Source organism: Aeromonas sp. R5-1 (assembly GCF_040908265.1).
GTDB lineage: Bacteria > Pseudomonadota > Gammaproteobacteria > Enterobacterales > Aeromonadaceae > Aeromonas > Aeromonas caviae.
The window spans coordinates 112,807-169,273 of the sequence record NZ_JBFODJ010000128.1 but is presented as its reverse complement, the minus strand read 5'-3'; the positions used below and the strand labels follow the sequence as shown (position 1 = coordinate 169,273).

General features: G+C 63.7%; 52 protein-coding genes and 1 pseudogene (1 of these 53 cut by a window edge). 29 read left to right on the top strand and 24 right to left on the bottom strand.

What is annotated here, in order from left to right:
- Positions 1-131: 131 nt before the first annotated feature.
- Positions 132-1,004: a VirK/YbjX family protein gene (locus AB5Y64_RS18405; protein WP_039040989.1), complete on the top strand. Its 873-nt coding sequence runs from the start codon at positions 132-134 to the stop codon at positions 1,002-1,004.
- 73 nt (positions 1,005-1,077) lie between these two features.
- Here AB5Y64_RS18405 and coaD read toward each other — a convergent pair whose 3' ends face one another.
- Positions 1,078-1,560: a pantetheine-phosphate adenylyltransferase gene (coaD, locus tag AB5Y64_RS18400; RefSeq protein ID WP_039040988.1), complete on the bottom strand. Its 483-nt coding sequence runs from the start codon at positions 1,558-1,560 to the stop codon at positions 1,078-1,080.
- 221 nt (positions 1,561-1,781) lie between these two features.
- Between coaD and AB5Y64_RS18395 the strand changes: the two genes are divergently transcribed.
- The gene (locus AB5Y64_RS18395) at positions 1,782-2,825 is read left to right on the top strand and encodes a glycosyltransferase family 9 protein (RefSeq protein WP_039040987.1); all 1,044 of its coding nucleotides are present in this window, start codon (positions 1,782-1,784) and stop codon (positions 2,823-2,825) included.
- Positions 2,826-3,166: 341 nt separating this feature from the next.
- Here AB5Y64_RS18395 and AB5Y64_RS18390 read toward each other — a convergent pair whose 3' ends face one another.
- Positions 3,167-3,943, bottom strand: coding sequence for a glycosyltransferase family 2 protein (locus tag AB5Y64_RS18390; RefSeq protein ID WP_039040995.1), 777 nt, complete (start codon positions 3,941-3,943; stop codon positions 3,167-3,169).
- A 339-nt stretch (positions 3,944-4,282) separates the two neighbouring features.
- Here AB5Y64_RS18390 and waaF point away from each other — a divergent pair, with 339 nt between their 5' ends.
- The 3 genes from waaF (at position 4,283) to AB5Y64_RS18375 (ending at position 7,640) form a co-directional block, all read left to right on the top strand.
- A complete protein-coding gene (gene waaF / locus AB5Y64_RS18385; RefSeq protein WP_039040986.1) occupies positions 4,283-5,380 on the top strand; it encodes a lipopolysaccharide heptosyltransferase II in 1,098 nt (365 codons plus the stop codon).
- 1 nt (position 5,381) lies between these two features.
- Positions 5,382-6,650 carry a lipid IV(A) 3-deoxy-D-manno-octulosonic acid transferase gene (gene waaA, locus AB5Y64_RS18380; RefSeq protein ID WP_368204320.1) on the top strand — a complete coding sequence of 423 codons (1,269 nt, stop codon included), beginning with the start codon at positions 5,382-5,384 and terminating at the stop codon, positions 6,648-6,650.
- A 111-nt stretch (positions 6,651-6,761) separates the two neighbouring features.
- Positions 6,762-7,640 carry a DMT family transporter gene (locus tag AB5Y64_RS18375; protein ID WP_049636086.1) on the top strand — a complete coding sequence of 293 codons (879 nt, stop codon included), beginning with the start codon at positions 6,762-6,764 and terminating at the stop codon, positions 7,638-7,640.
- 183 nt (positions 7,641-7,823) lie between these two features.
- Here AB5Y64_RS18375 and AB5Y64_RS18370 read toward each other — a convergent pair whose 3' ends face one another.
- On the bottom strand, positions 7,824-8,687 hold the full coding sequence (locus tag AB5Y64_RS18370) for a YicC/YloC family endoribonuclease (protein WP_010676104.1): 864 nt from the start codon (positions 8,685-8,687) through the stop codon (positions 7,824-7,826).
- 146 nt (positions 8,688-8,833) lie between these two features.
- Between AB5Y64_RS18370 and rph the strand changes: the two genes are divergently transcribed.
- From rph to AB5Y64_RS18325, 9 genes are all read left to right on the top strand, one after another.
- Positions 8,834-9,550, top strand: coding sequence for a ribonuclease PH (gene rph / locus AB5Y64_RS18365; RefSeq protein WP_039039692.1), 717 nt, complete (start codon positions 8,834-8,836; stop codon positions 9,548-9,550).
- Positions 9,551-9,633: 83 nt separating this feature from the next.
- On the top strand, positions 9,634-10,287 hold the full coding sequence (gene pyrE / locus AB5Y64_RS18360; protein ID WP_010676102.1) for an orotate phosphoribosyltransferase: 654 nt from the start codon (positions 9,634-9,636) through the stop codon (positions 10,285-10,287).
- 179 nt (positions 10,288-10,466) lie between these two features.
- Positions 10,467-12,896: a heavy metal translocating P-type ATPase gene (locus tag AB5Y64_RS18355; RefSeq protein ID WP_039039691.1), complete on the top strand. Its 2,430-nt coding sequence runs from the start codon at positions 10,467-10,469 to the stop codon at positions 12,894-12,896.
- Positions 12,893-13,282: a Cu(I)-responsive transcriptional regulator gene (gene cueR / locus AB5Y64_RS18350; RefSeq protein WP_010676100.1), complete on the top strand. Its 390-nt coding sequence runs from the start codon at positions 12,893-12,895 to the stop codon at positions 13,280-13,282. Before AB5Y64_RS18355 ends, cueR begins: the two co-directional genes overlap by 4 nt.
- A 153-nt stretch (positions 13,283-13,435) precedes the next feature.
- Complete coding sequence (locus AB5Y64_RS18345; protein WP_039039690.1) at positions 13,436-14,590, top strand: diguanylate cyclase; 1,155 nt, start codon at positions 13,436-13,438, stop codon at positions 14,588-14,590.
- 30 nt (positions 14,591-14,620) lie between these two features.
- Positions 14,621-14,884: a YihD family protein gene (locus AB5Y64_RS18340; RefSeq protein WP_039039689.1), complete on the top strand. Its 264-nt coding sequence runs from the start codon at positions 14,621-14,623 to the stop codon at positions 14,882-14,884.
- 197 nt (positions 14,885-15,081) lie between these two features.
- The gene (gene ccoG, locus AB5Y64_RS18335) at positions 15,082-16,530 is read left to right on the top strand and encodes a cytochrome c oxidase accessory protein CcoG (RefSeq protein ID WP_010676097.1); all 1,449 of its coding nucleotides are present in this window, start codon (positions 15,082-15,084) and stop codon (positions 16,528-16,530) included.
- 74 nt (positions 16,531-16,604) lie between these two features.
- Positions 16,605-17,594 (top strand): serine/threonine protein kinase, encoded by a 990-nt coding sequence (locus AB5Y64_RS18330; protein WP_039039688.1) that lies wholly within the window; start codon positions 16,605-16,607, stop codon positions 17,592-17,594.
- A gap of 209 nt (positions 17,595-17,803) precedes the next feature.
- Positions 17,804-18,412: a thiol:disulfide interchange protein DsbA/DsbL gene (locus tag AB5Y64_RS18325; protein WP_010676095.1), complete on the top strand. Its 609-nt coding sequence runs from the start codon at positions 17,804-17,806 to the stop codon at positions 18,410-18,412.
- 74 nt (positions 18,413-18,486) lie between these two features.
- On the opposite strand, the gene pncB is transcribed toward AB5Y64_RS18325, so the two are convergent.
- Together pncB and AB5Y64_RS18315 are read right to left on the bottom strand one after the other, a co-directional pair.
- Positions 18,487-19,665, bottom strand: coding sequence for a nicotinate phosphoribosyltransferase (pncB, locus tag AB5Y64_RS18320; RefSeq protein ID WP_010676094.1), 1,179 nt, complete (start codon positions 19,663-19,665; stop codon positions 18,487-18,489).
- Between the two features lie 101 nt (positions 19,666-19,766).
- Positions 19,767-20,402, bottom strand: coding sequence for a nicotinamidase (locus AB5Y64_RS18315; protein WP_039039687.1), 636 nt, complete (start codon positions 20,400-20,402; stop codon positions 19,767-19,769).
- Positions 20,403-20,476: 74 nt separating this feature from the next.
- On the opposite strand from AB5Y64_RS18315, the gene AB5Y64_RS18310 reads away from it, so the two are divergent.
- A complete protein-coding gene (locus tag AB5Y64_RS18310) occupies positions 20,477-21,127 on the top strand; it encodes a DNA mismatch repair protein MutT (RefSeq protein ID WP_039039686.1) in 651 nt (216 codons plus the stop codon).
- Between the two features lie 76 nt (positions 21,128-21,203).
- The gene (locus AB5Y64_RS18305) at positions 21,204-21,689 is read left to right on the top strand and encodes a DUF523 domain-containing protein (RefSeq protein WP_039039685.1); all 486 of its coding nucleotides are present in this window, start codon (positions 21,204-21,206) and stop codon (positions 21,687-21,689) included.
- Here AB5Y64_RS18305 and AB5Y64_RS18300 read toward each other — a convergent pair.
- From AB5Y64_RS18300 to AB5Y64_RS18290, 3 genes are all read right to left on the bottom strand, one after another.
- Positions 21,635-22,591: an acyltransferase gene (locus AB5Y64_RS18300; RefSeq protein WP_039039684.1), complete on the bottom strand. Its 957-nt coding sequence runs from the start codon at positions 22,589-22,591 to the stop codon at positions 21,635-21,637. The genes AB5Y64_RS18305 and AB5Y64_RS18300 overlap by 55 nt on opposite strands.
- 7 nt (positions 22,592-22,598) lie before the next feature.
- On the bottom strand, positions 22,599-23,498 hold the full coding sequence (locus AB5Y64_RS18295; protein WP_039039683.1) for an acyltransferase: 900 nt from the start codon (positions 23,496-23,498) through the stop codon (positions 22,599-22,601).
- 132 nt (positions 23,499-23,630) lie between these two features.
- On the bottom strand, positions 23,631-25,148 hold the full coding sequence (locus tag AB5Y64_RS18290; protein WP_039039682.1) for a YifB family Mg chelatase-like AAA ATPase: 1,518 nt from the start codon (positions 25,146-25,148) through the stop codon (positions 23,631-23,633).
- A 384-nt stretch (positions 25,149-25,532) separates the two neighbouring features.
- On the opposite strand from AB5Y64_RS18290, the gene ilvG reads away from it, so the two are divergent.
- The 6 genes from ilvG (at position 25,533) to ompA (ending at position 33,354) form a co-directional block, all read left to right on the top strand.
- The gene (gene ilvG / locus AB5Y64_RS18285) at positions 25,533-27,179 is read left to right on the top strand and encodes an acetolactate synthase 2 catalytic subunit (protein ID WP_039039681.1); all 1,647 of its coding nucleotides are present in this window, start codon (positions 25,533-25,535) and stop codon (positions 27,177-27,179) included.
- Positions 27,176-27,433, top strand: a complete 258-nt coding sequence (gene ilvM, locus AB5Y64_RS18280) for an acetolactate synthase 2 small subunit (RefSeq protein ID WP_010676086.1) — start codon at positions 27,176-27,178, stop codon at positions 27,431-27,433. Before ilvG ends, ilvM begins: the two co-directional genes overlap by 4 nt.
- A gap of 12 nt (positions 27,434-27,445) precedes the next feature.
- Entirely contained in the window at positions 27,446-28,390 is a 945-nt protein-coding gene (locus tag AB5Y64_RS18275; RefSeq protein WP_039039680.1) for a branched-chain amino acid transaminase, read from the top strand.
- Positions 28,391-28,536: 146 nt separating this feature from the next.
- Positions 28,537-30,378 carry a dihydroxy-acid dehydratase gene (gene ilvD / locus AB5Y64_RS18270; RefSeq protein WP_039039679.1) on the top strand — a complete coding sequence of 614 codons (1,842 nt, stop codon included), beginning with the start codon at positions 28,537-28,539 and terminating at the stop codon, positions 30,376-30,378.
- A gap of 64 nt (positions 30,379-30,442) precedes the next feature.
- Positions 30,443-31,975, top strand: a complete 1,533-nt coding sequence (gene ilvA, locus AB5Y64_RS18265) for a threonine ammonia-lyase, biosynthetic (protein WP_039039678.1) — start codon at positions 30,443-30,445, stop codon at positions 31,973-31,975.
- A 248-nt stretch (positions 31,976-32,223) separates the two neighbouring features.
- Positions 32,224-33,354: a porin OmpA gene (gene ompA / locus AB5Y64_RS18260; protein WP_039039677.1), complete on the top strand. Its 1,131-nt coding sequence runs from the start codon at positions 32,224-32,226 to the stop codon at positions 33,352-33,354.
- 52 nt (positions 33,355-33,406) lie between these two features.
- Here the strand turns inward: ompA and AB5Y64_RS18255 are convergent, their stop codons facing one another.
- Entirely contained in the window at positions 33,407-33,802 is a 396-nt protein-coding gene (locus AB5Y64_RS18255; RefSeq protein WP_039039699.1) for an HPP family protein, read from the bottom strand.
- A gap of 150 nt (positions 33,803-33,952) precedes the next feature.
- Here AB5Y64_RS18255 and AB5Y64_RS18250 point away from each other — a divergent pair, with 150 nt between their 5' ends.
- Entirely contained in the window at positions 33,953-34,492 is a 540-nt protein-coding gene (locus AB5Y64_RS18250) for a TetR/AcrR family transcriptional regulator (protein WP_039039676.1), read from the top strand.
- Here AB5Y64_RS18250 and priA read toward each other — a convergent pair.
- On the bottom strand, positions 34,489-36,696 hold the full coding sequence (priA, locus tag AB5Y64_RS18245; RefSeq protein ID WP_080769955.1) for a primosomal protein N': 2,208 nt from the start codon (positions 36,694-36,696) through the stop codon (positions 34,489-34,491). The genes AB5Y64_RS18250 and priA overlap by 4 nt on opposite strands.
- A 147-nt stretch (positions 36,697-36,843) precedes the next feature.
- Here priA and rpmE point away from each other — a divergent pair, with 147 nt between their 5' ends.
- The 3 genes from rpmE (at position 36,844) to AB5Y64_RS18230 (ending at position 40,045) form a co-directional block, all read left to right on the top strand.
- Entirely contained in the window at positions 36,844-37,059 is a 216-nt protein-coding gene (rpmE, locus tag AB5Y64_RS18240; protein WP_010676078.1) for a 50S ribosomal protein L31, read from the top strand.
- A 116-nt stretch (positions 37,060-37,175) separates the two neighbouring features.
- A complete protein-coding gene (locus tag AB5Y64_RS18235) occupies positions 37,176-38,609 on the top strand; it encodes a DUF2867 domain-containing protein (protein WP_010676077.1) in 1,434 nt (477 codons plus the stop codon).
- Positions 38,610-38,788: 179 nt separating this feature from the next.
- Positions 38,789-40,045, top strand: a complete 1,257-nt coding sequence (locus tag AB5Y64_RS18230) for a malic enzyme-like NAD(P)-binding protein (RefSeq protein ID WP_010676076.1) — start codon at positions 38,789-38,791, stop codon at positions 40,043-40,045.
- 72 nt (positions 40,046-40,117) lie between these two features.
- On the opposite strand, the gene AB5Y64_RS18225 is transcribed toward AB5Y64_RS18230, so the two are convergent.
- The 5 genes and pseudogenes from AB5Y64_RS18225 to trmA form a co-directional block, all read right to left on the bottom strand.
- Positions 40,118-40,300, bottom strand: a complete 183-nt coding sequence (locus AB5Y64_RS18225; protein ID WP_010676075.1) for a hypothetical protein — start codon at positions 40,298-40,300, stop codon at positions 40,118-40,120.
- Positions 40,301-40,354: 54 nt separating this feature from the next.
- Positions 40,355-41,680, bottom strand: coding sequence for a two-component system sensor histidine kinase RstB (gene rstB, locus AB5Y64_RS18220; RefSeq protein ID WP_010676074.1), 1,326 nt, complete (start codon positions 41,678-41,680; stop codon positions 40,355-40,357).
- A 113-nt stretch (positions 41,681-41,793) separates the two neighbouring features.
- Positions 41,794-41,883: pseudogene (locus tag AB5Y64_RS18215) on the bottom strand (two-component system response regulator RstA); the annotation flags it as partial.
- A 25-nt stretch (positions 41,884-41,908) separates the two neighbouring features.
- The gene (gene rstA, locus AB5Y64_RS18210; protein WP_039039674.1) at positions 41,909-42,616 is read right to left on the bottom strand and encodes a two-component system response regulator RstA; all 708 of its coding nucleotides are present in this window, start codon (positions 42,614-42,616) and stop codon (positions 41,909-41,911) included.
- Positions 42,617-42,880: 264 nt separating this feature from the next.
- Entirely contained in the window at positions 42,881-44,014 is a 1,134-nt protein-coding gene (gene trmA, locus AB5Y64_RS18205; protein ID WP_039039673.1) for a tRNA (uridine(54)-C5)-methyltransferase TrmA, read from the bottom strand.
- 169 nt (positions 44,015-44,183) lie between these two features.
- Between trmA and AB5Y64_RS18200 the strand changes: the two genes are divergently transcribed.
- Together AB5Y64_RS18200 and AB5Y64_RS18195 are read left to right on the top strand one after the other, a co-directional pair.
- Complete coding sequence (locus AB5Y64_RS18200; RefSeq protein ID WP_202044785.1) at positions 44,184-45,305, top strand: DUF5610 domain-containing protein; 1,122 nt, start codon at positions 44,184-44,186, stop codon at positions 45,303-45,305.
- A gap of 94 nt (positions 45,306-45,399) precedes the next feature.
- Positions 45,400-45,933 (top strand): ATP--cob(I)alamin adenosyltransferase, encoded by a 534-nt coding sequence (locus tag AB5Y64_RS18195; protein WP_039039671.1) that lies wholly within the window; start codon positions 45,400-45,402, stop codon positions 45,931-45,933.
- Positions 45,934-46,087: 154 nt separating this feature from the next.
- On the opposite strand, the gene malZ is transcribed toward AB5Y64_RS18195, so the two are convergent.
- From malZ to AB5Y64_RS18150, 9 genes are all read right to left on the bottom strand, one after another.
- Complete coding sequence (gene malZ, locus AB5Y64_RS18190; protein WP_029314873.1) at positions 46,088-47,917, bottom strand: maltodextrin glucosidase; 1,830 nt, start codon at positions 47,915-47,917, stop codon at positions 46,088-46,090.
- A gap of 245 nt (positions 47,918-48,162) precedes the next feature.
- Entirely contained in the window at positions 48,163-49,011 is an 849-nt protein-coding gene (locus tag AB5Y64_RS18185; protein ID WP_039039670.1) for an HDOD domain-containing protein, read from the bottom strand.
- Positions 49,012-49,080: 69 nt separating this feature from the next.
- On the bottom strand, positions 49,081-49,500 hold the full coding sequence (locus tag AB5Y64_RS18180) for an META domain-containing protein (protein ID WP_010676067.1): 420 nt from the start codon (positions 49,498-49,500) through the stop codon (positions 49,081-49,083).
- 178 nt (positions 49,501-49,678) lie between these two features.
- Positions 49,679-51,040 (bottom strand): molecular chaperone, encoded by a 1,362-nt coding sequence (yegD, locus tag AB5Y64_RS18175; protein WP_039039669.1) that lies wholly within the window; start codon positions 51,038-51,040, stop codon positions 49,679-49,681.
- Between the two features lie 104 nt (positions 51,041-51,144).
- Entirely contained in the window at positions 51,145-52,134 is a 990-nt protein-coding gene (locus AB5Y64_RS18170; RefSeq protein ID WP_039039668.1) for a 2-hydroxyacid dehydrogenase, read from the bottom strand.
- A 77-nt stretch (positions 52,135-52,211) separates the two neighbouring features.
- Complete coding sequence (locus AB5Y64_RS18165) at positions 52,212-52,691, bottom strand: CreA family protein (RefSeq protein WP_039039667.1); 480 nt, start codon at positions 52,689-52,691, stop codon at positions 52,212-52,214.
- A 21-nt stretch (positions 52,692-52,712) separates the two neighbouring features.
- Positions 52,713-53,159, bottom strand: a complete 447-nt coding sequence (locus AB5Y64_RS18160; protein WP_039039666.1) for a DUF962 domain-containing protein — start codon at positions 53,157-53,159, stop codon at positions 52,713-52,715.
- 227 nt (positions 53,160-53,386) lie between these two features.
- Positions 53,387-54,247 (bottom strand): hypothetical protein, encoded by an 861-nt coding sequence (locus AB5Y64_RS18155; protein WP_010676062.1) that lies wholly within the window; start codon positions 54,245-54,247, stop codon positions 53,387-53,389.
- Positions 54,248-54,403: 156 nt separating this feature from the next.
- The gene (locus AB5Y64_RS18150) at positions 54,404-54,790 is read right to left on the bottom strand and encodes a TraR/DksA C4-type zinc finger protein (RefSeq protein WP_010676061.1); all 387 of its coding nucleotides are present in this window, start codon (positions 54,788-54,790) and stop codon (positions 54,404-54,406) included.
- 462 nt (positions 54,791-55,252) lie between these two features.
- Here AB5Y64_RS18150 and AB5Y64_RS18145 point away from each other — a divergent pair, with 462 nt between their 5' ends.
- Positions 55,253-56,467: the 5' portion of a glutamine synthetase family protein gene (locus AB5Y64_RS18145; RefSeq protein WP_010676060.1), read on the top strand. 117 nt of this gene lie beyond the right edge of the window; 1,215 of the gene's 1,332 nt are visible here — the first part of the coding sequence; the start codon lies at positions 55,253-55,255; the stop codon falls past the right edge of the window.

Genomic DNA, 56,467 nt, shown 5'->3' with positions numbered 1-56,467 from the left:
TTCCGGTCTGTTGAAGCGGCGTCAGCCCATGACTACTATCTCGCCAGTTCAGGCTGCGAGGTAATAAAATGACAGCTAAATCAATAGACTGGGAACATTTATCCCGGCAGGGGCACTATTGTGCCCACGATATGGCCCGCTTCCTCTATCCCGAAGACAGCGCCCGCAAGACCTTCAATCGCGGCAAGTTTTTGCTGCGCAGTCTGCTCTACCGTGCGCAGTTGAACCGGGTGTTCGAGCTGTTCCAGAGCGCCCCCCTGCGGGCGCTTCCCGCCCGCCACCCCGAGCTGCTCGACAAGCCGATGCGCCCCTATCGCTTCGCCTGCTCGACGGTGAACCAGCGGGTCAAGATGGTGGAGGATCACTACCGCCTGCTGCTGGGCCTGTACCCCGAGCTCATCGACCCGCTCTATCTGGGGGAGGGGATAGTGCTGGGCCATTATCCCGATGGCGGCTGGCGCATCGTGCTGCGTCACGACGGCACCTTCCGCAGGGAGGCGGAGCTGGCGCTCTCCATCGTCAACGCGCGGGGGAAGCGACTCTACAGCTGTGCCTTCTCCCTGGCGGGCAACGAACAGGAGCTGGCCCTGGTGATCGGGTCGGTGCAGGGGCCAGAGCCCTGTGTCGAGCAGCCCCAGGAGCAGGTGCGGGCATTGACCCGGGCGGGTCAGGGTCTGAGACCCAAGTCGCTGGTGGTGATGCTGGTGATGGCGCTGGCCGGGGCCATGGGGGCCCACCGGGTCTGTGCGGTGCGCATGAAGGCCCACATCTTCCAGGCAAGAAGGTACAGCAAGAAGAAGAAAGCCTGCCTCCAGGCGGACTACGACGAGCTGTGGCAGGAGTTTGGCGCCCTCGATCAGGACGCCAACTTCGTGCGGCTGCAACCCGTGGTGCGCAAGCCGCTGGAGGAGATCGCCTCCAAGAAGCGGGCCATGTACCGGCGCCGTTACGAGTGGCTCGATCAGTTGGAGCGGGCGATCCGCCAGCAGTTTGCCCGCAGCTAGGCGTGCAGTGCGTTGATGCAACAAGGGCTACCCGCGGGTAGCCCTTGTTCGTTTCTGCCCATCAGGGGAGGGATTAGCGCTGCTGCTTGGTGGCGATGGCCTGGGCCACCAGGGGGTCGACGAACTGGTGGATGTCACCTCCGTGCAGCGCCACCTCCTTCACCAGGGTGGAGGAGATGAAGGAGTTCTCCTCCGCCGGGGTAAGGAAGACGCTCTCCAGGGTGGGCATCAGGCGACGGTTCATGTTGGCGAGCTGGAACTCGTATTCGAAGTCGGAGACGGCGCGCAGGCCGCGGATCAGCACGTTGGCCTGCTGCTCCCTGGCAAAATCCACCAGCAGGCCGGAGAAGCCCACCACCTTGACGTTGGGCAGGTGAGCCGTCACCTGCCGGGCCAGCTGAACGCGCTCCTCGAGATCGAACAGCGGCCGTTTGCTCGGGCTGTTGGCCACCCCGACCACCACCTCGTCGAACAGTCTGGCGGCGCGGCCAATGAGATCGGTATGGCCGTTGGTGATGGGGTCGAAGGTGCCGGGATAGATTACCTTGTTGGTCATGCTGCTGATTCCTGAAACCGGAAAACTGGTCGCATTATAGGGGCTGTTGCCGGTTTGTCGCGACCGGGATGGCGCGGATTTCTGGCGCTGATCGGCGGTCGGGGTCGCACAAATCGGAGCCCCGTGGCGTCTTCGCTTGAGAATCGCCCTGCATCAGGCAAGAATACCCCCATCGCGCATCAAGCCTCCTTCGCTGGTGACAGGGAGCATAGGGATTTTTTATGAAACGTATTCTGGTAGTCCGCAATGACAAGATTGGTGACTTCATGCTGGCGTGGCCGAGCTTTGCCATGCTCAAGCGCTCCATGGAGTGTCATGTGACTGCCCTGGTTCCCGCCTACACGGCGCCCTTGGCCCGCCTCTGCCCCTGGATCGACGAGATCATCCTGGATCCGGGCGCCCGGGCCGACAAGGAGCAGCAACGCGCCCTGCTGGCGCGCATCAAGGCGGCCGCCTTCGATGCCTCCATCTGCCTCTTCTCCAACACCCGCAATGCCAAGCTGGTGTGGAAGGCGCACATTCCCTACCGGCTGGCACCAGCCACCAAGCTGGCCCAGGTGCTCTACAACCAGCGCCTGGTGCAGCGCCGCTCCCGCTCCCAGAAGCCGGAGTACGAATACAACCTGGATCTGGTGCGCCGCTTCCTCGCCGATCAGCATCAGACCGTGGTAGAGCCACAGGGCCCCTACCTCGACTTCGACCCCGAGAGCCTGCTGCAGGTGCGCGAGCAGGTCGCCGCCCGTCTCAGGCTCGACGCCAGCCGCCCCTGGCTGATGGTGCATGCGGGCAGCGGTGGCTCGGCCAACAACCTCTCCATCGAGCAGTACTCGCGCCTCATCATCAAGCTCAACCAGGCCTGTCCCGAGTTGCAGTGCGTGTTGACGGCAGGGCCGGGGGAGGAGGGGAAGGCGGAGCAGTTGGCGGCCGAACTGCTGGCCCATGGGGGCAACGGCTGGATCTATCGCTCCGACGAGGGGTTGCCGAAGTTCTGCCTGGTGATGGCCAACGCCGCCCTGTTCGTGGCGGGCAGCACGGGGCCCCTGCACATCGCCGCGGCCATGGACGTGCCGACCGTCGGTTTCTTCCCGGCACACCGTTCGGCGACGCCGCTGCGCTGGCGGCCGCTCAATGGCGAGGGGCGCCATCTGCCCTTCAGCCCGCCGGAAGACAGCGACCACCCGGAGGACATGAGCCAGCTCGATCCCAAGGCCATGGCGGCAGAGATCGCCCGCTGGGCGCCGCCCTTCTGGCGCGCCGAGCGCTGAGAGCGCACACAGAACATACAGACAGGGCCCCGCGGGGCCCTGTCTTGTATGGGGATGAGCCCTGCTGGTAGACCGGCCTACCGGGCGTGGTCCCCGACAGCCCCCTTGACGGGCCTGCCCGGGCCCCGAGCAGGGGAAACCTGTCGGTATAAGCCGGAGTCGGGTCATGTTGCCAATATCCATGCATTCGGCTTATAGCGGCCAGTTTTCGTCCGTGGCGCCCGGGTTTGCGCCGTGAGCGGCCCCGCGAGGGCTGCGCTCGCTCCATGGCAATAGGGTTTGCCCCTTGTCCCGCTGGAACAAGGGGTGAGTGATTAATGCGATGTTTGAGGCGCGATGCCCTATTTCGGCTGCTGGGGCTGCTGGCGAACCCAGAGATCGGCGTATTTGACGAAGGTGGAGTGGGCGGAGAGGATGGCCAGCAGCAGGCCCTGCTTGCCGTCGAGGAAACCGGCCTTAAGCAGGTACATCTTGAGGAAGCAGCCGACGGCGTGGACCAGCCCCTGGCCGAGGGATCCCTTCTTGCCGCGGGCGGTGCGCTGATCGGCCCATGCGCGGGCGTAGCCGGCGGATTTGACCAGGTAGTGTTCCAGATCCCGGTAGGTGTAGTGGAGGAGGTCGCCCTGCAGGTTGACGATCTTCATGTTGGCGCGCACCTCCACCTTCTCGTGTACCAGCGCCTCGTTGTAGCCGGTCAGCGCCTTGGGGTAGAGGCGCAGCACCCGATCCGGGTACCAGCCGCTGTGGCGGATGAAGCGGCCGAACACCCAGGAGAGGCGCGGGATGGAGTAGATGGTGTCGCTGGCCGGGTTGGCCATGACCTCCTGGATGGCTTCCCTGAGTTCCGGGGTGAGCCGCTCGTCCGCGTCCAGCCACAGCACCCATTCCGACTGGACATGGGACTGGGCGAGGCGGCGCTGACGGCCGAAACCGGGCCAGGTGGTGTTGACGAAGAAGCGGGCGCCAAATTCGGCGGCGATGGCCGGGGTGTCATCCTGACTGCCGGAGTCGAGAATGACGATTTCATCCGCCAGGCCTTCGAGGGAGGCGAGGCAGGCACGGAGGTTGTCGGCTTCGTTCTTGACGATCAGGACGGCCGCCAGGGTCGGTTTTTTCACAGGCAAGGGACTCTTGTTGGTGCCCGGCGGGCGGGTCATGCTCGGATTGGCGCCCATTCTAGCCTAAAACCCCGCGCGGGGCATGACCCGAGGGCCCGGTGGGCCCGCTTTTGAATGAGGGGAAAGGGGGATCTTTGCTACCCGGCAGTCGGTGGCCCAGGGCACGCCGTGTCCGGGTCGAAGAGGGCCTCAGGAGGGATGCGCGGGGGAGCAGATCCTGCCAGGTAGGCGTTTTGCGGGAGCAGACGGGTATCTTCTGTTATTTCTTCGGCCTTTCTTGGGGCATAATCTCGCCCAGTAATGATCAACAGCCGGGCCAGTCCCGAGAGAAGACGCGCGATGAAGATATTGGTGATCGGCCCCTCCTGGGTCGGCGACATGGTGATGTCCCAGAGCCTCTACAAGGCGCTCAAGAGCAACCACCCGGGCAGCGAGCTCCATGTGATGGCGCCGGCCTGGTGCGTTGCGCTGCTGGAGCGCATGCCCGAGGTGGACAAGGCCATCCCCATGCCGCTTGGCCACGGTGACTTCAAGCTGGGGGCACGCCGCCGCCTTGGCAAGCAGCTGGCCACGGAGCAGTACGATCAGGCCATCATCCAGCCCAACTCCATGAAGTCGGCCCTCATCCCCTGGTTTGCCAGGATCCCGGTGCGCACCGGCTGGAAGGGGGAGCACCGCTTCGGTCTGCTCAACGACATGCGCAGCAACAAGCAGGCCTTCCCGCTGATGGTGGAAGGCTATGTGGCTCTGGCCTACCCCAAGGGGCAGATGAAGAGTCGGGACGACATTCCCGCTATTCCCCATCCCTCCCTGCACGTGGATCTCATCAACCAGGGCAAGGCGCTGGAGCGGCTCGGCCTGAATCGTGCCCGCCCTGTGCTGGTACTCTGTCCGGGGGCCGAGTTCGGCCCGGCCAAACGCTGGCCGGAAGGGCACTACGCCGTGGTGGCGCAAAAGCACCTCGACGAGGGATGGCAGGTATGGATCTTCGGCTCGGGCAAGGACGTGGACGTGGCCAACACCATCCGCGATCGGATCAACCCCCTGTCGCGCCCCAACTGCCACGTGCTGGCGGGCAAGACCAGCCTGCACGAGGCGATCGACCTGATGGCGCTGGCCGGTCGGGTCATCGCCAACGACTCGGGCCTGATGCACGTGGCGGCCGCCCTCAACCGGCCGCTGATCGGCGTCTACGGTTCCACCTCGCCCCTCTATACCCCACCGTTGGCGGACAGGGTCGAGATCGTCCACACCGACATCGAGTGCCGCCCCTGCTTCAAGCGCACCTGCAAGTTCGGCCACCTCAAGTGCCTGATCGAACTGATGCCGGAACAGGTCATCGAGGCGGGAAATCGGCTGGAGCGTGGGGAAACGGCAGATCTGACCATAGTGCGGCAGCCGGTGGAATCCTCCGCTGCTGTACCAGGTAATAGCTAGCATGATCTACCGGTTGCTCTACAACCTGCTGATCCACTTGGGGTTGCCCCTGGCGCTGCTGGCGCTCTACAAGCCCAAAAAAGGCAAGCCCGGCTTCGGGGCACGCTGGGCCGAGCATCTGGGACGATTGCCGCCGACCGGACAGGAGGCTCCCCTCTGGATCCATGCGGTGAGCGTGGGGGAGACCCTGGCCATCACCCCCTTCATCCGCGCCCTCAAGGCCGAGCGCCCCGAGCTGCCCATCCTGCTCACCACCACCACCCGCACCGGCGCTGAACAGGCGGCTAAGCTCGGGGATCTGGTGGTGCACCGCTATGCGCCTCTCGACTATCCCTGGGCCATCTCGGCGTTTCTGAGCACCGTCAAGCCCCGTGCCCTCTGGGTGATGGAGACCGAACTGTGGCCGAACTGGCTGGCGGCCTGCGAGGCACGGCACCTGCCAGTGACCATCCTTAATGCCCGCCTCTCGGAGCGATCCTGTCAGCGCTATGGTCGCCTCCAGGGGGCCTTCGATGCCTTGAGCCGCCCATTGACCCACCTGCTGTGCCAGCATCAGGACGATGCGGATCGCTTCCATCGGCTGGGCATAGCGCGCAACCGGCTGGCGGTGACCGGATCCATCAAGTTCGACATCCAGTTTGGCGACGAGGTGCAGGCCAGGGGCCGTGCCCTGCGCCAGCAACTGGGGGAGGCACGACCTGTCTGGATCGCCGCCAGTACCCACCAGGGGGAAGACGAGCAGGTGCTGGCCGCCTTCGATCGGGTGCTCAAGGCCCATCCCTCCGCCCTGCTGATCCTGGTGCCGCGCCATCCCGAGCGTTTCGATCGGGTGGCCGAGCTGTGCGCCCCCTACGGTTGCGTGCGGCGTACGGCGGGCAGAGCGGTCGGCGAGAGGGACAAGATCTACCTGGGTGACACCATGGGCGAGCTGCCGCTGATGCTGGCGGCGGCGGATCTCGCCTTTGTCGGTGGCAGCCTGGTGCCCGTGGGCGGTCACAACCTGCTGGAACCGGCGGCGCTGGGCAAACCCTGCTTGACTGGCCCCGTCTATTTCAACTTCAGCGACATCACCCGCCAGCTGGTGGCCCAGGGGGGCGCCGCCGTGGTGGCGGATACAGAGGCGCTCGGCGACAAGGTGAACGCCTTGCTCGCCGATGTGGGCGCCCGCCGCGAGATGGGGGAGCAGGCCCGCGCCGTGGTGCTGCGCAATCAGGGGGCGCTGGCGCGCACCCTCTCCCATTGCCTCGCCAGCCTGGAAAGTGACGACTGAGGCGGGGCGGCGTGGTGGCCGCCCCGCCAGCATGTTTGCCAAACCCCGGGAGACAATCCGCGTCCCTTTCCTTTATGCTCTTCCCTTTGCCCCTGACCCTGTGATGCTCCGATGAACCGCGCTCCCCTGCTGTTGATGATACTGGTCACCCTGCTGGCCGCCGCTGGCTGGCTCTTCTCGAAAGAGGCGATTCGTGAACTGCCCACCGCCGCCTTTATCGGCAGCCGCTTCCTGCTGGCCGCCCTGCTGCTGTTGCCGCTCGCCTGGTTGCGCGAGCCGCCCCCCAGTGGCTCACAACTGCTGCGCGCCGCCGGGTGCGGCACCTTGCTCGGGGCCAGCCTGCTGTTCTGGGTTACCGCCATCAGCCAGAGCGATGCCCTCGGCAGCGGCGCCTTCATCATGAGCGTGGCCACCCTGATGGCGCCGCTCGCCGCCTGGGCCGCCTTCAAGGCCAGACCCGGCCGCCACTACTGGCTCACCCTGCCCGTCGCCGTGGCTGGCCTGCTGCTGCTCTCCAGCAGCACCCACTGGGGTGTGTCGCTCTCCCTGTTCTGGTTTCTGGCGGCGGCCGCAACCCTGGGGGTCCAGCTCGCGGTGCACCGCCACTTCGCCCAGTCCATCCCTCCTACCTGGCTCACCTGCATCCAGTTGGCGGTGACCGGACTGCTCGGCACCCTGCTCTCCCTGCTGACCGAGCAGTGGCCCGCCAGCATCGGCACTGGTATCTGGGGCTGGTTTGCGGCCAGCGTCCTGATCGCCACCACATTGCGTTACTGGCTGCTCACCCACGCCCTGAGCCGGATGACCACGGCCCACGCCGCCCTGCTGATGCTGCTCGAACCGGTCTGGACTCTTATCCTGAGCACCCTCTTCTATGACGAACCCCTGGGCCCCGCCAAGCTGGCCGGCGCCGGCCTGGTGCTGGGCGCCCTGGTGCTCTACCAGCTTCCCCTGCTGCTGCGCAGCCGAAGGCTGAAGTCACCGGTCTAGCCTGCGCGGGTGGGGGATGCATAGAAAAGAAGGAGAGGGTCTGCATGGCAGACCCTCTTTGCGTGATGGTACATGTCGGGCTCCCTTTGCTTGGGGCTGCCATCAGTCAGGCGGCTGAGCGCTGCGGGAAACGAGCATAAAAAAGCCCCCGGGTGGCGGGGGCTGGTGCATCGATGAGGGGGATCACTCGATGTTTTGGATCTGCTCGCGCATCTGCTCGATGAGCACTTTCAACTCGACGGCGGACTGGGTCACCTCGGCGTTGATCGACTTGGAGCCCAGCGTGTTCGACTCGCGGTTGAACTCTTGCATCATGAAGTCGAGACGACGGCCGCAGGCGCCGCCCTTCTTCATGATCTTGTTGGTCTCGCTGATGTGCATCTCCAGGCGATCCAGCTCTTCGGCCACGTCGATCTTCTGGGCCAGCAGCACGATCTCCTGCTCGATGCGGGCCGGGTCCAGCTCCACCTTGGCTTCGGCCAGCCGGTCGGTGAGCTTCTGGCGCTGCCACTCGATGATCTGCGGCAGGTGCTCGCGCACCTTCTTCACTTCTACCTGGATGCCGGCCAGACGCTGTTCGATCAGCGCCTTGAGGTTGGCCCCTTCGCTGGCGCGGGAGGCGAGGAAGTCTTCCATGGTCAGGTCGAAGCCGGCCATCAGCTCGGTGGCGACCACGTCCATGTCCTGCTCGGCGGCAGCCATGACGCCCGGCCAGCGCAGCACGTCCACCGGGTTGAGCTGACCCTGGCCCGCCTCTTTCATCACCCAGTTGGCGCTCTCGATGATGAGTTTGGCCAGCTCTTCATTGATGTGGAGCTGGCTGGCAGCGGCCTGGGCGGCCTCGAAGCGCAGGTTGCACTCCACCTTGCCGCGCTGCAGCTTGGCGCGGAAGCGCTCACGCAGAACCGGCTCCAGGCTGCGCAGTTGTTCCGGCAGGCGAATGTAGGTCTCCAGATAGCGCTGGTTGACCGAACGAATTTCCCAAACGGCTGTGCCCCAGTCGCCCTTGAGTTCCTTGCGGGCGTAGGCGGTCATGCTGTGAATCATTGATTGTTCCGGGCTTGATGAAGTGTGCGGCCAGTATACTCAGCCAGGCCTGCTCCGTCAGCCGACGAGGTGGTTTTAGCGGCTGATATTTGAGTAGCGATCGCTTATACTCCTGCGCCAATTCAGCCAGCCCAGAGGTCAGTCCCATGTCCCGTCCCAGCGATCGCAGCGCCGCCCAGGTGCGTCCGGTAACCATCACCCGCCACTTCACCAAGCATGCTGAAGGGTCCGTGCTGGTGGAATTCGGCCACACCCGCGTGCTCTGCACCGCCAGCGTCGACACCAGCGTGCCGCGCTTCCTCAAAGGCAAGGGGCAGGGGTGGGTCACTGCCGAGTACGGCATGCTGCCGCGCTCCACCCACTCCCGGATGAACCGCGAAGCGGCCTCCGGCAAGCAGAGCGGCCGTACCCTGGAGATCTCCCGTCTGATCGCCCGCTCCCTGCGCGCGGCGGTGGACTTGAGTGCCCTGGGCGAGCACACCATTACCGTTGACTGCGACGTGTTGCAAGCCGACGGTGGTACCCGCACCGCCGCCATCACCGGGGCCTGCGTGGCGCTGGTGGATGCGCTGAACTGGATGGTGGAGAAGGGGCTGCTCAAACAGAGTCCGCTCAAGCAGATGATCGCGGCCGTCTCCGTCGGTATGTTCGAAGGGGAGGCCATCTGCGATCTGGAGTACATCGAAGACTCCGCCGCTGAGACCGACATGAACGTGGTGATGACCGAAGATGGTCGCATCATCGAGGTGCAGGGCACCGCGGAGGCCGAACCCTTCACCCACGAGGAGCTGCTGGAGATGCTGGCGCTGGCCAAGGGCGGCATCGCCGACATCATAGCGCTGCAGAAGCAGGCGCTCTCCTGAATTTCTGATTTGAAAAACGCGGCATTGACCGCGTTTTTTTATACCCCCACACAAGACAACGACAAGCCAAGCAAGGAGCCAGAATGAAAGCCTACCAGCGTCAATTTATCGAGTTCGCCCTAGAGAAACAGGTCCTCAAATTCGGTGAATTTACCCTGAAATCCGGTCGTAAAAGCCCCTACTTCTTCAACGCCGGCCTGTTCAACAGCGGCCGCGATCTGGCCCGTCTCGGCCGCTTCTACGCCGCCGCCCTGATGGATGCCGGCATTGAGTTCGACGTGCTGTTTGGCCCGGCCTACAAGGGGATCCCCATCGCCTCCGCCACCGCGGTGCAGCTGGTGGAGCAGCACGACGTGGACGTGCCCTGGTGCTTCAACCGCAAGGAGGCCAAGGATCACGGCGAGGGTGGCAATCTGGTGGGCAGCCCGCTCAAGGGGCGCATCATGCTGGTGGACGATGTCATCACTGCCGGCACCGCCATCCGCGAATCCATGGATCTGATCCAGGCCAACGGTGCCTCCCTGGCTGGCGTGCTGATCGCGCTGGATCGTCAGGAGAAGGGCAAGGGCGAGCTCTCCGCCATTCAGGAAGTGGAGCGTGACTACGGCGCTCACATCATCGCCATCATCCAGATGAGCGACTTGATCCAGTATCTGGAAGAGAAGCAGGCCGAACAGCCGGAGCTGGCGGCGCAACTGGCCGCCATGAAGGCTTACCGCGCCCAGTACGGTATCTGAGTCGCCGCGTATACCGCGCAATAGTTGAAGGCGGCGCCCGTTTGTTCTCTGGCAGCAAACGGGCGCCGTTTTTTCATCTGCAAAAAGTGGATCATGTGGCTTGAGCTTACCCTTACAGTAAAGGTTAGGGTTTGCCAGTCGGCGTTTTGTGGTGCCGACGGGTTCCGGGGAGGAACAACATGAGCACTCATCTTCAATCACCCATTCATCTGCAGTTGCCGCTCAGCGGCATGAGCTGTGCCAACTGCGCCAGCCGCATCACCGCCGCCCTCAATCAACTCGACGGGGTGCAGGCCAGCGTCAACTTCGCGCTGGAGCAGGCGGCCATCGAGCTTGCCAGCAGCGATCGCCTGCCCGAGGTGCTCGACAGCATCAAGGCCCAGGGCTATGGCTTCGGCCATGAGACGATCTCCTTCCAGATCAGCGGCATGACCTGCGCCGGTTGTTCGGCGCGGCTAAACAAGATGCTGGCGGCGCTGCCCGGCGTCATCTCCGCCGACGTCAACTTCTCCATCGAGCAGGCTCGTATCGTGCTGGTACCCGGGATGCAGACGCCCGCCGCCCTGCGCGAGCAGATCGAAGCCCTCGGCTTTGGCGCCCAACTGGCGCAAGGTTCCGCCAGCGGCCGCCGTCAGCAGTTGCTGGAGCGGGAAGCGCAGGAGGCCGCCACTGCCCATCAGGCGCAAACCCGGGTCATCGTCTCGGCCCTGCTGACCCTGCCGCTACTGGTGGGGATGCTGGCCATGGCCGGTCTGCTGCCCTGGCATCTGCCCGCCTGGCTGGAGCTGCTGCTCGCCACCCCGGTGCAGTTCTGGATCGGGGCCCGCTTCTATCGCGGCGCCTGGCTCGCCATCAAGAACCGCTCCGCCAACATGGATGTGCTGGTGGCGACCGGTACCAGCGCGGCCTACTTCTACAGTCTCTATCTGTTGTTGACGCTGGGGATGGCTGCCAGCGGCAAGCTCTATTTCGAGGCGAGCGCCATCATCATTACCCTGATCTCCCTCGGCAAGTTGCTGGAAGCGCGGGCCAGACGCAGCACCCAGTCCGCCATTCGCGAACTGATGGCGCTGCGGCCGGAAACCGCCACCGTCTGGCGCGGCGAGCGCTGGCAGATCGTCGCCATCGACGAGGTGCTGCGCGGCGACAGGCTGCAGGTGCTGGTGGGGGAGCGGGTGCCGGTGGACGGCAGAATCGCGAGCGGCGAGAGCGAGCTGGACGAGTCGATCCTCACCGGCGAGAGCCTGCCGGTGCCGCGCGGCGAGGGCGACAAGGTGCTGGGCGGCGCCATCAACCGCTCCGGCGTGCTGGAAATTGAAGCCACTACGGTGGGGGAGGACTCCAGCCTCAGCAAGATCATCGCACTGGTGGAGAACGCCCAGATGGGCAAGGCGCCGCTGCAACAGCTGGTGGACAAGGTCTCCGCCGTGTTCGTGCCGGTGGTGATGGCCATCGCCCTGTTCACCCTGCTGGTGTGGTACGCCATCAGCAACGACTTCGGTCAGGCGCTGCTGGCGGCGGTGGCCGTGCTGGTGATCGCCTGTCCCTGTGCGCTGGGGCTGGCAACGCCGGCGGCCATCGTCACCGGTACCGGGGTGGCGGCGCGCCACGGCATTCTGATCAAGGATGTCGATACCCTACAGAAGGCCCACGCCATCAAGGCGTTGATCTTCGACAAGACCGGCACCCTGACCCAGGGCCGGCCGGTACTGGCGAGCTGGAGCGGCAACGACGAGCAGCTGCGTCTGGCCGCCGCCCTGCAGCAGGCGAGCGAACACCCGCTGGCGCTGGCCATGCGCGAGGCGGTCGGCAAAGAGGCGATGCTGCCCCAGCCGGAAGTTGTCGAGGTGCGGGTCGGTGCCGGCATTGTCGGACAGGTGGCGGGCCACAGGGTCGCCATCGGCAATCGTTCTCTGCTGGCCCAGCTCGGCATTGAGCTGCCACAACAGGATGAACAAGCCGCTGACGGTGCGACCCGGGTCTGGGTGGCCATCGACGGCGTGGTGGCCGGCATTGCGGCGCTGGCTGATACCCTGCGCCCCGAGAGCCCGGAAGCCATCGCCACCCTGCGCCAGCGCGGCATCGCCAGCTGGCTGGTGAGCGGCGATGCGCCGGCGCCGGTGGCCCATATCGCCGCCAAGCTGGGGCTGGACGGGGCCTTCGACTCCGTACTGCCGGCCGGCAAGGTGGAGAAGGTCGCGGCGCTGCGGGCACAAACCCGCGGGCTGGTGGCCATGGTGGGGGACGGGGTGAACGACGCCCCGGCGCTGGCGGCGGCGGATGTCGGCATCGCCATGGGCTCCGGCTCCGATGTGGCGATGGAGACCGCTTCCATCACCCTGATGCGATCCGACCCGCGGTTGGTGGCCGATGCCATCGATATCTCGGCGGCGACCTGGCGCACCATCCAGCAGAACCTGTTCTGGGCCTTCGTGTTCAATATCATCGGCATTCCGCTGGCGGCGCTGGGTTACCTCAGCCCCGAGCTGGCGGGGGCGGCCATGGCCCTGAGCAGCATCACCGTCTTGAGCAATTCCCTGTTATTGAAGCGCTGGCAGCCCCGGGCGGGCAGCCTGCGTGCATCTGAATCCCAAAGGAGTCATTCATGAACATCAGCAAGGTCGCCAAGGCCACCGGCCTGACCGCCAAGACCATCCGCTACTACGAGAGCATCGGCCTCATCTCGTCGCCAGTGCGCAGCGACAACGGGTATCGCAGTTATACGGATGCCTCCCTGCGGGAGCTGCGCTTCGTCAAGCGGGCGCGGGAGACCGGCTTCAATCTGGAGGAGTGTCAGGAGCTGCTGGCGCTCTATCGGGACGAGCACAGAACCAGTGCCCAGGTGAAGAAGCTGGCCCAGGAGAAAATCGTCGATCTGCGCTCCCGCATCGCCGGTTTGCAAGCCATGCTCAGCGCCCTCGAGGAGGTGGTGAGCTGCTGTCACGGAGATGCGAATCCCCAGTGCCCCATCCTCGACGAGCTGGAGAAAGGGTGAGGGAGGGTTGCGCCATTCGGCCCTGTAGAAAAGGGTCTGTCGGGGCCTGTACGGGAGAGGACGCGCTGAGTGGCAGCTTAATAGCGGTCGATTGATTGTTGAGCAGGAAAGGGGAGTGTTAAACTGTGCGGCTCTTGTACAGGGAGTACCCAGTTGACACAGAGTGTGAAATATCAGGTGCGGCGGGCCATCATGGTCCAGCTCTATACCCACGCCTCCTTCAGCCTGCCTTGCCTGGGGCTGCTGGCGATCAGCTGGAGCCTGCTGTTCCACGATTACCTGCCGGCCAGCGAGTCGCTGGGCTGGCTCGGTCTGGTCCTGCTGCTGTTGCTGGGGCGCTGGTGGCATTTGCGCTGGCGCCAGCCCAGGCTAGCGGAGCTTCCGCTGCCGGTGCTCGAGCGCGAACTCTTTGTCGGGGTGACCATCACCTCCATCGTCTGGGCACTGGGCGTGCTGCTCTATATGGACAAGCTGCCCGACACCTATCGTGCCGCCATGATGATGCTCTCCAGCCTGATCCTGACCGGCAGCGCCATCATGCTGTTCGGCAGCCGTCGTACCCTCTATGGGGCCGTGCTGCCCCTCGGGTTTGCCATGTTGTTCGAGCTCAGTGGCGGCAACACCCAGGAGCGTATCGTCTCCTGCATGCTGGCGGGGTATCTGTTCGTCTTTCTGCCGACCCTGCTGCGGCGCCTGCGGCGGGATCAGGTGGCCTCTCTCTACCACAGTTTTTCCAATGCGGATCTGGTGGCCGAGCTGAAGGCGGTCTCCGAGCACCTCAAGCTCACGTCCCGCCTCGACGGTCTGACCGGCATCGCCAACCGGGCCCATCTCGACGACTCCCTGGCGCGCGCCTGGCGTCGCTGCCACCGTGCCAGGGCGCCTCTTTCTCTGGTGCTGGTGGATGTGGACTACTTCAAGCAGTTCAATGATCACTATGGTCATCAGGTGGGGGACCAGTGCCTACAACAGGTGGCGAGCCTGCTGGCCGAAGTGCTGCGGCGGGAAGACGATCTCGCTGCCCGTTACGGCGGAGAGGAGTTCGCCCTGCTGCTGCCCTGCACCACCTTGCAGGGGGCCATGCAGATCGCCGAGCAGGTGCGTACCTCGTTGCGAGCCCTCGGCATTCCCCACCACAAATCCCGGGTTTCGGGGCGGGTCAGTTGCAGCTTCGGGGTGGCGACCCTGGTGCCGGATCAGCATCACTCCATTGCCGAGCTTATCCAGAAAGCGGATGCGGCGCTCTATCAGGCCAAGCATAATGGCCGGGATCGTATCGAAGTAGCCTTGATGGGTAAGGTTGCCTGAGTTTCACAAGACAGATTAAAGAGGTCGTCTATGCAATGTCATCGTATCGAAGAGCTGCTGGAACTGCTGCAGCCTGCCTGGATCAAGGAGCAGGATCTCAGCCTGGTGCAGTTTGTTGCCAAACTGGCCAAGGAGGCGGGATTTGACGGTCCCCTGTCCGCACTGACCGACGACATGCTGATCTACCACCTCAAGATGCGGGAATCCGACAAGCAGGCGATGATCCCGGGGCTGGCCAAGGATCACGTGCCCGACTTCAAGGAGGCCCTGCTCAAGGCACGCGGCATCAAGTAATCCGGCCGTCACATCGCCATCAGAGAAAGGTTTCAAGAGAATCTGTGAAAAGGCGCATAGTCAACTGGCTATGGGCCTTTTTTGTTGCCTGAAATTGCGACGGGACTCGAACTATAGATACATTTAACCCACACAATTAGCAGGTTGTTTAAGATATAATCGCTTTCATAACAATATGAGTGGAGCGATGTGTTGCAATGGCCGACAAGGACAAGATCGACATCAAGGATGTGACCGGTGACGTCACCGGGACCTTCAATCCCAACACCTTCAAGGCGGGAGATGACAGGTTCAACCCCGGCAACCGCATCTATGTCCGCTCCCAGACCGGCTACTGGCAGCGGGTGCGCAAGGCCATGGGCTGGTTCTTCGTCGCGCTCTTTGTCCTCCTGCCCTGGCTGCGTTATGACGGCCGTCAGGCGGTGCTGTTCGATCTGGAGCACCAGCAGTTCCACATCTTCGGTGCCACCATCTGGCCGCAGGATCTCACCCTGCTGGCCTGGGTCTTCATGATCGCGGCCTTCGCCCTCTTCTTCGTGACCACCTTCCTGGGCCGGGTCTGGTGCGGCTACCTCTGTCCCCAGACGGTGTGGACCTTCCTGTTCATCTGGTTCGAGGAGAAGCTGGAAGGGGCCGCCAACAAGCGTCGCAAGCTGGATGCGGCACCCTGGAGCGGCGAGAAGCTGGCCCGGAAGGGCGCCAAGCACCTGGCCTGGATCCTGCTGTCGCTGGGCACGGGGCTGACCTTTGTCGCCTACTTCCAGGATGTCTTCCACCTGGTGCCCGATTTCTTCACCCTGCAGGCGGGAGGCTGGGTCATCTTCTGGGTGCTGTTCTTTGCCGCCTGCACCTATGGCAACGCCGGCTGGATGCGCGCCATCATGTGTATCCACATGTGCCCCTATGCCCGATTCCAGTCCGCCATGTTCGACAAGGACACCTACATCGTCGGCTATGACAGCCAGCGTGGCGAGACCCGCGGCGCCCGTGGTCGCAAGGCCGATCCCAAGGCTCTGGGGCTGGGGGACTGCATCGACTGCGACCTCTGCGTGCAGGTCTGCCCGACCGGCATCGACATCCGTGACGGTCTGCAGTACGAGTGCATCAACTGCGGCGCCTGTGTCGACGCCTGCGATCAGACCATGGAGCGGATGGGGTATCCGAAGGGGCTCATCAGTTACACCACCGAGCACAAGCTGGCCCACAGTGAAACCCAGGTAGCGCGGCCCAAGCTGATTGGCTATGGCCTGGTGATGGTCGTCATGCTGGGGGTCTTCGTCTATAACGCCATGTCCATCATGCCCATGGGGCTCGATATCCTGCGGGATCGCAACCAGCTGTTCCGGGAAAACAGTGAAGGGCTCATCGAGAACACCTATACCCTGAAGATCCTCAACAAGACCCTGAACTCCCAGACCTACCGGCTGGACGTGGAAGGGCTGCCGGAGTACCAGTGGTTCGGACCCCGCGAGGTGACACTGAAGGCGGGCGAGATCTATACCCTGCCGGTGAGCCTGGCGGTGGATCCCTTCAACCTGAAGCGGCCCACTCTGGACGTCCAGTTCGTGCTCAAGCGGGAAGGCGCGGCGCCGGATGACAGCAAGGGGACCTTGCGCCAACCGAGCAAGTTTATCAGCAGGTTGTGACGGCAAGGCGCACCGCCATGCACGGCAACGGCAGACAGTGGTGATAGAATGGGGCGCAACAGCGCCCCTTTTCTATGGTGGATGACATGCGTTTCAACTATTCCGACCTCAATCCCGATCTCATCATGGATGCCATCGATCTCAGCGGCTTGCGCATCGACTCCGGCCTTATCGAGCTCAACAGTTACGAGAACCGCGTCTATCAGTTCCAGGATGAGGATCGCCGTCGCTACGTGGTGAAGTTCTACCGCCCCGGTCGCTGGAGCCGGGCCCAGATCCTGGAAGAGCACGCGTTTGCCGCTCGCCTCTGTGAAGCTGAGATCCCGGTCGCCGCTCCCATTGCCTTTGCCGGCGAGACCCTGCTGGAGCATCAGGGCTACCCGTTTGCCATCTGGCAGAGCGTTGGGGGGCGTCAGTTCGAGGTGGACAACCTGGACCAGCTGGAGTGGGTGGGGCGTTACCTCGGTCGCATCCACAGCGTCGGTGCCAGCCATGCCTTTCATCACCGGGTTCCGCTGGATGTGGAGAGCATGCTGCACGAGCCGCGTCAGTTGCTGGCGGCAGGCGAGTGGTTGCCGAGCGGGCTGGCCAAGTCCTTCTTCGGGGTGCTGGATGAGCTGATCCGGCACGTATGCGACGCCATGACCCTGGATGTGGCGCGCATCTCCCTGCATGGGGACTGCCACCCGGGCAACATCCTGTGGCGTGACGGCCCCCTGTTTGTCGATCTCGACGATTGCCGCACCGGCCCTGCCATCCAGGATCTCTGGATGATGCTGAACGGGGAGCGTCATGAGCAGCAGATCCAGCTCGATACCCTGCTGGCGGGGTATGAGGAGTTCATGGAGTTCGACCCGCGGGAGCTGGCGCTCATCGAGCCGCTGCGCGCCATGCGCATCGTCCACTACATGGCCTGGCTGGCAAGACGCTGGGAAGATCCCGCCTTCCCCCGCCACTTCTCCTGGTTCAACACCGAACACTACTGGCGCCAGCAGATTGCGACCCTGCATGATCAGCTCGAGGCATTGAAGGCCCCGCCGCTCAGCCTGATGCCGCAGTGGTAGGGGCGCGAACCCGGCAGATCGCCACGCCACGGGGCGTCCGTTGGTGGTGTCGCCCGCACCATTGCCACAGCGGCAAGGTGCCCGTGGGAGGCGGGATGGCGGTCCCGCCTGTCTGCCTTTGCCATTGACGGCACGAGGGTGAGGCAATAGGCTTGGACTGCTTCGGTTCGCCGGGCGTGCCTCACAGTGATCCCTTAACAGGAAACGTCATGAAAAAAGTACTATTTTTCCTCGCTGCCATGCTGATGATCCCCATGGTTCACGCCGCCCCGCAATTCAAGGAAGGTGTCAACTATGACGTGGTCAGCCAGACCGGCAGCGCCCAGCCGGAAGTGATGGAGTTCTTCTCCTATTTCTGCCCGCACTGCGCCAAGTTCGAGCCGATTGCCGAGGATCTGAAGAAGAGCCTGCCGGAAGGCGTGCCGATGAAGAAGAACCCGGTGGCCTTCCTGGGCCGTGAAATGGGCCCCGAGATGCAGCGTGCCTACGCCGTCGCCAATCTGCTGAACGTGGAAGGCAAGCTGACCCCGGCCATCTTCGACAAGATCCACACCCAGCGCCAGATCCCCCAGAGCCGTGCCGACGTGAAGCAGGTCTTCGTGGACAATGGCGTGCCGGCCGAGGAGTTCGACGGTGCCGTCGACAGCTTCGCCGTCTCCGGCATGGTCTCCCAGTTCGATCGCAACACCGAGAGCTACAATGTGCGCGGTGTGCCGGCCTTCCTGGTCAACGGCAAATACATGGTGAAGATTGAATCCATCACTTCCCAGGAGCAGTTCAACCAGCTGGTGAAATTCCTGCTGGCCAAGAAGGACTGATCATTCCTGAGTCGATACAAAAGCCCGCCGGTGCAAACCGGCGGGCTTTTTGTTTGGCATCTCGCGGGCCTGACTCAGACCCCGACGTGGAAGGCCTGCTTGAGGTTGCGAATGAAGTCCGCATCCCGGCAGAGGGTCTTGCCCGGGCTGTCGGAGATCTTGGCGACCGGGCCGCCGTTGCACTCCATCAGCTTGAACACGATGTTCATCGGGCTGACGCCGGGCAGATCGCAGGTGAGCTTGGTGCCGATGCCGAAGCTGGTGTTGATGCGGCCACGGAAGTGGCGCAGCAGCTCGACGGCCTTGTCGAGGTTGAGCCCGTCGGAGAAGACCAACGTCTTCTCGGCAGGGTCGATGCCGAGCCGCTGATAGTGGCTGATGGCCTTCTCGCCCCATACCACGGGATCGCCGGAGTCGTGGCGCAGCCCCTGGTAGCGGCTCGCCAGCTCGAAGTCGAAGTCACGCAGGAAGGCATCCATGGTGATGCAGTCGGTGAGCGCGATACCGAGGTGGTTGGTGAATTCGTCCAGCCAGCTGGTGAGGGCGGCGCGCTGGCTGAGCTCCAGCGGGAAGCCGAGCTGCTGGTGGGCCTGGAACCACTCGTGAGCCTGGGTACCCACCGCGGGCAACCGGTACTTCTGGGCCAGCAGGTAGTTGCTGGTGCCGCGAAACGCCGGCAGCCGCTCCTTGAGGCGACCCACCACGGCGTCTTGTACCGCGAGGGAGAAGCGGCGACGGGTGCCGAAGTCGATGAGGTTGAACTCGCTCATCTCCTCCCGGCTCAGTTCCCGCTCCAGCTTGTCGATCTTCTGATCGAGCCGCTCCAGTGCCTGGCTGACACCGAACTGGGGATAACGGAAGCGGTTACGCATCTCGCTGATGATGGCGAGCACCGGGATCTCCCACAGGATCACGTCCTGCCAGGGGCCTTCGACCCGCACATTGATGCGGCCATCCTGCTCGAACACCTTGAGCAGGGAGGCGTCCAGCGGCTTGCGGCGCAGGTGGTCCAGGTAGTCGGGCGTGAAGAAGGGGCGTTCGGCCAGAAAGTCGAGTTCGGACCGGGTCAGGCGCAGGGAGCCGGCGAGGCGCAGTTGTTCCTCGATCTGGCCCATCATGGGCAGCAGATCTTCTTCGTTGCGGCTGTGGAACTCGGCGACGACGTCGGCATCCGGATAGCGATGGAACACCGCCTGCTGCATGTGCAGCTTGTAGGCATCGGTGTCGAGCAGGCTGTGGAGGATGGGAGGCATATCAGGCTCCTGTGATGAGTGCTGCGCGGGCAACGCACTCTGGCTGCATCTGTGACGGGTGGGCGCCGGTGTCGGGTGGGCAGTGGAAAATGGAAGGCATATCAGGCATCCAGCAGGCGTTGAATGTCGGCCAGGGTCTGGGCCAGCTCGGCGCCGGCCTCGATCATCCGGGTGCGGGCCTGGTCGATTGTCTCGGGGGCGATGCCGCGGCAGGCGTCGAGGTGGACGATGACCCGGAAACCGGCGCGACGCAGTTGCAGCACGCTGGTCTTGACGCAGTAGTCGGTGGCGAGACCGCCGACCAGCACGGTAGTGACGCCGCGGGCGTGCAGAAACTCGATGAGCCCGGTGCTGCGCCGCTCTGCCAGGTCGTGATAGCAGGCGCCATAGGGATGCAGATCCGGCTCGACCCCCTTCCAGACGAAGAAGTCGTAGTCGATGGGGGAGGGCAGGCCGTCGAGCAGCTCGAACCCAGGTGTGCCGGGCACGCAGTGGGCCGGCCAGGTGAGATCGGCATTCGCCAGTGCAAGGGGCTGCAACATGGCGCCGGGTTCGGTCACCACCCAGGGGGCGTTCGCAGGGTGGGCATCCTTGCTGCCGACTCGCAGGGTGGCGAGGGCAGCCTGGGCATTGAGCGCCGCCACTATGGTATCCCCGCCAGCGACGGGCAGCTCGTTCGGGCAGAGGGGGGTGAATCCCTTCTGCGCATCAATATCCAGGCTGGCGATGATTCCCATGGATGGCTCCTTCACATAATATTCTTGTGATATTATCTACCAAACATTATTAGAAGGCGAGCAGGTCGACCAGGATGCCGAGAATGAGTCTGGATATGGTGGTGCTGCGGTTGCGCGAGGAGCGGCTCGAGCTGCTTCTCGAGACCCGGGATCGCCCCCCCTTTGCCCACTGCTGGCAGTTGCCGGCCCTGCGCATCGACGAGACCCGGGATCGGGATCTGGACGCGGCTCGCCATCGCCTGCTGGCAGAGTGGGGGCTGGAGCACTGCTACAGCGAGCAGGTCTGTACCCTCGGCAACCTGGAGCGGGATCCCCGCGGCTGGTCCACCACCCTCGTCTATCTCTGTCTGGCGGATCCCGATGGGGGGGTGGTGCGCGGTCGCTGGCATCCTCTGGACGATCTGCCCGGCCTGCAACTCGCCTTCGATCACGGCAAGCTGGTCGCCATGGGGCTGGAGCGGCTGCGCATCAAGAGCCGTTACAGCACCCTGCCGCTGCATCTGCTGGGGGCAGAATTCACCCTCTCCGAGGTTCAACGGGCGTTCGAGATCGTCCTGCAGACCCCCATGAACACGGCCGCATTTCGCAAGCGGCTCCACCGTGCCGACATCCTGGTGGACACAGGACGCAAGCGCACCGGCAAGCAACGTCCCGCCATCCTCTATCGGCTGGAGACCCCCTGCTGCGTCATGTTCGATCAGGTGATGCACGGTGCGGAAGCATAAGCCGATGTCTGCGAAAGCCGGATTGTCGCCCCATAGCGGGTCTGGTGCACTGGCACCTCACACAGGAAGTGAAAACATGGGAGAGACGGGAATGCACAAGGTGCTGGTGAGCGCCTGCCTGCTGGGTCAGCCGGTGCGTTACGACGGCCAGAGCAAGGGGATTGTCAGCGACTGGCTGCAGGCGCTGGGAGCCGAGGGACGTGCACTGGCCTTCTGCCCCGAGGTGGCGGGTGGCCTGCCGACGCCACGCCCCCCTGCCGAGCGCCAGGGGGAGCGGGTGGTTACCGAAAGCGGGCTGGATGTGACGGAGGAGTTCGATCGGGGCGCTGCCCTTGCGCTGGCCCTCTGTCAGCAGCAGGACATTCGCTTCGCCCTTCTGAAGGAGGGGAGCCCCTCCTGCGGCAGCGGCCGCATCTACAATGGCCGCTTCGAAGGGGTTTCACTGGCGGGAGAGGGCAAGACCACGGCTTTGCTGCGCCGCCACGGCATCGGGGTGTTCAGCGAGGATCAGCTGCCCGAGCTGGCCTCGGCGCTCGCCTTGGCTGCCTGCGGATCGGTCTGAGCCGCCGCATCGGCCGCCTGCCACTGCGCCAGCACCTCGTCTTTTTCCTTCCAGCGTGCATTCAGCCACTCCTGGAAACCGCGTTTGAACTGCTTGTCGTTGAAGTAATCCCCCACCAGTTGCTCGTCCACCGGCAGCTCCTCGATCCGCACCCGGATGCGCTTCATCTTCCCCATCAGGAAATCCTTGAAGGGGGTGTCGGGGTTGTCCGGGTAGCTGATGGTGACGTTGATCAGGCTGTCGAACTGATCGCCCATGGCTGCCAGGGTGAAGGCGAGTCCTGCCGCCTTGGGGGGCATGAGATGGCGATAGCGGGAGCGGGCGGCCTCGCGCTTCTGATCGGTGAAGCGGGTCCCCTCCACGAAGTTGATGACAGTGGTGGGAATGTGGCGAAACTTCTCGCAGGCGTTGCGGGTGGTCTCGATATCCTTGCCCCGCAGATGCGGATTTCTTAACAGAAACTCTCTCGAATAGCGGCGCATAAAGGGCATGTCCAGCCCCCAGCAGGCGAGCCCCAGCAGCGGTATGTAAATGAGCTCGTGCTTCATGAAGAACTTGGGCACCGGCAGCCGATTGCGAAACAGGTGGCCGAGCACCACGATATCGGTCCAGCTCATGTGGTTGCTGATGATGAGATACCAGCCATCCTTGCGCAGCCGGGTATTGTCCTCAATCTGCCAGTCTATGCGGGTAGTGAGGCGGATCACCAGGGCGTTGCAACCGAGCCACAGGCCCATGAAGCGATTGTTGAGCCGGCTGCAGGCGCGACCAAAGGCCGGCACGGGCAGCAGCAGTTTGGCCAGAGAAACCAGCAGGATCAGGCTGGCACACAGGGCGGTAAACAGTATGGTCAGGCCGGCGCTGATGAACAGCACCAGGGGGCCCGGGAGCAGGTTTGGCATGAGTGTCTTACTGCGTCTTGTCCGCCAGCAGCTTATCCAGGGTCTGGTCCTTCTCGTGCCAGATCCCGTTCAACCACTGTTGAAACTCTTGTTGGAACTCGGGGTCATTGAAGTAATCCCCCACCAGATTGCGTTCGATCGGCAGAAAGCGGACCCGAACCTTGATCTCCTTGACCCGACCGCACATGAAGTCCCAGTAGCTGGGGACGCCGCCGGGATAGGCGATGGTCACATCCACCAGCTTGTGCAGTTGATCCCCCATGGCCGCCAGGGTGAAGGCGATGCCCCCTGCTCTCGGGTGCAGCAGATGACGATAGGGTGCCCCTTGCCTGTCGTGCTTGCCGACGGTGAAGCGGGTCCCTTCCACGAAGTTCATCACACTCACCGGCATATGGCGGAAACGGGCACACGCCTTGCGCGTGGTTTCTATGTCTTTTCCCCTCAGATGCGGGTGCTTTTCCAGAAATTTTCGGGAATAACGCCGCATGAATGGGAAATCCAGCGCCCACCAGGCCAGACCGAGAAAAGGTACCCAAATCAGTTCTTTCTTGAGGAAAAACTTCAGGAAGGGGATTTTTTGATTAAAAATCCGCTGCAATACCAGTATGTCGACCCAGGATTGGTGGTTGGCAATCACCATATACCACTCATTCCGGCGCCCTTTGTCCACTCCGACCACATCGAAAGGGGTGTTGATGATGGTTTTCTGGATCAGATTGTTAAAACCTATCCAGTGGGTGGCGCAGCCGTCCAGGAGTGTGTTGCAGAGACGTCGCGCCCCCTTGAAGGGCAGCAGCAGCTTGATGAGGCCAAGCAGCAGGACGGGGACAAACCAGAACAGGGTGTTGATGAAATAGAGCAGGGTCGAGAGGCTGCCGCGCAGTCGCTCTATCAGCTTGTTGGGCATGGTGGAATCCGTCTTCGTATCGGTGGATGGCAACCAAGTGGTCAGATCTGTTGCCATAATATCAGCCGGCCCACGACTAGACCATGGTGGCGCCCTTTCCGAGTCGGGTGGTGGCTGCTGCCGTTCCCCCGCTCACTGGCCCCCGCGCAGCCGCGACAACAGCCTGTCCATGGCACGATAGCCCAGGGCTTCGATCAGATGGGCTCTCTCGATGGTGGCGTGCCCCGCCAGATCGGCGATGGTGCGCGATACCCGCAGGATGCGGTGCCAGGCCCGGATGCTGAGCCCCAGCTTCTGGATGGCACCTTCCAGAAACTCGGCATCCTGTGGCGATAATCTGCAAACATCTTCGATTTCACGACTATCCAGCAGGTTATTGAGTTTTCCGCTGCGACTCAGCATGCGCTCTCGCGCCCCCAGCACCCGTTCGCGTATCTGCTGGCTCGATTCCCCCCGCTCCGCCTTGCCGGTCAGGCTCCCCCTGGGCAAGAGCGGGACCTCTACCGTCAGATCGAACCGGTCGAGAAAGGGGCCGGAGAGCTTGCCCAGATAGCGCAGGATCTGATCCGGGCTGGAGCGGGTCTGGCCGTCGCCATAATGGCCGCAGGGGCTGGGATTCATGGCACCCACCAGCTGGAAGCGGGCGGGAAAATCCACCTGGCGGGCGGCACGACTGATGGTGATGTGCCCGGTTTCCAGCGGCTCGCGCAGGGAGTCGAGCACCTTGCGCTCGAACTCCGGCAGTTCATCCAGAAACAGTACCCCGTTGTGGGCGAGGGAAATTTCGCCAGGCCTGGGATGGGTACCCCCGCCCACCAGCGCCACCGCCGAGGCGCTGTGATGGGGCGTGCGATACGGCCTGTGGTGCCAGTGGCCGGCGCGGGGGGTGAGGCCGCCGATGGAGTGGATGGCGGCGGTCTGCTGCGCCTCCTGTTCGCTCAGCGGTGGCAGAATGCCGGGCAGACGGCTGGCCAGCATGCTCTTGCCGGTGCCGGGGGGGCCGATGAACAGCAGGTTGTGGCTGCCAGCTGCGGCGATCTCCAGCGCCCGCTTCGCCTGGGACTGACCGATCACATCCTGCAGATCCGGCACGTCGGGCAGGATCTCCGCGCTCTGGGGTTCCGGCAGCGGTAGTTCGTACTGGCCCGCCAGCCAGGCGGTGACTGCCAGCAGCTGGTGGGCGGTGCGCACCTCGGCATCCTGTATGAGGGAAGCCTCCGGACCGTTCTCCCGTGGGACCAGCAGGGTGCGCCCTGCGTCGCGGCAGGCGAGCACCGAGGGGAGCACCCCAAGCACGGGGCGGATCTCGCCCGTCAGGGCCAATTCCCCTAAAAATTCGTGATCGAGCAGGTATCTTGCGGGTATCTGCTTGGATGCGGCGAGAATGCCGATGGCGATGGCCAGGTCGAAGCGACCCCCCTCTTTGGGCAGATCCGCAGGGGCCAGGTTGACCGTGATGTGTTTGCTCGGGAACTCGAAATTGCCGTTGAGCAGGGCGCTGCGCACCCGATCCCGCGACTCCTTCACCGAGGTTTCCGGCAGCCCCACCATGTTGAAGGCGGGCAGGCCGTTGGAGAGGTGCACCTCCACCGTGACTTGCGGCGCCGCTATCCCCAGGCTGGCACGGCTATAAACAACAGCTAATGACATAAATACCGTCCTTGGTTTGATGTATATGCTGGTTAACCGTTTTTTATTAGTTTTTTGTTCCAGTTGTCAGGTTTCAGAGCAGTTAAAATCAGAGTCTTGTCAGGTAAAAAGTGCTTGCCCAATAAAAATCACCGTGCTAGTTCTAATAGCCATTCGCGGCAAGCTCCGCTCCCATTTCACAGGATTTCCGGTTGTAACTATGAACATGGCCTCCCGTTTCGTCAGCATTATTGTGGTCCTAGTGGTGATTATTATCTCACCGCTCGGGGCTCGTTTGGCTGCACGGAACAAGGGATAGACCCACCACCGGACAGAACGAAACAAGCGACCCCCGAGCCTCACGGCCCGGGGGTTTTTTTTCGACCAAAGGACAGGATTTTCCACATGAACGGCGCGCAGTTTTTGGTACAGGCTCTCAAGAAACAGGGTGTGACCCAGGTGTTTGGTTACCCGGGCGGGGCCATCATGCCGGTCTACGACGCCCTGTATGACGGTGGCCTGGCCCATCAGCTCTGCCGCCACGAGCAGGGGGCCGCCATGGCCGCGGTGGGTTATGCCCGCGCTTCCGGTCAGGTGGGGGTCTGCATCGCCACCTCTGGCCCCGGCGCCACCAATCTGGTCACCGGCCTCGCGGAGGCACTGCTCGACTCTGTACCGCTGGTGGCCATCAGCGGCCAGGTGCCCTGCGCCGCCGTCGGTACCGATGCCTTTCAGGAAGTGGACGTGCTCGGCATGTCCCTCTCCTGCACCAAGCACTCCTTCATGGTGACTGACCCGGCGGATCTGGGACGGGTTATTGCCGAAGCCTTCGCCATCGCCACCGAAGGGCGTCCGGGTCCCGTGCTCATCGACCTGCCCAAGGATGTGCAGCTGGCCGCCGTTCCTTCTCAAAGCCCGCTGTTTGCCGTGGAGGAACCCGAGCCCCTGAATCCGGCCGAGCTGACGGTCGCCCGCACCCTGCTGGCCGGTGCCGAGCGTCCGGTACTCTACGTCGGTGGTGGGGTGGGCATGGCCAATGCCGAGCAGCAGCTGCGCGACTTTGCCGCCACCACGGGGATGCCGGCGGTCACCACCCTCAAGGGGATAGGTGCCCTCGACCCCGACAGCCCCGTCTATCTGGGCATGCTCGGCATGCACGGTACCAAGGCCGCCAACCTGGCGGTACAGCAGTGCGATCTGCTGGTGGTAGTAGGCGCCCGTTTCGATGATCGGGTGACCGGCAAGCTGGAAGAGTTTGCCCCCGAGGCGAAGGTGATCCACCTGGATGTGGACGCCGCCGAGTTCGGCAAGCGTCGCGCCGCCGATGTGGGGATCACCACGGATCTCAAGCGTGTGCTGCCCGCCCTGGCGATGACGCTGACCCTCGACCCTTGGCGCGAGCACTGCGCCACCATGGCTCGGGAATACGCCTTCCGCTACGACCATCCGGGTCAGGCCATCTACGCCCCGGCCCTGCTCAAAGAGCTTTCAAGCCAGCTGCCTGACACCAGCGTGGTGGCCTGCGACGTGGGTCAGCACCAGATGTGGGTGGCCCAGCACATGCGTTTCACCAGCCCGCGCAACCACCTGTCCAGTGCCGGCCTCGGCACCATGGGCTTCGGCCTGCCCGCCGCCATCGGCGCCAAGATGTCGCGCCCCGATGACGAGGTGGTGCTGGTGAGCGGGGACGGCTCTTTCATGATGAACGTGCAGGAGCTCGGCACCATCCGCCGGGCCCGGCTCAAGGTGAAGATGGTGCTGCTGGACAACCAGCGCCTCGGCATGGTGCGCCAATGGCAGGAGCTGTTCTTCGACGGTCGCTACAGCGAGACCAATCTGTCCGACAACCCCGATTTCGTCGCCCTGGCTGCCGCCTTCGGCATCCCCGGCGAGACCATCACATGCAAGGAAGAGATAGGTCCGGCACTGGATCGCCTGCTGGCGAGCGAGAGTGCCTATCTGCTGCATGTGGCTATTTCAGAGGAAGAAAATGTCTGGCCCCTGGTGCCGCCAGGAGTCGCCAACCACAAGATGATGGAGCAACGCCCATGAACCAGCTCAATACCAGCACCCTGGAAATCCATGCCCAACCCAGACCCGAAGTGATGGAGCGGGTGCTGCGGGTGGTCCGTCACCGCGGTTTCAATCTCTGCGCCCTCAACATGGAGCAGGATTGCCAACAGCTGCGGATCACGGTTACTGTCGAATCGGTACGTCCCATCCAGCAGTTGTGGAGCCAGCTGGTGAAGCTGGTGGATGTCTCCCGGGTCGATGCACTGGAACAGCAACCCCGGATCAGAGCTTAAGGAGCCAAGCCAATGTCACAGCCTTCCCAATCCGCCGCCCACCCTCAATACATCTGGTTCAACGGCAAGCTGGTCCCCTGGCAGGATGCCCAGGTGCATGTCATGAGCCATGCCCTGCATTACGGATCCTCGGTGTTCGAGGGGGTGCGGGCCTATGACACTCCCAAGGGGACCTGCATCTTCCGCCTGCAGGAGCACACCCGCCGCCTGTTCGACTCCGCCAAGATCTACTGGATGGACGTCCCCTACAGCGAGTCCGAAGTGAATGAAGCCTGCCGCACCGTGGTGCGCGAGAACGGCCTGAAGAGCGGCTACCTGCGCCCGCTGGCCTTTGTCGGCAACGTGGGGCTGGGGCTGCATCCGCCGCTGGATGCCAAGGCCGACCTCATGGTCGCGGCCCTGCCCTGGGGCGCCTACCTCGGAGAAGAGGGGCTGAAAAACGGGGTGGATGTGTGCGTCACCTCCTGGAACCGGCTCGCTCCCAACACCATCCCGACCGGTGCCAAGGCGGGGGGCAACTATCTCTCTTCCCAGCTCATCAGCCGCGAGGCCAAGCGCAACGGCTTCGCCGAGGGGCTGGCGCTGGATGTGAACGGCTATCTGAGCGAAGGGGCGGGGGAGAACCTGTTCCTGGTGAAGAACGGCGTGCTGTTCACACCGCCCGCCACCGCCGCCATCCTGCCCGGCATCACCCGCGACACCATCATGACGCTGGCGCGCGACTTGGGTTACGAGGTACGCGAGCAGGCGCTGCCCCGTGAAGCGCTGTACGTCGCAGACGAAATCTTCATGACCGGCACCGCCGCCGAGGTGACCCCGGTGCGCTCGGTGGATCGGATGAAGGTGGGCGCCGGTTGCCGTGGCCCGGTGACCGAGCAGTTGCAGAACGCCTTCTTCGGCCTGTTCAACGGCAAGACCGAAGACAAGTGGGGCTGGCTGACGCCGGTCAACGACTGATGATAGCGGGGAGGCGTCACGCCTCCCCGAGTCGCTTCCGGTGAAGGCTCCCCGAGGTGCCTTCACCAGGATCGATTCCCGATCCGCGAATCACACATTCATGTTGAAAGACAATGCGCCCCAGGGGCATTCAGGGAGTAGAGACAATGCCGAAGTTGAGATCCGCCACCACCACCCACGGACGTAACATGGCCGGGGCCCGCGCCCTCTGGCGTGCCACCGGCATGACCGATCAGGATTTCGGCAAGCCCATCATCGCCGTGGTCAACTCTTTCACCCAGTTCGTGCCGGGCCACGTCCACCTCAAGGATCTGGGCCAGCTGGTCGCCCGCGAAATCGAGGCGGCTGGCGGGGTCGCGAAGGAGTTCAACACCATCGCCGTGGATGACGGCATCGCCATGGGCCACGGTGGCATGCTCTATTCCCTGCCGTCCCGCGAACTCATCGCCGACTCGGTGGAGTACATGGTCAACGCCCACTGCGCCGACGCCATGGTCTGCATCTCCAACTGCGACAAGATCACCCCGGGGATGCTGATGGCTGCCCTGCGCATCAATATCCCGGTCATTTTTGTCTCCGGCGGCCCCATGGAAGCGGGCAAGACCAAGCTCTCCGACCAGATCATCAAGCTGGATCTGGTGGACGCCATGATCCAGGGCGCCGACCCCAAGGTCTCCGACGCCCAGAGCGATCAGATCGAGCGCAGCGCCTGCCCCACCTGCGGCTCCTGCTCCGGCATGTTCACCGCCAACTCCATGAACTGCCTGACCGAGGCACTGGGTCTCTCCCAGCCGGGCAACGGCTCCCTGCTGGCGACCCACAGCGACCGCGAGCAGCTGTTCAAGCTGGCGGGCCAGCGTATCGTCACTCTGGCCAAGCGTTGGTATGAGCAGGACGATGCCTCGGCACTGCCGCGCAACATCGCCACCAAGGCGGCGTTCGAGAACGCCATGGCGCTCGACATCGCCATGGGCGGTTCCACCAATACGGTATTGCACCTGCTGGCGGCAGCCCAGGAGGCGGGTGTCGACTTCACCATGGCCGACATCGACCGCATGTCCCGCAAGGTGCCCCAGCTCTGCAAGGTGGCGCCCTCCACCCAGAAGTACCACATGGAAGACGTGCACCGCGCCGGCGGCGTGGTCGCCATCCTGGGTCAGCTGGAAAAAGCGGGCCTGGTGCACGGGGATACCCGCAACGTGCTGGGCACCTCCCTGGTGGAGCTGCTGGCCGAATATGACGTCAGCCGCAGCAATGACAAGGGGGTTCACGACTTCTACCGTGCAGGCCCTGCCGGCATCCGTACCACCAAGGCGTTCAGTCAGGATTGCCGCTGGCCCGAGCTGGATCTGGACCGCGCCGAGGGGTGCATCCGCTCCTTCGATCACGCCTACAGCCAGGAAGGTGGCCTGGCGGTCCTCGCTGGCAACCTTGCCCTCAACGGGGCCATCGTCAAGACCGCCGGGGTGGATGAGGAGAACCTCACCTTCCGCGGCCCGGCCCGGGTATTCGAGAGCCAGGAGAGCGCGGTGAGCGGCATTCTGGACGGCACGGTGAAAGCCGGTGAAGTGGTGGTGATCCGCTACGAGGGCCCGAAAGGGGGCCCCGGCATGCAGGAGATGCTCTATCCCACCACCTATCTCAAGTCCATGGGATTGGGCAAGGCGTGTGCCCTCATCACCGACGGTCGCTTCTCCGGCGGTACCTCGGGTCTCTCCATCGGCCATGTCTCCCCGGAGGCGGCCTCTGGCGGCACTATCGGTCTGGTGGAGGATGGCGACATCATCAACATCGACATCCCGGCCCGCAGCATGGTGCTGGAGGTGGCCGACAGCGTGCTGGCTGCCCGTCGCGCCGCCGTCTCTGCCCGTGGCTGGAAGCCGGTCGATCGTCAGCGCGAGGTCTCCTTTGCCCTGCGTGCCTACGCCATGTTCGCCACCAGCGCCGACAAGGGCGCGGTGCGCGATCGCACCCTGCTGGGGGAGTGAGAGAATGAACAGTCATGATATGGGCGCATTGCGCGCCCTTCGCCACGAGACGGGGGTATAAACCATGGTCTCTGCGGCGGATTATCTACGCAAGGTACTGCTCTCCCCCGTCTACGAGGCGGCGAGAGTCACCCCTTTGCAAACCCTGAAGAAACTCTCCGACAGGCTTGGCAATCACGTCAGCCTGAAGCGGGAGGATCTGCAACCGGTTCACTCCTTCAAGCTGCGCGGCGCCTACCACAAGATCGCCACCCTGACCCAGGAGCAGAAAGAACGCGGCGTCATCGCCGCCTCCGCCGGCAACCACGCCCAGGGGGTCGCCCTGTCGGCCGCCAAGCTCGGCATCAAGGCGATCATCGTGATGCCCAAGACCACGCCGGACATCAAGATCGACGCGGTGCGCCGTCAGGGCGGCAACGTGCTGCTGTTTGGCAACAGCTTCGATGAGGCCTACGGCGAGAGCCGCCGACTCGCCGAGTTGGAGGGCTATACCCTGATCCCGCCGTTCGACGACGTCGAGGTGATCGCCGGCCAGGGCACCATCGGCAAGGAGCTGCTGGAGCAGGATACCCACCTCACCCACGTCTTCGTGCCGGTGGGCGGCGGCGGCCTGGCCGCCGGGGTGGCGGTCTACATCAAGCAGCTGCTGCCGGATGTGAAGGTGATCGGGGTGGAGGCGGAGGGCTCCGCCTGTCTCAAGGCTGCGCTGGCGGCCGGCGAGCCGGTCAATCTGGAGCGGGTCTCCCTGTTTGCGGACGGGGTGGCGGTCAAGCGCATCGGCGAGGAGACCTTCCGCCTGTGCAACCAGTATCTGGACGAGGTGGTGACCGTCTCCAACGACCAGATCTGCGCCGCACTGAAAGACATCTTCGATGACTGCCGCGCCATCGCCGAGCCGTCGGGGGCCTTGTCCCTGGCGGGCCTGAAAGCGTACAGCGAGCGCGAGCAGGTCAAGGGTGGTCGGATGGCGGCCATTTTGTCCGGCGCCAACGTCAACTTCCACAGCCTGCGTTACGTGTCGGAGCGCTGCGAGATCGGCGAGAAGCGCGAGGGCATGCTGGCGGTGACCATCCCCGAGCGCAAGGGGGCCTTCCTCGACTTTTGCCGTCAGCTGGGGCCCCGCATGGTGACCGAGTTCAACTACCGCTACGCCGATGCCGAGCAGGCGTCGCTGTTCGTCTCGGTGCGCCTCACCGGCGGTGACGAGGAGCTGGGCCAGATCATCGATCAACTCGGCGGCAACGGTTATCCGGTGGTCAACATGACCGAGAGCGAGCTGGCCAAGAACCACGTGCGCTACATGATTGGCGGCCGCCCGGCCCGGCCCCTCGGTGAACGCCTCTACAGCTTCAAGTTTCCGGAGCAGCCGGGTGCCCTGATGCGCTTCCTCGAGACCCTGGGCTGCCGCTGGAACATCAGCCTGTTCCACTACCGCAACCACGGCGCCGACTACGGACGGGTGCTCTGCGCCTTCGAGCTGCCGGACGAGGACGTGGCCGCCTTCCACGACTACCTGCACGAGATTGGCTACGGCTGGAAAGAGGTGAGCGAGGATCCCGCCTACCGCCTGTTCCTGGCGAGCCAGGGCAGTCAGTGAGCGGGGAGCCATCCCCTTGCCAGATGAAAAACGAAGAGCCCGGCTCTTCGTTTTTTTATGGGCAACGCGCCGGCCCCCATGATTGGGGGCACGGTGGCTGATAATGTCGCCAATATCACACTCCTGAGTCCCTGGTCGTTTGAGGCTGGTTGCAGATGGGATAATCTGAATGCGGGGCTTGGGTTCAGAGCCCCGTCAGGGAAGAGAGACGCAGCAGCGTCATAACAATTCATTGCAGGGGCTCATCCATGAACAGATCTATGCTCGCCGTCCTGATCGGCGCTTTGATGGCAACAGGGACGGTGCATGCTGCCGCCCAGGACAACACCTGGTATGTCGGCGGCAAGGCCGGCTGGTCAAATTATTACGGGGTGGATTACAACGCTCAGGTCGAAGAGCTGTTCGATGCAACCAAGGTGAACGAGAACAGCGATGATCTCGGTCTGGGGCTGTTTGCCGGTTATCAGGTGAACAGAAACGTGGCGATTGAGCTCGGCTATGACTGGCTCGGCAAGTATCAGGTGGACAAGCACTACTCGGGTAACGGGGTTGATTTCGCACTCGATGGCGAGGCCAAGGCCCAGATGGTGCAGGCCACCATGAAGATCATCCTGCCTGCAACCTCGGCACTGGATATCTACGGCCGTCTCGGGGGGGCCTATGCCTGGACCGAGAGCTCACTCAACGTCAGGGCCAGCGATGGCACCAGCAGCCTCTCCGAATCCCATGAGGGCAACAAATATCATGGTGCCGCCTTTGTCGGGGCGCTGGGGGTCGAATACGCCATCGACAAGGATTGGGCCGCCCGCCTCGAATACCAGTACACCACACCCCTTGGCAAGACTTCCCTCGACGAGTCAGGCATCGAGATGGACAACGGCCTGCTGTCGGTCGGCATGCTCTATCGCTTCGGCCAGATCGGCGACGAGCCGGTGGCACCAACGCCTGCGCCCGAACCTGCGCCCGCCCCGGCCCCCGTGCTGGTGGAGAAACAGTTCAGCCTGGATTCCGATGTGCTGTTCGAGTTCAACAAGGCGACCCTGAAGCCAGCCGCCAGTCAGGCCCTCGACAACCTGTTTGCCCAGATCCTGGCGGCCAATCCGAAAGACGGGGTGGCGACGGTGATCGGTCATACCGACCGCATCGGCTCGGAGGCCTACAACCAGTCCCTCTCCGAACAGCGTGCCCGCACGGTGGCGGATTATCTCATCGCCAAGGGATTGTTTGCCGACAAGGTGCGTGCCGAAGGGCGGGGAGAGTCTTCGCCTGTGACCGGGGGCAGCTGCCCGGATGGTGCCAAGGCTCAGATGATCGCCTGCCTGGCCCCGGATCGCCGGGTCGAGGTGCGCCTGACCGGGGTCTCCCAGATCGCCGAATAAGCCATCTTTGCCTTGCTATTAAACAACGAGGGGGCCTTGGCCCCCTCGTTGTTTATGTGGGTGTGAGTCGTGACGTTTGCAGCCGCCTGGCGCAATGACTCACCATGATCAGCAGCAAGGCGCCGGGCAGCACTGTTTGCCAGAGGAAAGGCCAGGACTGGGTGGTGAGCAGGATCAACAGTGGATTGGCTCCGGCGGGTGGGTGGATCAGGCCCAGTCCCTGCATGAGTGCAATGGACAGGCCCACACCCAGCGACAGCTTGAGTTCCATCGGTAGCGGGAGCAATTGCACCACCAACCCCACGGTGGCCGATAACAGGTGGCCTCCCAGCACGTTCTGCGGACGGGCCAGCGGACTGTCCGGCAGGGAGAAGAGCAGCACACAGCTTGCCCCGAACGGTGCCATCAACAGGGTCGACTGCCAGCTCATGTCCAGCCAGCCGAGCAACATTATGGCCAGGCAGGCACCGAGCCCTGCCAGCCAGGCACTTCGCCATCGTCTTGTTTCCATCTCCTGTCTCCTTGTCTGTGCCGGATCACTTGATCCAGCCTGCGACATTAGGTAGACAGATCGGTGTACTTCAAGAGGAAAGTCACCATGAGCGACAAACGGCAACAGCTGATGACGACAGCCTATCGGTTGTTCAATCGTCACGGCTTTCACGCCACCGGCATCGATCGCATCTGGGCCGAGGCAGGCAGTACCAAACGCACCCTCTATCGCCACTTCCCCACCAAGGATGCCTTGATCGAAGCGGTGCTGATGGCGCGGGATGCGGAGTTCTTTGCCCTGCTCGATGCCAGGATGGATGGGGTGTCGGGGCGGGAGGCCAGGTTGCTGGCGCTGCTCGATGGCTTTGCGGACTGGTTTGGTCGCAGTGACTTCTACGGCTGCAACTTCATCAACGCGAGCGCCGAGTTCTCCGATCCTCGCCATCCGGTGCGCAAGCTGGTGGTGGCCCACAAGCGGGCGTTGCTGAACTGGGTCAGGGAGGCCCTCGAATGCACCGAGGTGCAGGCCACCGGATTATGCCTGCTGCTGGAAGGGGCCGTGGTGATGGCCCACAGCTATCAGCAGCCCCTGGCTCTGGAACAGGCCAGGGTGTTGGCGGAGGCCGTGCTGGCAGAGCCGCGCTAGTTCAGTTCCGTGGGGTCGATATCCAGGCTCCAGCGCACCCGCTTGGTCTCGGGCCACCCCTCCAGCTCCTTCACCGCCCAGTCGAGCAGCTGGGCCAGTGGCGCCCGGCTGGGCCCCTGCACCAGCAGCTGCATGCGAAACTTGCCCGCCTTGCGCTCCATGAAGCCGCTGATGGGCCCCAGCACCTGCACCTGGGGATAGCGGGCGCTGCGCAGGGTATCGGCGAGACGGCTGAGGAACAGCTGCACCTCGTCGCGACCGTTGGCCTCGGCCCGGAACAGTCCCTGATGGCTGAACGGTGGCAGCCCCAGCAGGCGGCGCTCTTTCAGCGCCGTGTCGGCGAAGTGGCCATAGCCGTTCTGGGTCAGATCCTGCAGCAGGGCGTGTTCGGGATGGTGGCTCTGCAGCACCACCAACCCGGGTTTGCTGGCACGACCAGCCCGGCCCGCCACCTGGGTGTAGAGCTGGGCCAGTTTCTCGGCAGCGCGAAAATCGGCGCTGAACAGGGCGCCATCCACATCCAGCAGGCCCACTAGCGTCACGTCCGGGAAGTGGTGGCCCTTGGCCAGCATCTGGGTGCCGATCAGGATCTTGTACTTGCCCGCCTTGATGTCGCCGAGGTGCGTTTCCAGCTCCCCCTTGCGGCGGGTGTTGTCCCGGTCGATGCGCACCACCGGATATTGCGGGAACACGGTGCCGAGCAGCTGCTCCAGCTGCTCGGTGCCGACCCCGGAGCCGATGAGCTCGCTGCTGCCGCACTCGGGGCAGTGATGGGGCAACGGGCGCACGCTGTCGCAGTGGTGGCAGTGCAGCCGTCGCCCGGCCTGGTGCCAGGTGTACCAGGCGTCGCAGCGCTCGCAGGCGGCACTCCAGCCGCACTGGTGGCAGATAAGAGCCGGGGCATAGCCACGACGGTTGAGAAACAGCATTACCTGGTTGCCCGCCGCCAGATGCTCTGCCATCAGCTGTTCCAGCTGGGGGGAGAGCCCGGCCTGTAGCCGCACGTTCTTGATATCCAGGATCACCTGACGAGCAGTCTGGGCGTTGCCGGCGCGGCGAGTGAGCGTGAGGTGGTGATACTTGCCGCTGCGGGCGTTGTGCAGCGTCTCCAGCGACGGGGTAGCCGAGCCAAGCAAAATGGGGATACCGGCACGATGAGCCCGCATCACCGCCAGATCCCGCGCGTGGTAGCGAAAACCGTCCTGCTGCTTGAAGGAGCCGTCGTGCTCCTCGTCGATGATGATGATGCCGAGGTTGTGAAATGGGGTGAACACCGCGGAGCGGGTGCCGATCAGGATGGCGGCGCCGCCGTCGCGGCAGGCGAGCCAGGCGTCGAGCCGCTCCCTGTCGTTCATGGCGGAGTTCATCGCTACCACCGGTACGTTGAAGCGGCGGCGAAAGCGGTTGATGGTCTGCGGAGTGAGGCCGATCTCGGGCACCATCACCAGCGCCTGCTTGCCTGCCTTGAGCAGGGGCTCGAGGATGCTCAGGTAAACCTCGGTCTTGCCGGAGCCAGTGATGCCGTCCAGCAGGAAGGCGCCAAACTGGTCGCTTTGGCTGGTGACGGCGGAGACCGCCAGCGCCTGCTCGCCGTTGAGGCGCAGCCCCTCACCCGGCTCGAAGCGGGTGGCCCAGTCGCCATCATGGCTCGGCTCCAGCGAGCGCTTCTCCAGCAGTCCCTTCTTCTCCAGCGCGGTGAGGGCCGCGCTCTGGATCTCCTCCTGCTTGAGGGCGGAGGGGGTCTGCGGCCCCTTGCGCAGCAAGGCGAGGGCCTGCTGCTGCTTGGCCGCCCGCTTGAGCTCGTTGAGGTCGATGGCCATGCCGGCCTCGGTGGCAAACCAGAACTCCAGCTCCCGATAGGCGGCGGGCTCCCCCTTGCGCACCAGCACCGGCAGGGCGTGGGGCAGTACCTCCCCCAGCGGGTGCTGGTAGTAACCGGCGCTCCAGGCCATCAGCGCCAGAATGTCGGGCCCCAGCACGGGGGCGCTGTCGAGCACCCTCTTCAAGGGCTTTAATTTGTTGCGGGGGACCTGGCTCTCGGTCGGGTGATCCACCACCAGACCAACCAGGGTCTGCGGGCCGAACGGGATCTCGACCCGGCAACCGGGGGCAGGCAAGGGCAGGGGAGAGAGATAGTCGAAATGACGGCGTAACGGCACCGGCACAGCCACACGAACCAGATCCAGCGTTTGGGAAGAATTCACCAGGGGTTGCCTATTTTTTCTGCGAAGCCACTTGCCTGATCTCAGGCGTTTCCTATATTATTCGCAGCCTTTGAAACTGTGTTCAACAATCGTGTGGTGTCCGACAAGAGATCGGATGGCGACACGGCCTGATAATTGAGGTTGTCCATGAAAGCTGGTATCCATCCTGACTACGTAGCCATCACCGCCAAGTGCTCTTGCGGTAACGTCATCAACACCTTCTCTACCATCGGTAAAGATCTGAACCTGGACGTGTGCTCCGAGTGCCACCCGTTCTACACCGGCAAGCAGAAAGAAGTTTCTAGCGGCGGCCGCGTAGACAAGTTCAACAAGCGTTTCGGTGGCTTGACCTCCAAGAAGTAATCTTGCTTCTGAAGAATTCTGAAAAAGGCGCCCATCGGGTGCCTTTTTTATTGGCCGCCATTCTGTAATTCCCCGCTTTGCCCTATGGTGTTGGCTCAACCAAGGGAGAAGAGCCGATGCGCACATGTCTGGTGATGGGAGCTGCCGGGTACATAGGATCCTACCTGGTGCCCCATCTGCAGGGTCTGGGGTACAGGGTCATCGCCGGGGCCCGTCGTCCCTGCCGTCTGCCGGAGGGGGTGGCGTTTCGCCTCGCCGACAGCCTCAAGCCTGCCACCCTGCCCCCTGCGCTGGCGGGGGTCGACACCGTCTTCTATCTGGTACACGCCATGGGGGCGGGGGCCGGTTTTCACCGGCTGGAGCAGCAGGGAGTGAAGAACTTCGCTGCTGCCGCCCGTGCCGCCGGGGTGCGCCGCATCGTCTATCTCGGCGCCATCCAGCCCGAGCCCTGCAACAGTCGCCACCTCAACTCCCGGCGCTACTGTGGCGAGCTGTTTCGCAGCGCGGGGGTGCCCACGGTAGAGCTGCGTGCCGGCATCATCATAGGCCCCGGCTCGGCGGCGTTCGAGGTGATGCGGGATCTGGTGTACAACCTGCCCATGATGGTGACGCCCAAGTGGGTGCGCTCCCGCACGCCCCCCATCGCCCTCTCCAACCTCTTGCACTATCTGGGCGGGCTGGTGGAGGCCGACGGGGTGGATGGCCAGATTTTCAATGCGGCGGGCCCCGAGCTGCTCAGCTACCAGCAGCAGCTCCAGAAGTTCGCCGCCCACATCGGCAAACGCTGCCCCATCATTCCGATCCCCTTTTTGAGCCCCCGGCTCTCCGCCTGGTGGCTGCAGTTCGCCACCTCGGTTCCCCAACCCATCGCCAAGGCGCTGGTGGGGGGGCTCAAGCACGACATCCCGGCGGATGACGGCCCCTTGCGCGCCCTGCTGCCCCAGCATCTGCTCAGCTTCGATGAGGCGCTGGCGGAGAGCCTGGCGCTGGAGCAGAGGCTCGGTGCCGAGCAGCATGGGGAGGAGACGCCCCTTGGTCTGCGCTGGCGTCATCCCGAGTATGGCTTCTACGACCGCACCGCCAGTGGGGAGGCGGATTGCCTCGCCGCCCCCGAGGTGGTGTGGCAGGTGTTGCAGCAGCTGGGGGGCGAGCAGCGCTACTTCTACATGAACGAGCTGTGGGTGGTGCGTGAATGGATGGATCACCTGATCGGCGGCCCGGCCCGGACCCGGGGGCGCACCAACCCGGATCGCTTCGTGAAGGGGGACATGCTGGACTCCTGGCAGATCCTCGGGGTGGATGAAGGACGCAGGCTGGATCTGCTGTTCAACATGAAGGCCCCCGGCGTCGGTCGGCTGGAGTTCAACATCCAGCCCTTGGAGTCCGGCCTGACCCGGCTGCGGGTGACGGCCCACTGGCATCCGCAGGGGGCCTGGGGGCTGGCCTACTGGCTCGCCATGCTGCCGTTCCACCTCTTCATCTTCCAGGGGATGACGGAGGCCATCGCCCGGCAGGCAGAGGCAAAAGCCGGCATTCCAGTCATGGATTGAAATCGAATCTATAACTAATTAGGTAATTTGGGGTGGCATGACATGCTACTGACTAGCGTGTCATTGCTATCCAGCGATATTTTATGCTGTGAAAGGGCGGGGGATTTCTTTATGATCCTCAGCCCTCGCCCGCTGGCGAGCCAACGCATCACTCATTCATTTCCGTATCGGGGTCCCCCATGTCCGATCAGCAGCACGATCTCCGCCAACAGGCACTCGACTACCACGCCCAACCCGTTCCGGGCAAAATCGCCATCGCCCTCACCAAGCCCGCCGAGACCGCTCGCGATCTGGCGCTGGCCTACAGCCCGGGCGTTGCCGAACCGGTACGCGAGATCGCCGCCAATCCGGCCGATGCCTACCGTTACACCGGCAAGGGCAACCTGGTGGCCGTCATCTCCAACGGCACCGCCATCCTGGGGCTGGGCAATCTGGGCCCGCTGGCCTCCAAGCCGGTGATGGAGGGCAAGGCCCTGCTGTTCAAGCGCTTTGCCGGCATCGACGCCATCGACATCGAGGTGAAGCACGAGACCAGCGCCCAGTTCATCGATACGGTGGCCGCCATCGCCGACACCTTTGGCGGCATCAACCTGGAAGACATCAAGGCCCCCGAGTGCTTCGAGATTGAAGAGGCGCTGATCGCCCGCTGCGACATCCCGGTGTTCCACGATGACCAGCACGGTACCGCCATCGTCACCGCCGCCGGGCTGCTCAACGCGCTGGAAGTGCAGGGCAAGGAGATTGGCACCAGCCGCATCGTCTGCATGGGCGCCGGCGCCGCCGCCACCGCCTGCATGGATCTGCTGATCAAGTGCGGGGCTGCGCCGCACAACATCTTCATGCTGGACCGCCAGGGTGTGATCCACAGCGGCCGCACCGATCTCAACCAGTACAAGCAGCGTTTCGCCAACGACACCCCCCTGCGCACCCTGATGGAGGTGATCGAGGGGGCTGACGTCTTCGTCGGCGTCTCCGGCCCGGACGTACTGCCCGCCGAGGCGGTGGCCCTGATGGCCCCCAACCCGGTGATCTTCGCCTGTTCCAACCCGGACCCCGAGATCAAGCCTGCCCTGGCTCACGGAGTGCGCGGGGATCTCATCATGGGTACCGGCCGCTCGGACTACCCGAACCAGATCAACAACGTGCTCTGCTTCCCCTTCATCTTCCGCGGCGCCCTCGACGCCCGTGCCAGCCGCATCAACGATGCCATGAAGATCGCGGCAGTGGAGGCGATCCGGGCTCTGGCCAAGGAGCCGGTACCCGCCGAGGTGCTGACCGCCGCTGGCGTGAGTGAACTCGCCTTCGGCAAGGACTACGTCATTCCCAAGCCCATGGACGCCCGCCTGCTGCCGCGGGTTGCCCGTGCCGTGGCACTGGCGGCGGTTGCCTCCGGGGTGGCCCGCATCGAACTGCCAGGGGATTACATGCTGGGTTGAGTCACGGCAAGCACGCAAAAAACAGAAGGGGCCCCTGTCGGGGGCCCCTTTTTCATGGCGGGAGCGGGCGGCTTACTTGGTCTTGGGAGCAACCTTGACGGCCGGCGCCTTGGCGTGGGCAGCCTTGTGATGCTTTTTCACGACCTTGGTCTGGGTGGCGTGGGGAGCGGCGGCCTTGGTCGGGGTGGCGGCCATGGTGAAGCCGGAGGTCAGGGCGAAGACAGCGGCCAGAGTCAGGGGGATCAGCTTGTTCATATTCCAGTTCCTCGTTCGGTTTGATGACATGGAGCGTTTCTCCATGACTTCATCCTAGGGCTGTTCGACCTGCGGTTCAGTGAGCGACTGGTGACGGTTTGTATCCAAATGTACGGGCAGGGTCAGGCAGAAACGGGCACCGCTGCGGCTTGGCAGCAGTTGCACCTCGCCGCCGTGGTGGTGGGCGATGCTGCGCACGATGGCCAGCCCCAGCCCGGCGCCGCCGGTGCGTCTGTCCCGGCTCTGATCCAGGCGCACGAAGGGCTCGAAGATTTGCGGGGCCAGCGCGGGATCGATGCCGGGGCCATCGTCGGCCACCTCCAGCAGATAGTCGTCCCCCTGTCGCGCTATACAGAGGCTTGCCTGGCTGGTGGCATGGCGCAGGGCGTTGCCGATGAGGTTCTCCAGCGCCCGGTCCAGCAATCGGGTGTCGCCGCGCCAGGGCAGAGCCATGGCCGGTCGCACGAAGTCGAGCCGCTTGTCCGGTCGCAGGGCCTGCCAGTCGGCCAGGCGGCTGCCGGCCCAGCTGCCGAGCTCCAGATCGCTGCATTGCAGCGGCAGTTCGGGGCGATCGAGCCTGGCATAGGTGAGCATCTCCTCGATGAGGGCATCGAGGGCGCCGAGGTCCCGCTCCAATCCCTGCTGCTCCTCGGGTGAGGGAGGCTCGGCCAGCATGGCGAGGCGATAGCGCAGCCGCACCAGGGGGGAGCGCAGCTCGTGGGCGATGGCGTCGGTCAACTGCTTGCGACTGGCCAGCATGGCCTGCAACTGCTCCGCCATCTGGTCGAAGGTACGGCCGACCCGGCCCAGGCTGCTCCCGGGAGGCAAACCGGTGCGACAGGAGAGATCCCCATCGCCGACCCGGCGGGCGGTCTGTTCGAGCTGTTGCAGGCCGCGCCAGTGGGGGCGCAGCCAGAGCAGGATGGGCAGGCCGAGGGAAAGGCCGATGAGCAGCAGCAGCCCCACGTCCACCCAGTGCAGCTCGTGCAGGTAGGAGAGGTAGGGGACGGGGCCGACGATCAGCACCTTGTCGGTGTTCGGGATGCGCTGCAGGAAGGTGTCATCCTCCTCGACGATGACGATGTTGCCCGCCTCGAGGAAGGCCTGATCCTCGCTGGCCAGGGGCTGGTTGGCGAGGACGCCGATCTGCAGCGGCAGATTGAGCTGGCGGCTCTGCTCGCCGGTGCGGGTGGCCCAGTGTTCCGGCGGCAGCCGGGCCAGCTCGCCAGTGAGCAGGCCGAGGGAGCCCTGCATCATCCGCTCCAGATAACGGTCCCCCGCCCGCTCTGCGCTGACCTGATAGACCAGCCCGATGAGCAGAATGGCGAGGGTGAAGCAGCCTATCAGCAGCAGATAGAACTGGATAAACAGGCGTCGCATCGGGGCTCTCCTCTTGTCTGGATTGCGTCTGGGCATTGCCTTGTTGCCCCTCATCCCCAACCCTTCTCCCGCAAGGGGAGAAGGCTGAGAGCATCAAGGTCATTCGGCGGGGCTTATTCCCAGGCCTGGGGCACCAGCAGGTAACCTTTCTGGCGCACCGTCTTGATCCAGATCGAGTTGTTGCTGTCATTCCCTGGCTTCTGGTGTGCAGGCGTGTGAGACACCAGCTCATTCCCAAGCCTGGGGTACGAGTAGATAACCCTTCTGGCGCACCGTCTTGATGCGGGTCGGGTTGTTGCTGTCATCCCCGAGCCGGCGGCGCAGACGGGAGATGGCCACGTCCATGCTGCGATCCTGGCCGTCGTAGTCGCGCCCCCGCAGGCTGCGAAACAGCGCCTCCCGCCCCAGGATCTGGCCCGCGTGGCAGGCCAGCTCCCACAGGAGGTCGAAATCGGCGGTGGAGAGGGGAATGCTCTCTCCATCGAGGCGCACGTCCCGACCCGGGCCGTCTATCTGGAGGCGGCCGAACTGCAGGCGCTGGGGCGGGGCGGCGGGGACCACGGCCTGCTGGCTCTGCCCCTGCTGGCGGAATTGGACTCGTAGCCGGGCCAGCAGCACCGGGGGGGGCGTGGTCTTGAGGATGTAGTCGTTGGCCCCCAGCTCCAGGCTCAGGATCTGGTTCATGTCGCTGTCGAGCGAGGTGAGCATGACGATGGGGCCGGCAAAGCGCGGGCGCAGATCCCGGCACAGGGAGAGGCCATCCTGCCCCGGCAGCATGATGTCGAGCAGCACCAGATCCGGCTGCTCGGCCAGGGCCCTGTCGAGTGCCCGGTCACCCCGGGTCTCCAGCATCACCTCGATGTCGTGGCGACCGAGCCAGCTGCTGATGAGCTGGCCTATCTCGGGATCGTCTTCAACAAACAGAACGCGTGGCATGGTGGCGTGATTCCCCGGTCATGGCGTGAGTGGGCGTGTCGCCAGCATAACGGCTGCGTCCGCGCTCTGCACCGGGATAACTAATCAATGCGGGGGTTTTTGCCCCTTCTCCCGGGGGAGAAGGGGGGACAGGATGAATCGGTTGGTATCGGGCCGCCCCACTTGTCCCGTGGCGGGTCGGGGCGGCGCGATGAGGCAGGATCCGTGCCCTTCAGTGGCCATAGCGGCTCCGGCTGCCATGGAGCAGCCGGGGAACCGGCCGGATCAGCCGCCCTTGCGCTTCAGGTACACCCCGGCTTCCATGTGGTGGGTCCAGGGGAACTGGTCGAACAGGGCGAAGCGGGCGATCTCGTGGGTTTCACCGAGCACCGCCATGTTGGCCTGCAGGGTCTCTGGGTTGCAGGAGATGTAGAGGATGTTGTCGTAATCCTGCACCAGCTTGACGGTGGCGTCGTCCAGACCGGCCCGGGGCGGGTCGACGAAGATGGTGTTGCACTGGTAGGCGCGAAGATCGACCCCCTTGAGGCGGTTGAACTCCCGCTCGCCGCGCATCGCCATGGTGAACTCCTCCGCCGACATGCGCAGGATGATCAGGTTGTCGACACCGTTGGCGGCGATGTTGAACTGGGCGGAGTCCACGCTCGGCTTGGCGATCTCGGTGGCTAGCACCTTGCGAAAGTTCTGCGCCAGGGCGATGGAGAAGTTGCCGTTGCCGCAGTAGAGCTCCAGCAGGTCCCCCTCGCTCCCCTTGGTCACGTCCAGGGCCCAGCCCAGCATCTGTTCGTTGATGGCGGCGTTGGGCTGGGTGAAGCTGTTTTCCACCTGCTTGTAGACCAGCTCGCGCCCCTGCACGGTCAGGCGTTCGATGACGAAGTCATCCCCCAGGCAGATCTTCTGCTTGTGGGCGCGGCCAATCAGTTGCAGCTCGAACCCCTTGGCACGCAGGTCGGCCTGCAGCGCCTCGGCGGCCTGCTGCCACTCGGCTTCCAGCTTGCGGTGGTAGAGCAGGCTGACGCAGATCTGGCCGGACTGGGTGGAGAGGTAGTCGATCTGGAACAGCTTCTTGCGCAGCACGGGGTGCGGGCGCAGCCCGGCCAGCAGCACCGGCATCAGCCGGTTGATGAGCAGGCTGGCGGTGGGGAAGCTGTCGACCCGGATGATCTCCTTGGTGGCCGGAGCATACATGCAGTGGTACAGGTCGTCCCCCTCGTGCCAGATGCGGAACTCGGCGCGCATCCGGTAGTGCTCGGCGGGGGAGGCGTGCAGCTCCAGCGCAGGCGGATTGAAGGGGGCGAACAGCTGGGTGAGGCGATCGCGCTTCTCGTCGAGCTGGGCCTGGTAGTCGGCAGGAGTCCGTCTGCCCTGGGCGTCGGCGGAAGAGGGCTGGGATTGAGTCATGGATACCTCGCATGCACCGGGCTGAGCCGGGGAAAGACCGGGGGAAGGCCGCAGCCAACCAAAGGGTGGGGATTTTAAAAGGCCGTTGCGGATTGTCCAAGTTTTTTGTGGTCAAGAAGTGGCCAGTCGGGCCGATAACCGATCCACCACTATAGGCGGGAGAGTAATGATGCAAATTGATGGCATGGGCACAGCCCAACCCAAGGGAGTGGGCATTGCTCCCAAATCGCCTCAACAGACGGAGTCGAAAACGGCGGACAAGGGGGATGAGGTCTCCCTGAACAAGCCCCCGAAATGGGCCCAGGTGCTGATCCAGCAGGCGCTGCAATTTGCGCTGGAGATCAACGGCCAGGGCTACAAGGCACCCAAGGTGCAGGAGCCCCAGGAGATCACTCCGGAGACCCTGTTCGATTTCCAGTCGGTGGCGGACAACGTGTTGCAGTTCGTCACCGGGCGGATAGGCGCGGCCCGTGCCGACGGCAAGTCCGACGACGACCTGACCAAGATGATGGAGCAGGCCCGCAAGGGGGTGGACAAGGGCTTCGGTGACGCCAGGAAGCTGCTCGGTGACTGGGCGGACAACGAGGACATCAAGACCGGCATGGATCAGAGCTACAAGCTGATCCAGAAGGGGCTCGACGAGTTCGAGAAGGAGTTCTTCGGCAAGGTGTCGACCACGGATCTGGGGGATGCCAGAATGGCCAGCCGCCAGCAGGCCCTCCTCGAGATCGAGACCCGGGACGGGGACAAGGTGATGCTGCGCTTCAGCGACAGCTGGCAGTTCAAGTCCCAGAGCGACGGGGGTGGCAGCCAGTTCAGCCTCAAGTCGAGCCAGAGCTTCGACTTCTCCCTGGAGGGGGATCTCGACAGTGCCGAGATGGATGCCATCGGCACCCTGGTCAAGGGGCTGGACGAGCTGGCCGGGCAGTTCTTCAAGGGGGGCGACGGCAAGACCCTGGCGGACGGGCTGAACGGGCTGCAACTGGATGACAGCCAGCTGGTCTCCTACTCCCTCAAGCTCAAGCAATCGGCCAAGTTGAGTCAGACCTACCAGGGGGCCAGTTCCCTGCAGGAGAGCCTCAAGCCCCTGGCGGACTACCTGCCGAGGCTCAGCCGGTTGCAGCAGCAGGCCGACGCCCTGTTGCCCCCTTCCCAGCAGGAGGCGCTGACGCCCACCGTGCTGGCGGCGCGGGGTCAGGACGGGGCGACCCAGGGGGCAGGCTTCATGGGCTTCAACCAGCGGATGCTGGAAGCCATGAGGCTGCTCGGCCAGCAGATGGCGACCGGCTAGTCTGGCGACGCCCCCGTGATGCTGGCGGGGGCGGGGTGTTTGCCAGCCCGTCCCCGGGCTGGCACACTGCCCTTTTCCCCAGCCCGGCGATGCCATGAACCCCAAGAAGCCAAGAGACAAGCGCGAGCTCTGCTACCCCTTCATCTTCGAAACCCAGTTCCAGTGCGACTACGAGATCGCCACCGACGAGCTCTGCTGCCAGGTGGGGGCCGTGCTCTCTCATCTGATGCCGGATGAGGATACCCAGCCCGTGATGGCGGATCTGGCGACCCTGCAGCGGCTCATCTACAACCTCAACGGCTCGGTGCGGGGACGGCTCGGCATCTTCGAGGAGGATCTGGACTGGCTGAAGGGACGGTACGATCACTACAACGAGGCGAGTCGCGGCCGGGTGACCGGCTTCGTGCTGCCCCAGGGGCCCCAGCCCATTCCCACCCTGCACCTGTGCCGCTGTGGCAGCAAGAAGGTGGTGCGTCTGCTGGTACGCCTGGAAGAGAGCGGCGTGCGCTTCGATCCCATCCTCTATCGCTTCGCCAATCTGCTGGCCAACTTCTTCTTCGTGCTCACCGTCTACCTCAAGCAGGCGTGGGATGTGACCGAAGTCCCCTATGTCAGCATCAACTACTGATGAAGAGATGATGTTTGATGCATTCGTCGCATCACACATGGCGGCGTAGGGTTATCGGATCGAAAAACAGCGATGAGGCAGCATCCGCCACTTCGGGGGATGCAGGCATAAAAAAACCGGCGCCCCGAGCGCCGGTTTTCTATTGCCGCTATCCCTAGCTCGACAGCAGTACCCTGGCCGAGTTGGCCGGGATGGTGAGCTGCACCTCCCCCTGCACCACCTCGAACTTGTCGCCGTTGAAGGCGTCGGTGAAGCGGCTGGCGGGGCTGGCGGTCTGCCACAGGGGCAGGCTGATGGTGCGCGGCTCCGTGGGGTGGCGGTTGCAGGCGACCACCACCTGATCACTTTGCAGGGTACGGGCGAACACATAGCTGTGAGGGCCGGCGTAGAGGGTCTGGATGTCTCCCCGCCGCAGGGCCGGGCGCTGGCGGCGCAGCTGGATCAGGCGGCGATAGTGGTCGTGCAGCACGTGATCCCAGTCGGTGGTATCCCAGGGGAAGCAGCGGCGGCAGTCCGGGTCGTTGCCGCCGGAGAGCCCCACCTCGTCGCCGTAGTAGATGGAGGGCACGCCGATGTAGGTGATGAGCAGGGTGGCGGCGAGTCGCATCCGCTGCTTGTCTTCCCCCAGCAGATGCAGGAAGCGGGCGGTGTCGTGGCTGTCCAGCAGGTTGAACTGGGCCAGCTGGTTCTTGAACGGAATATGGGCCCGCGCCAGCTTGAGCCAGTGATCCAGCTCGGTGGCGCTGATCTTGATGGGATGATAGGCGATGTCCTGCCCCGCCAGGAAGGCGCGGATGGGGTGGGCGAAGCCGTAGTAGTTCATGGCGCCGTCCTCCTGATCCCCCTGCAGCCACTGGCTCGCTTCGAAGAAGTGCTCGCCCAGCACGTAGGCGTCCGGATTCTCCTGCTTCACCGCGCCGCGAATGGCGCGCACATGGCCGCGATTGCCCTCGGCAGTGCCCCGCTCCCCCAGCATGTGGATGACGTCAAAGCGCCAGCCATCGATCTGGTAGGGGGCGCGCATCCAGTAGCGCAGAATGGCGTTGTCTGCCCGATAAACGGCGTCCTGCACCTGTTCACTTGAGAAATCCAGCTTGGGAAGGCTGCGGATCCCTTTCCAGCTAACATAATCCCCTTCCTGATCGAAGGTGTAGAAGCTGCGCCAGGGGGAGTCTGGGTTGCTCTGGGCGCCCAGCGGCGGGCAGAACCAGGGGTGCTCGGTGGAGGTGTGGTTGACCACCGCATCCAGGATGATCCTCATGCCGCGCTGGTGCAGGTTGCGGGTCAGCTCGGCAAACTGGGCATTGGTACCGAGGTGCGCATCCACCTTGAAGTAGTCCTGGGTGTCGTACTTGTGGTTGCTCGGCGAATCGAAGATGGGGTTGAGGTAGAGCGCCGTCACCCCCAGGGATTGCAGGTAGTGCAGCTTGGCGTCGATGCCCGCCAGATCCCCGCCGTAGAATTCACAGGCGCCGTGCCCCTCTTCGTGGCGGCTGACCGGCTCGCCCCAGGCCTTGCTGATGACCGCCTTGCCCCTGTACTCGTACTCGTGATGCTTGACGCTCAGCGACGGGTCGCCGTTGCAGAAGCGGTCGGGGAAGATCTGGTAGAACACCTGATCCTGCACCCAGGCCGGGGGCTGGTGATGGCTGTTGAAGCGGAAATGCTGCTCCCGCGGCGGCATGGCGGCGCTGACGCCTGCCCCGTGCAGCCACCACTGCTCCTCGTCGGTGAGGCACTTGAAGCAGTAGAGGTGGATCTCCTGCCCCCTGGCCAGCGGCAGTTCGACCTGCCAGACCTGAAGCCTGTCCCGGGTGGCGACCGGCGTCATGGCGACCAGATACTCCTCGTTGTCCGGCTCGTGGCGCAGCCACACCTCGCGGATGGGGGCGTCCAGCTCGCTGAACAGGGTGAGCTGCAGGGTGTCGGCACTCTCTTTGAACCAGGGTGCCGCCTGGGGGTGAAACAGGAAGGGATGGGTCATGGTATCTACTGTGTCAGAGGGGCTCAGGAATGGGGGATGGGCGCAGGCCATCTTATCCCGTCCATGGGCGTGTGTATGTGACGACCGGCCAGAATGAGACGGTGCTTCCGGCTTGGCTGGGCGGTCTGCCGTGACGCTATTGGGTCAGCAAATCGGCCAGGGCATTGCTTTGTTCGTGCAGCTGTTCGAGCTGATCCGCCAGAATGAGACGGGGATCCGGCTCCTGCTGATCGGCCGTTGTACATCTACTGGGTCAGCAAATCGGCCAGGGCGTTGCCCTGTTCGTGCAGCTGCTCCAGCTGATCCGCCAGGCTGGCGGGATCCAGCCCCAGCTGGTCAGCCAGGGTTCTGGGGAAACGGGCGATGATGGCCTGTGCCGGTACGCCGGCCTGCCAGGCGAAGGAGACGAAGACGGCGAGCCGGATGAGCACGGCCTCCTTGCTGACCGGATCGTGGGAGAGGGGGTCGAGCTGCTGGGCGATGGCATCCACGAAGGCGGGCGACAGGTTCCAGCGCCGCGCCAGCTCTGCGCCGAGCTGGGCATAGTCGTAACCCAGCATCTCCCGCTGGGCATCGACCCGGCTGCTGCCTTTCTCGATGGCCAGATTGATGAGCCCCGCCTCTTCCGGCAGGGTGCTCTGGATCAGCAGCTCGCCAATGTTGTGAATGAGGGCGCAGGTGAAGGCGGTTTCGGGATCCACCGAGGTGGTCTGCTGTGCCAGGGTGCGGGCAATGGTGGCGACCTGGAAGGTCTGGGTCCAGAAGTGGAGCTTGTCAAAGCCGGGGGGGGCCTTGAAGCTGCTGATGATGCCGGAGGCGACCACCACGGAGCGCAGGCGGTTGAAACCGAGGCGGATCACCGCCTGTTCGATGGAGGTGATTTCATTGCCACGGCGCAGGGCGGCGGAGTTGGCCATCCGCAGTACCTTGACGCTGATCACCTGGTCCATGGCGATCTTGGCCGCGATCTCGTCGATGCGGGCATTCTCGTCGTTGAAACTCTGCATCAGCTCGTGCAGCAGTTTCGGAATTGTGGGCAGTTGCTTGATCTTGCCAAACAGGCGATCCATCGACATGGCTGAGGCAGCCTCCATTGCTAACAATGCCTCATATTGTGCCACAGCCTGGCCAGTTGTTCCTGCTGGCGAGCGGTTTTGTGAGCCCTAGTACACCCAGTCTTGCAGTCTGTATTCCAAACGGTGCCGTTTTCCCTGGAGGATCAGGGTCTGGGTGGAACCGCTCAGTGTTGCCCCCTCCGTCAGGGTGGCGAGCACGGCCTGCTCTATCAGATCGAGTTCGGGGGGGCAGGCCATGGCGGTGCTGCCGAGGCTGGTGACCCAGAGCTTGTTCCCCTTGAGGTGACCCTGGCCGAAGTAGCGGTTGCAACCGGCGATGCCGTTGACGGTGAAGTGTTCACCGATCTCGATGTCGGGGGGATTGCTGCGGCGGCTGGCGATGGCCTGGCCATCCAGCCGATCGAGCACCCAGTGATGGTGTTGCAGATCTTGCGAGGCAAAGCGGGGAGCACTGCTGCAGGCGCTGAGCAGAAGCAGGGCGAGCAGCAGTAGCAGGTATCTGGGCATTGAAGGGGCTCCGGTGGTGGGTATGACAAGCATACCCGTCCCCGGGCCCGGGCGGCAGGGCGAGGGGGGAGGAGCCCGACCGCTTCTGTCGCCCCGGGGGAAGAGGGGGTGTCGGCAAATGGCAACACCCGCCCCGAGCGAACCTGTCTACCGGTTGCCCATGGCTCCCCTGGCCGTCTCAGTCCGCAAACAGGCGCTCGGCATAGCGGGCGAGGCCCGAGGCCACCGAACCGAAGTCATCACCCCCCTCCAGCGGTACCTTGGGCAGTTTCTGCTGGATGAAGGCCTTGATGAGGGGGGAGCGGGCACTGCCGCCGGTGACGAAGACCCGGTCAGGCTGCACGCCTGCCGCCAGGATAGCCTCGTCCATCAGCTCGCCAATCTTCTCCAGCAAGGGGGCGGAAGCACTGGCCAGCTGGGGGCGGGTGAGTGCCGCCTCCAGCCCTTTTTCCAGCTCGTTCAGGGTCTGGTGATTGTGCTCGTGGTCGGAGAGGGCGATCTTGCCCTGCTCGGCGCGCCACACCAGTTGATGGCTCAGCTTGTGAGCCCGCAGGCTGGCGAGGCGCGGGAGCTTGCTGCCCGGCTGGCTGTCGAGCTGGAGATCCTGCAACTGGCGGGCGGTATCCAGGCTGTAGAAACGGCTCTGGGCACTGACGTCATTGATGGCGGCGGCGTCCCAGAACAGGGGATGGGGCAGCGGCTTGCCGGTCTTGAGGGTCTCGTGCATGCCGAGCAGCGGCATCATGCCCTCCACGGTCAGGCGGATGTCGAAGTCGTTGCCCCCGATGCGCTGGCCGCTGTGACCGAGCAGATCGCCGCTGCGATCCAGCTGGTCACGGTGGCTCGGGCCCATGCGCAGCACGGAGCAGTCGGTGGTCCCGCCCCCGATGTCCACCACCAGCACAACCGCATCCTCGGTGAGGCGCGCTTCGAACTCGAAGCCGGCGGCCACCGGCTCATAGAGGAACTCCACCCGCTCGAACCCGGCGAGGCGTGCCGCCTCCCTCAGGATGGCGATGGCCTGGCGGTTGCTCTCTTCCCCCGCCAGTCCCTGGAAGTTGACCGGTCGGCCGATCACCGCCTGGCGGATGGTGCTGCCCGTCTGCTGCTCCGCCTCCCGGCGCACGTGCAGCATCATGGCGCAGACGATGTCCTCGAACAGGGCGATCTGGGGAGCCTTGAGGCCATAGGCCCCGAGAAAGGATTTGGGGGACTTGATGTAGTAGCCCTCGTCCGGCTCTTCCAGATAGCGCGCCAGCGCCGCACCGCCGAAGCTCAGCTCGTCGATGAGTCCCTCTTCGCGCATTTGGCGGCGCACCGCCTGGGCCCGGGTCACCACGGGACCGCGCAGCTTGAGGTATTCGCTCTGCTGGACGGGGGCCAGGCCTTCGGCCAGGAGGCCGGCGATGGCGTCCCGGTGGGGGGCGTGCAGGGTGGAGGGAAGGTAATGGGAACCGGAGAGGGTCAGCAGCCTGGGGCTGCCCTGTTCCATCACGGCGACGGCACAGTTGGAGGTACCGTAATCAAATCCGATGAACATGCTGGCCAGACTCCTGTACAAAAAAGGGCTGGTAGCCTACCCGATGCCGCCGGGTCTCACAACCCGGCGGCGGGATCAATGGCGTGGCGACAACGTCTCAGGGATCACTCCACTTCGTTGTCAGAGCGGCCCTGGCTCTCGATGGCCTGGATGTTGCTGAGGGTGGTGTCGGCGATGGCGTGCAGCGCCTCCCGGGTCAGGAAGGCCTGGTGACCGGTGAACAGCACGTTGTGGCAGGCAGACAGGCGGCGGAAGACGTCGTCGGTGATCACCTCGTTGGACTTGTCCTCGAAGAAGAGGTCTTCCTCCTCCTCGTAGACGTCCAGCCCCAGGGCGCCGATGCGGGAGGTCTTGAGGGCCTCGATGGCGGCGTTGGAGTCGAGCAGGCCGCCCCGGCTGGTGTTGATGATCATCACCCCGTCCTTCATCTTGGCGAAGGCCTCCTTGTTCAGCAGGTGATAGTTCTCCTTGAACAGGGGGCAGTGCAGGCTGATGACATCGGACTGACGGAATAGGGTGTCGAGATCCACGTACTCGGCGCCCAGATCGATGGCCGCCTGGTTCGGATAGGGATCGCTCACCAGCAGGCGCATGCCGAACCCCTTGAGGATGCGCAAGGTGGCGATGCCGATCTTGCCGGTGCCTATGATGCCGGCGGTACGGCCATGCATGTTGAAGCCCACCAGCCCCTCCAGGGAGAAGTTGGCGTCCCGGGTGCGCTGATACGCCTTATGGATGCGTCGGTTGAGGGTCATCATCAGGCCCACCGCATGTTCGGCAACGGCCTCGGGGGAGTAGGCAGGCACCCGCACCACCTTGAGTCCCAGCTCCTTGGCGGCGGCCAGATCCACGTTGTTGTAACCGGCGCAGCGCAGGGCGATGACCCTGGTGCCGTACTGCGCCAGCTCGGTCAGCACTTCGCGGTCGGCATCATCGTTGACGAACAGGCAGACCACGGGGAAGCCGTGGGCGAGACGGGCCGTCTTGGCCTCCAGCCGCACGTCGAAGAACTCCAGATCGAAACCGTACTGGCCGTTGGCCTGGTGGAAATGTTCCTTGTCGTAGCTCTTGGTACTGAAAACGGCGACTCTCATGGTGCGCTCTCCGTAGATAATGATGTGGTTAAATTACAACAAATAGTGACCGTCATCACGGGATAAGTGGTGCTGTTTCAACCCCAGGGCATGATGGGGACGGCACTGACCGCACTCTTGTACGAACCATCCACCAACTTGGTGCTGTAAGTCAGATAGACAAGGGCATTGCGCTTCTCGTCGTAAAAACGCACCACCTTCTGCTCCTTGAACACCAGCGAGGTGCTGACATCAAACACCTCTTCCCCCGCCTTCAGCCTGGCGGGCAGGGTGATGGGGCCGATCTGGTGGCAGGAGAGGGAGGCGTGGGAGGGATCTTCCGCCAGCCCAAGGCCACCCTTGACGCCGCCGGTCTTGGGGCGGGCCAGATAGCAGGCGACACCGGCGATTTTCGGGTCGTCGAACGCCTCCACCAGGATCTTGTGGTTGGGGCCGAGCAGCTTGAAAGCGGTGCTCACCTCGCCGACGGGATCGGCCTTGTCGGCCAGCACCGGGCCGGCCATCAGTGCCCCCAGCAGCAGGGGCAGGGGGCGAGCAAGGGTCTGAAGATGTCTCATGGTCTCTCCTGTTGGCCTCCCTCAGAAAGGGATGCCCAAACGACGATAGAGGCTGGCCAGCACCCAGGCGGGGCCTACCAGCAGAAATTGCAGGTCGGTGAGAAAGGAGGGGCGTTTCCCCTCGATATGGTGACCGACGAACTGGGCTATCCAGAACAGCACGAACCCGATGAGGGCAGGCCACAGCAGCGGCCCCTGCCAGACGTGGCAGAAGGCCAGTCCCAGGGCGGTCAGGGCCGTCATCCCCGTAAAGATCGTCAACGACAGCCGCAGGTAGAAGACCAGCACCGGGATGGCCGCCAGCCCCGCCCAGTTGAAGGACGCTGGCAGGGGACCGGCGGGCAGGCACCAGAGCAGTGCCAGGATGCAGAGGTAGATGCCTGGCACCGCCACCTTGTGGATGGCCACATTGACGGGGTGTTGATGGCTCTGGCCATAGTCGCGAAACCAGTCATCCAGTCGTTTCATGGCACCTCCCTGGTGCGCGTATTGAGGCCGGGCGACCTCGCGTTCCTGTGCGTCTGCCCACCGGATGGGATGAGCCGCGGCTGATCACGCTCCCGGCGGCGGATATTCCCAATGCCGGGATACCGTGTCCGTTCATGCTCCCGGCGGCGGATATTCCCAATGCCGGGATACCGTGTCCGTTCATGCTCGCAGCGGTGGATATTCTCAACGCCGGATATCGTGTCCGTTTACTCCTGCGACGGTGGATATTCCCAATATTGGGCCGGAATGCTTTTGAGCAAGGGGGTCATGTCGGGATTGGGCAGGGCGATGGTGACTCTCTGCTCCAGATTGGCGCTGGCCAGGGCCTCGCGGATCTTGGGGTTCTCCCGAAAGAACGCCATGAAGCTGCCGTCGGCATAGGCACGCTCGAGGCCGGTCTGGATCGCCTTGGCCAGCTTCGGCGACTCCGGGCTGACGAAGAAGAACTCGGCGAAGGGGTAGCGGATCAGCAGGTGCTGATCGATCACCAGGTTGGGATATTGTGCCGCCAGCTCGCTGCGTTCGGCGAAGATTTCCACCAGGCCACGGGGGAAGAAGTCCAGCTTGTCGCCGTCATTCATCAGGCGAAACAGGTTGCTGTAGCGCCCGGCATAGGTGGGAATGCCTGCCAGTTCCAGGATCTTGTTGTCGGCCCAGCCCACCCCCTGTGCTGCTTTCAGTTTCTTGAGGTCTGCCAGGGTGTTGATCTGGTTGAACCGCTCCTGGGCATCGGCGTGGATGAAGGAGAGGCGCAGCCCTTCCAGGCCACGAAACAGCGGGATTGGTACTGCGGTGAGGGAGGATTCCAGCGCGCTGGAGGTACCCATCCAGAACACATTGATGACCTTGCCCTTGGCAAGCGCCTGCTGGAGGCTGTACTGGTTGAGATTGAGGTCGACCCGCTCCAGCTTGTAGGGCTGCCCGGCGTGGTTGAGCGCCAGTTCCAGCAGCTTGAGCTGGTATTCGTTGTCGAGATCGTTGATCGGTCGGCTGGGGACCTTGACGGTGAGCGTCTGTGCTTGTGCCAGCAATGGCAGGCACAAGCACAGCCTGATGAGCCATTTCACGCTTTGATCTCCTGTAGGATCCGGGACTTGCCCGGAGTCTAACAGAAGTTGTCACGCTCTTGCTGTGAAAGGGGCCGGGGATCACCCGGCCGCGTCATCTTCGGGCATGGCCTGCCCTGTGCCCGGCTCGTACCGATGCCGGGCTTGTTCGCCGCATCAGGCGACGCGACGGAACACGTGAGTGTCGTTGAATTCCTTGGTGCTCTGGCATTCAACACAGAAGCGGGATTCGGGACGGGCCTGCAGCCGCTTGAGAGAGATCTCGTCGCCACAGGATTCGCAATAGCCGAAATCCCCTTCATTGATCCGCTTCAACGCCCCTTTCAGCTTGCGCAGGTGCAACTTGTCGTGCTCGATGCGGTTCAGCTCCAGGCGACGGGCCTCCTCGACACTGGCACGGTCAATTTCATCCGCCATCTCGTTGGTATCGGTGGCGATAGCCTGGCTGGCCTGGGAGTTGAGACGTTCTTCGAGCTCAAGGATTTGTCGCTCGATCTGGCCTTTGTAGAAGGTCAGTTGGTCTTCTGTCATGAAATCACACATACGGTTTGCTACCAGTCAGTTTCCCAATGTTACCCATTGATGGGGGCTGTCTGTCGTCAGACCAAGCCCTTGTATCCCGTTTTGCACCAAATCCATGCAGGAGAGTGCAAATCAGGGCGGGCCTTGTACCAAAAAAATGCAGACATGCAAAGGAAATTGGATAAGGAGTGTGCGCCCTTGCAAAGAAATGGGCCTTCTCCGACAGGGTCTGACTGAGTATCGAACGAGATCCCGCCGCCGTTGGCATCGAGCTTGCAATGGGCTGATCGTGACACAAAGTGTTTAGTATTTGGTGCCGCGCTGGTCATTATACAGGCCGTTGTTTATAGTTTTTTAAACACCGCTGCTTGACAAAGGCCTTTATCACGGGCTTTTATGGTGTGGTCGATTACATTTTCTTAACAAGGGTGTTCCTTATATTAGACACCCTTGACAATGGCAACCGTAAAGTCGGGGTTTAACATGGACAGTATCAAGGGCTGGATGGAGAGCAATCGCATCACGGAAGTGGAGTGCCTGTTTCCGGATTTCACCGGCAATGCCCGAGGCAAGATCATTCCAGCCAACAAGTTTCTGCGCGAGGGGGGCATGCGGCTGCCCGAGGTCATCTTCACCCAGACGGTGACCGGCGAGTACCCGGATGACGACAGCATGATAGACCCGCTGGAGCGGGACATGCAGCTCTATCCCGATCCCAACACCATTCGTTTCGTACCCTGGGCGCTGGAGCCCACCGCCCAGGTGATCCACGACTGCTTTGACGTCAACGGCAAGCTCATCGACATCGCTCCCCGCTCCGTGCTGCGCCGGGTTCTGTCATTCTACGAGAAGCAGGGCTGGAAGCCGGTGGTGGCGCCGGAGCTGGAGTTCTACCTGGTGACCCGCAACGAAGATCCCGACTATCCGCTGGTACCGCCGGTGGGCCGCAACGGCCGCCCGGAAACGGCCCGCCAGTCGTTCAGCATCGATGCGGTGAACGAATTCGACCCCATCTTCGAGGACATGTACGACTACTGCGAGGCCCAGGAGCTTGAGGTGGACACCCTGATCCACGAATCCGGCGCCGCCCAGATGGAGATCAACTTCCTGCACGGGGATGCCATCGATCTCGCCGACCAGGTGTTTCTGTTCAAGCGCACCATGCGCGAGGCCGCCCATCGCCACGGCATCTATGCCACCTTCATGGCCAAGCCCATGAGCAACGAACCGGGTTCCGCCATGCACATCCACCAGAGCCTGGAAGACATGGATGGCAACAACCTGTTTGGTACCAGCGAAGGGGGCAACTCCGATCTGTTCATGCATTTCATCGCCGGCCTGCAGAAATACACCCCGGCAGTGACCGCTCTGCTGGCGCCGAACGTCAACTCCTACCGCCGCCTCACCTTTGGCGAGAGTGCGCCGCGCAACGTGCAGTGGGGAGTGGAAAACCGCACCTGCGGCCTGCGGGTCCCCTTCTCCGAACCGAGCGCACGTCGGGTCGAGAACCGCTTCGCCGGGGCCGATGCCAATCCGTATCTGGCTCTGGCCGCCACCCTGGCCTGCGGCTACCTCGGCATGCTGGAGAAGCTCGAACCCATGCAGGAGATGAAGGCGAGTGCCTATGACCTGCCCTACAGCCTGCCCCGCTCGCTGGAGGAATCGCTGAGCCACCTGGAGCAGTGTGAACCCATCAAG

Coding starts and splice junctions, on each gene's coding strand:
- AB5Y64_RS18355 (WP_039039691.1), top strand. CDS start 10,467: ATGAGCACTCATCTTCAATCACCCATTCATCTGCAGTTGCCGCTCAGC.
- AB5Y64_RS18325 (WP_010676095.1), top strand. CDS start 17,804: ATGAAAAAAGTACTATTTTTCCTCGCTGCCATGCTGATGATCCCCATG.
- AB5Y64_RS18180 (WP_010676067.1), bottom strand. CDS start 49,500: ATGCCCAGATACCTGCTACTGCTGCTCGCCCTGCTTCTGCTCAGCGCC.
- AB5Y64_RS18170 (WP_039039668.1), bottom strand. CDS start 52,134: ATGAGAGTCGCCGTTTTCAGTACCAAGAGCTACGACAAGGAACATTTC.
- rpmE (WP_010676078.1), top strand. CDS start 36,844: ATGAAAGCTGGTATCCATCCTGACTACGTAGCCATCACCGCCAAGTGC.
- AB5Y64_RS18340 (WP_039039689.1), top strand. CDS start 14,621: ATGCAATGTCATCGTATCGAAGAGCTGCTGGAACTGCTGCAGCCTGCC.
- AB5Y64_RS18150 (WP_010676061.1), bottom strand. CDS start 54,790: ATGTGTGATTTCATGACAGAAGACCAACTGACCTTCTACAAAGGCCAG.
- AB5Y64_RS18195 (WP_039039671.1), top strand. CDS start 45,400: ATGAACCCCAAGAAGCCAAGAGACAAGCGCGAGCTCTGCTACCCCTTC.
- AB5Y64_RS18315 (WP_039039687.1), bottom strand. CDS start 20,402: ATGGGAATCATCGCCAGCCTGGATATTGATGCGCAGAAGGGATTCACC.
- AB5Y64_RS18290 (WP_039039682.1), bottom strand. CDS start 25,148: ATGTCATTAGCTGTTGTTTATAGCCGTGCCAGCCTGGGGATAGCGGCG.
- AB5Y64_RS18375 (WP_049636086.1), top strand. CDS start 6,762: ATGAACCGCGCTCCCCTGCTGTTGATGATACTGGTCACCCTGCTGGCC.
- malZ (WP_029314873.1), bottom strand. CDS start 47,917: ATGACCCATCCCTTCCTGTTTCACCCCCAGGCGGCACCCTGGTTCAAA.
- AB5Y64_RS18185 (WP_039039670.1), bottom strand. CDS start 49,011: ATGGAGGCTGCCTCAGCCATGTCGATGGATCGCCTGTTTGGCAAGATC.
- AB5Y64_RS18395 (WP_039040987.1), top strand. CDS start 1,782: ATGAAACGTATTCTGGTAGTCCGCAATGACAAGATTGGTGACTTCATG.
- coaD (WP_039040988.1), bottom strand. CDS start 1,560: ATGACCAACAAGGTAATCTATCCCGGCACCTTCGACCCCATCACCAAC.
- ilvG (WP_039039681.1), top strand. CDS start 25,533: ATGAACGGCGCGCAGTTTTTGGTACAGGCTCTCAAGAAACAGGGTGTG.
- AB5Y64_RS18225 (WP_010676075.1), bottom strand. CDS start 40,300: ATGAACAAGCTGATCCCCCTGACTCTGGCCGCTGTCTTCGCCCTGACC.
- AB5Y64_RS18370 (WP_010676104.1), bottom strand. CDS start 8,687: ATGATTCACAGCATGACCGCCTACGCCCGCAAGGAACTCAAGGGCGAC.
- AB5Y64_RS18160 (WP_039039666.1), bottom strand. CDS start 53,159: ATGAAACGACTGGATGACTGGTTTCGCGACTATGGCCAGAGCCATCAA.
- cueR (WP_010676100.1), top strand. CDS start 12,893: ATGAACATCAGCAAGGTCGCCAAGGCCACCGGCCTGACCGCCAAGACC.
- AB5Y64_RS18230 (WP_010676076.1), top strand. CDS start 38,789: ATGTCCGATCAGCAGCACGATCTCCGCCAACAGGCACTCGACTACCAC.
- rstA (WP_039039674.1), bottom strand. CDS start 42,616: ATGCCACGCGTTCTGTTTGTTGAAGACGATCCCGAGATAGGCCAGCTC.
- AB5Y64_RS18310 (WP_039039686.1), top strand. CDS start 20,477: ATGCCGAGAATGAGTCTGGATATGGTGGTGCTGCGGTTGCGCGAGGAG.
- ilvM (WP_010676086.1), top strand. CDS start 27,176: ATGAACCAGCTCAATACCAGCACCCTGGAAATCCATGCCCAACCCAGA.
- pncB (WP_010676094.1), bottom strand. CDS start 19,665: ATGCCTCCCATCCTCCACAGCCTGCTCGACACCGATGCCTACAAGCTG.
- ccoG (WP_010676097.1), top strand. CDS start 15,082: ATGGCCGACAAGGACAAGATCGACATCAAGGATGTGACCGGTGACGTC.
- AB5Y64_RS18330 (WP_039039688.1), top strand. CDS start 16,605: ATGGTGGATGACATGCGTTTCAACTATTCCGACCTCAATCCCGATCTC.
- rph (WP_039039692.1), top strand. CDS start 8,834: ATGTCCCGTCCCAGCGATCGCAGCGCCGCCCAGGTGCGTCCGGTAACC.
- AB5Y64_RS18275 (WP_039039680.1), top strand. CDS start 27,446: ATGTCACAGCCTTCCCAATCCGCCGCCCACCCTCAATACATCTGGTTC.
- trmA (WP_039039673.1), bottom strand. CDS start 44,014: ATGACTCAATCCCAGCCCTCTTCCGCCGACGCCCAGGGCAGACGGACT.
- pyrE (WP_010676102.1), top strand. CDS start 9,634: ATGAAAGCCTACCAGCGTCAATTTATCGAGTTCGCCCTAGAGAAACAG.
- AB5Y64_RS18305 (WP_039039685.1), top strand. CDS start 21,204: ATGGGAGAGACGGGAATGCACAAGGTGCTGGTGAGCGCCTGCCTGCTG.
- rstB (WP_010676074.1), bottom strand. CDS start 41,680: ATGCGACGCCTGTTTATCCAGTTCTATCTGCTGCTGATAGGCTGCTTC.
- AB5Y64_RS18405 (WP_039040989.1), top strand. CDS start 132: ATGGCCCGCTTCCTCTATCCCGAAGACAGCGCCCGCAAGACCTTCAAT.
- ilvD (WP_039039679.1), top strand. CDS start 28,537: ATGCCGAAGTTGAGATCCGCCACCACCACCCACGGACGTAACATGGCC.
- AB5Y64_RS18165 (WP_039039667.1), bottom strand. CDS start 52,691: ATGAGACATCTTCAGACCCTTGCTCGCCCCCTGCCCCTGCTGCTGGGG.
- ompA (WP_039039677.1), top strand. CDS start 32,224: ATGAACAGATCTATGCTCGCCGTCCTGATCGGCGCTTTGATGGCAACA.
- AB5Y64_RS18200 (WP_202044785.1), top strand. CDS start 44,184: ATGCAAATTGATGGCATGGGCACAGCCCAACCCAAGGGAGTGGGCATT.
- waaF (WP_039040986.1), top strand. CDS start 4,283: ATGAAGATATTGGTGATCGGCCCCTCCTGGGTCGGCGACATGGTGATG.
- AB5Y64_RS18295 (WP_039039683.1), bottom strand. CDS start 23,498: ATGCCCAACAAGCTGATAGAGCGACTGCGCGGCAGCCTCTCGACCCTG.
- yegD (WP_039039669.1), bottom strand. CDS start 51,040: ATGTTCATCGGATTTGATTACGGTACCTCCAACTGTGCCGTCGCCGTG.
- AB5Y64_RS18250 (WP_039039676.1), top strand. CDS start 33,953: ATGAGCGACAAACGGCAACAGCTGATGACGACAGCCTATCGGTTGTTC.
- AB5Y64_RS18300 (WP_039039684.1), bottom strand. CDS start 22,591: ATGCCAAACCTGCTCCCGGGCCCCCTGGTGCTGTTCATCAGCGCCGGC.
- ilvA (WP_039039678.1), top strand. CDS start 30,443: ATGGTCTCTGCGGCGGATTATCTACGCAAGGTACTGCTCTCCCCCGTC.
- AB5Y64_RS18235 (WP_010676077.1), top strand. CDS start 37,176: ATGCGCACATGTCTGGTGATGGGAGCTGCCGGGTACATAGGATCCTAC.
- waaA (WP_368204320.1), top strand. CDS start 5,382: ATGATCTACCGGTTGCTCTACAACCTGCTGATCCACTTGGGGTTGCCC.